The sequence below is a fragment of the Fertoeibacter niger genome, from assembly GCF_009380135.2.
GTDB classification, from domain to species: domain Bacteria; phylum Pseudomonadota; class Alphaproteobacteria; order Rhodobacterales; family Rhodobacteraceae; genus Fertoeibacter; species Fertoeibacter niger.
The window spans coordinates 1-56,901 of the sequence record NZ_WHUT02000015.1 but is presented as its reverse complement, the minus strand read 5'-3'; the positions used below and the strand labels follow the sequence as shown (position 1 = coordinate 56,901).

Sequence of the window (56,901 nt, the reverse complement as noted above, 5' to 3'; positions counted from 1 at the left end):
TTGCACGGTTCTTCCCGCAAATGTCACCGCAGTCGCGGGGGCCGGTGCGCTGGTCAATCCGCTGACCGTGCTCGGCTTCATAGAAACGATGCGCCTCGAGGGGCATCATGCGATCATCAATACTGCGGCCGCATCAAACCTTGGCCAGATGCTTGTTCGCCAATGTGCCGCCGAGGGCATACCGCTGGTCAGCATTGTCAGGCGACCGGAGCATGCAGAAATGTTGAAGAAAATCGGCGGCAAATTCGTGTGTGACCTCAGCAGCGCGAGCTTCGATGCCGACTTGCGTGCTGCCATATCCGCAACCGGCGCTACGCTTGCGTTCGATGCGGTAGGGGCCGATCTGACCCCGCGACTGATGACCGCCATGAACAAGGTTTTGTTGGGTCAGACACGTGTCCACAGTCAGTATGGCTCGCCCGTACGCAAGAAGGTCTATGTCTACGGGACTTTGGACGTCGCGCCGATCCCGATCCGGCGCGATCTCGGGATGGCCTGGAGCGTTGAGGGCTGGCTTCTCTACCACTTTTTGGAGCGCATCGGCAGCGCGGCCGCGGATCGCCTGCGCCGCCTTGCCGCCCAAGGCGTGACCGGTACCTTCGCCAGCCATTTCAACCGGACCATCACGCTTTCCGAAGCGATCGAACCAGCCGTCATCCGGGACTATGCTGCGCGCGCTACACAGAACAAGTTTCTGATCGTGCCTGACGGCTCATGACAGGCCGCGAATGATCCGGGGGGGGCATTTGCTTTCCGTTTGCCCCCCCTGCCGCGCAACATCGGAACCTGCTTCGTGGCGTCTGAAGGCTTCGTGCGACGCGGGATCAGGCGCCTCTGCTGCTGCGCCAATCGGGGGGCACGCCCCGCATGATCTTGAGCGTGACGCTCGTTGGTCCCCCTATCAGCGCGGTGTCAGAACGGCATCATCTCGGCCCGTTTGCGGGGCCGAGATGCAATATCAGCATGTGCTCCGTGACTGTCCTCAAACGGGAACCGTCAGTCCCGATCAATCCGGCGCGTGGTGTAGATCTGTATTGGAACGACCAGCGCACTCAAACCGACGACCAGTATCATCGCGATCGCCGAGGCCCCGGTTTGGTCCGGCATATCCCACCTGAGATAAAGCGCGGATGCCAGCACAAGGTTCTGGGAAGACAGAAGGATGAGCGGGAAGGTCAGATCCCGTACGCTGTGCGCAAGAACCCACAGCCAAGCGTTCAGAACATGCGGCCAGACCAGTGGCACAAGAACCCGGCGCAGCCCCGTCATCCAGGTCGCGCCGCACACCGCCGCTGCGTGCTCCAGCTCGTGATGAATCTGCATGAATGCAGAGTTCATCGTTCGCGTGCCGAAGGGCAGGTAGATCACGATATGCCCTATGATGATCACCCAGATCGTGCCGTAAATCGGCGAGCGCATGAACAGAAGCAGCATCGCGACTGCCATCACGATTGGCGGCACCGCCGTCGGAAGAAACGACAGCAAGTCGAGAAGGCGGCTGCTTCGCCCGCCCGAACGGACCGCAAACCAGCTGATCAGGCAGGACAGGGCCATCACAGCGGTCGAACTGATGAACACGAGGAACAAGGTGTTCTCCATCGCCCGCAGCACTGTCGGTTCAGTCAGGACTTTCGCGTAGGAGGCGAGGCTCAGATCGGCAAAGGCGGCAAAGGATGGCACCCTGTAATATGGCAGAAGACTGGTCCACAGCAGGATCAGCAGTGGCAGGATCATGACCGTGAAATACGTTCCCACGAATAGATAGGCCGCCGGCCTCCACCGCCCAAGGTCAGAGCGCCGTGGTCGGAACCCCTTGCCGGTGACGGTGCGAAACCGCTCTGCAAGCTGGATCGCACGGAAATAGAACCACATCAGCGCCAGAGCGAGCATAAGCAGGAACACGCCCAGTGCACCGGCAAGACCGTAGTTGGGAACGCCGACTTCCGGCGTTGCCAGCAGATAGATCCGGGTGCTCAGCACCGGAAATTGCGCTGTCGCACCGAGGATCTGTGGCAGGTCGAAGGTCTGAACCATCGCCATGATCAGAAAAATCGAGACACTCAGCAAGCCGGGGCGCATCAGGGGCAGTGTGATCTTGCGCACCGTGGTGCTGCGGGCGGCGCCAATGACATAGCCCGCATCCTCAAGCGAGGGGTCCATATTCCTCAGCAGGCCGCTGATCATGACATAGGCGGTCGGCACAAGGCTGAGCCCGCTGATGATGATCAGCGCCAGCGGAGAATAAGGCGACAATGGCGCCCCGGATAACCTGAAAACATTCATCAGCAAGACGTTGATAGCACCGTTTCCGGGATTGATCAGCAGGATCCATCCATAACCAAAGACCAGCGGTGGCACCGCCATCCAGGAGAACATCAATATCCGAAATAGCGTCCGTCCGCCCATGTTGGTCCGCTCGGTCAGCCACGCAATGATCATAGCGATGGTTATGCCCAACACGACACTCGAACTGGCATAGTAGAGCGTATTCCAGAAAATCCGCAGCGATCCCCGGCGGGTCAGGATGTCGACATAGTTGGCCAGCGTGTAGCCGGCATCCTGAAAAGGCAACGCACCGGGCGGCCTGAAGCTCGTCAGCACCAGCACAAACAGGGGGCCCATGACCATTGCGCTGACCAGGGCCAGCAGGATCCACTTCACATAGGTCTGTGGCGTTATGCCTGACCGGCGCATCCGCGATTGACTGACGACAGACATCTGTTCCTCCTAGCGCGTCTCGCGCACTGCTGCACCGTTCCGGGAGGCGGTTGCGCCATTGCCGATGAGACCAACGGCAGCTTGTGTCCTGTCTGATGCATCCGGATCCGGCACGACAAGACAACGCTCGGGCGGCAAAACCACCCGGATCACCTGACCAGCCGAAAGGCTCAGGTAGGGGTCAGCCATCACCTTGAGGCAATGGCCATTGATGCCAAGATCAATCTCGACGGTTTCCCCCAGAAAGCTAAGAGTCCTGATCTCACCAAGCAGGGTATTGGGGGAAACTGCGTCAACCTCGGGATCAGGCACGACAATCGCCTGTGGCCGAATGACCAGCAGAGCGCGCGAATTCGGTGCCAACTTGTGGTCCGGATTGCACCGAAGCTGTCCAAACGGAGTGTCTGCAATGGTTCCGTCGTGGTTGAGTGCTGCGGGAATGAGATTGCTTCGCCCCATGAAATCAGCTGCGAAGCGCGACTTCGGACAAAGGAATATCTGTCGTGGCGTTCCCTTTTGCATGATCCGCCCGGACTGCATAAGGACGATCTCGTCCGACATCGACATTGCTTCTGCCTGATCATGCGTCACAAAGACTGTAGTAATGCCAAGCTGCTTCACCAGCTGGCGGATTTCGACGCGCATGGTATCGCGAAGCTGCACATCAAGGTTGGACAGCGGCTCATCGAGCAACAACAGTTTGGGCTGATGAACCAGGGCCCGGGCCAAGGCAACCCGCTGCTGCTGACCGCCGCTGAGATGTGGCGAATAGCGCAAGGCAAGATGATCAAGCTCGACCAACTCAAGCGCCTCCATGACCCGCCTTTTGACTTCCGCGCTTGGAACGCGTGCGGAACCATGGACCAAAGGAAAGGCAACATTGTCGAAAACCGTCATATGAGGCCAAATCGCATAGGATTGAAAGACCATGCCCAGCTTTCGCTTGTTCGCAGGCACCGTGATGCCTTGCTGATCACTGAACACGATTTCTCCATCCATATCGATCTGCCCCGAACTCGGGTGCTGCAAACCGGCAATGCATTGCAGCGTCGTGGACTTGCCACAGCCGCTTGGGCCAAGCAGTGTGAGAAAATCTCCACGCTTGACTTCGAAATTGACCGAGTCGATGGCAATGACCGGCGACCCGCGGTCAGGGTCACCGAAATATTTCCTCAGATCGCGGACCACCAAAAGCGCCCGCTCGTCATTATCGCCCGACGATCTGGCGGTCGCCTTGTAGAGATTGGCCTTGTCCACCATCATTCTTTTCTACCTTTGCTTGCTTTTCGATGTTCGGAAAGCGCGTCCGAGAAGCGCAGGATGCGTTCAGGGTCTGCAATCACACCGCCGAACAACCTCATTTGTTCGGCAACTTGCGAGGCACTCATATGCCGCCCGTTCATTGTGCGGGCTCCAGCCTTTCTGGCCGCCTCAAGAAGTTCGGTCTCTTCAGGGAAGTAGTTCAAGTCAAGCGCCCAAAGATCCGAACGCATCAGATTCAGGTCTACTGGCGTTCCGGGGTAATGTGTCATGCCGATTGGCGTTGCATTGATGATCCCGTCTGCCTGCGCAACAAACCTGTCAATCGCATCGGCGGCTTCGACAGTCTGATCGGGAAAGTGGGTGCTCATCCGGGCGGCCAACTCATCTGCCCGACTCGATTCAGTGTCGTGAAGGGTCAGTCGGCTTGTCCCATGCTTCAGCATGGCAAATGCCATGGCCGCACCGGCGCCCCCGCAGCCAAGAATTACAACGTGGTCCGACGGAAGATCGCCCAGCCCTGCCCGGAATGCAGTCAGGAAACCCAGCCAATCGGTATTATGCCCATAGGCGCCGTCATACTTGAATACAACGGTATTGACTGCATTCAGAATAGCTGCGGTTTCAGAGATTCCATTTAAATGGGGTATGACCGCCTGCTTGCACGGATGCGTAATCACCAGGCCATTGAACCCGCAGGTCTTGGCGCCCTCCAGCACCGCCGGAAGGTCTTCGTTTTCCTTCCCCGTCAGGGACAGGTCAATCCTGCGGAAGACGTAACGTATATCAAGTGACTCTCCTTCCAGCATGTGGATTTCAGGCGCGAAGGATTCACCCAATCCCTTTCCGACGAGCCCGGCGAGCAAAGATACTGCGTTCTCTGCCCGGGCACCCGGAGCTTCTTTGTCTGATCCCATGACCATTGACCGGTGCTCCACCTGTATATTCGCGATGCGAATTGTTGAAAGCGGCGCCATGAGGTTCACTCACGGCGCCGAATAAGTGTTCAGCCTGCTACTGCTGACCGCTCATTAACAGATTGATGGCTTCCAGAACCTGCTTGGTGACATCAAGCTGTCCGATCTCGGTCAGTCTTGCATGGGTCGCGCCAGCTTCGAGGGTGGCGATCGTCATCTTGCTGAGCTCGGTCGTAAGGTCATGCGGGGGCGGGGTTGGCTCCACTGCGTCTGCGACCTTATAACCCTCGCTGACGAACCAGGCGGTGAAGAGTGCCGCGGTGTTGGGCGAGGGTGAGTTTTTCGGAACCATCAGGAACTGGATCGCGGTCGGCACATAGTCTTCCCACAGTTTGAACCGGATCGGCTCTCCATTGCGCCTGGCTGTTTCGGCGACCGTATAGCCTGTAACTCCGAACGGCACTGCCCCAGAGACGATCGCCTGCGCAATCGAGGGGGTGCCGCGTATCAGCACGGGCTGGTTTGCCATGATATCTTTGGCAAGCTGGATGGTTTCTTCGGCACCAAGGAACGGCCCAAGAATAGGAACCGGATTCAACGCGAACTGATTGAATGCAAAGCGGCCTTTGAACTTCGGATCGGTGAAGTCTGTAATCTTTGTCGGCACCTCTGATTCGTCGATCAGATCCGGATTCCAGCCAGTGCCATATGGATAGTCGAAATAGGGCAGCGCAAACCCCTTGAATTCGCTAATGATATCATTCTCCAGCTTGTCGATGCCGGGAAACCGCTCCGAGAAAATTCCGGTCCAGTCGATTTTCATCGCCAAATCCTGGGCGACCGCGACCTTGACCTCCTCTTCCGAACCCTCCAGTATATCCACCGATACGCGGCCGCTCTGGGATTCAGCCACTGTCCGCGCGACGGCCGTTGACGGGGTGATCGAGACCCAGTTGATCGTGGTTTCGAGCCCAAATTCTTGTTTGAAGGCGTCGATCACGGCGCGGTGCGTCTCGGGCTTGGTGGGGATGAGCACCCATACCTCAAGCGTTTGTTCGCTTTTTGCGGCCTCCAGAATGGCATCATAGCTGTTCGCCAACTCGTTTGCCGCAACTGGTTGGATTAGCCCCGGCAATGCCGCCAGGACAGCAGCACCGGCCATAAGCCTTTTCATAAACATCATTTCAGTCTCCTCCCTTTTATTTGATGGCACTTGACCGCTTCGCCTTCTGCGCAAAGCGGATTGAGTGTCTGACTTGGCCTCTTACTGGATTATCTGTCCATTCTCCTTCGTGATCATCCTAAAACGGGAACTGTCTTGCGACGGTATTCCGATCTGTAAACAGAGGTCAAAACCTGTAATTGCCTTCAGGACCAACCGGTCTTGAAGGCACCCGAAAAGGGTTTTCAACCCCTGCTTTGGAAAACAGCCATTCCATGGACAGCGCGACTTCCCCAGAGATTTTTTCTGCATCAAGGCGGTCCAGTTTCGCCGAAAAAATCTCGGGGCCCACGCGGTTCAGTGCACCCATGCTGTTGAGCTGCCTCAAAAGATCAACAACTGGTAGTCCTCCCTCACCCGGAAGAAGACGATGGCTCAAAGTGTCCTCGACCAGCGTCCGACCCTGTGGCACCACCGCCTCTGCATCGGTGATCTGCACCCAGGCAATCCTTTCAGCGGGAAGGCTGGCAAGAAGATCCATATCTGGATTTCCACGAAGGAAATGCCAGAAATCGAATACAATCCCGGAATTTGGCCGATCGACGGCGTCCAGTAGCTTTACGGCACTTGCAAGATCCGGAAGGCCCCAGACCGGAATGAACTCCACGTCGCACCGCATTCCAAGATCTGCCGCCCGGTCACATGTGCGGGCAAGCCCTTCACACATTTCGTCAAAGCCGACCTTGTCCGCATCGCAACTGATGATTGCGGACATGGAATTGACGCCGAGAGCCTCAGCCATATGGAAGAAATCATCCTCGGCAAAGCCGCGAAATCCAACAGGGTATTTGTTGGTATCCAGGTTGTTGGCGCGCCAGCTCTTGATCCAGCGCGCATAGGGGTCGAGGTGCGAGAGTCTCACGCCGTGATCTTCGGCGATCAGAAGCATCTCCGCCGTTGAAAGCCCTTCTGAAAGCCATTTGTTATAGTTGTAGGGTGCGATTGAAAGCATGTCGCAGCCAAGATTTCTGGCAACGATCAACTGATCCTGCAACGGCAAGGCGCGGACGGTTCCGGTCCAGAGTATCGTTGATCCAACCTTCATTTCAGCGGCCTCAATTGCGCAGGCCCGCAGGCGGACGGGCAAGAAACTCGTCCAGATGTGCGCAGAACTCTTCGAAAGCCTCCTTTACAACGAAGTGACCGCAATCCGGGATGATATGGCCGACGAAATCCGATGCCTCCAACTTCATGGCATCGCCCAGATAGTTGTTTGCACCGTGGCGACCGGCCACGGTCATCACCGGAAAAGGAAGCGGTTTTCCGTGGAAGGTTTCGGCCAGCGCCGAGTCCTGCGGCATCGCCTTGTAGAGATTGAACCCTGCTGTCATGCCGCCCGGTCGGGTATATTGGCGGGCGTATTCGGTGATTTCCTCTTCGCTGAAAAGGGTTTTACTGTAAGACCAATTGTGAAGCTGGGCGCCAATATAGGCGCGTTCGCGTCCCTCGGTCAGCATCTCCGGGAAATTCTCGGCCTGATGAAAGCCGAAGTGCCATCCCCTGCCGTCCAGTGTGTTCGGGTTTTCCTTGCCCGGAACCTGACAGTCCGACATCACCAGCTTCTCGATCCGATCGGGATAGAGGTGGGCCAGCATGTATGAGGTCTTGCCGCCCATATCGTGGGAAACGACAATGGCTTTTCCACCGGCCACTTTGTCGATAAGCTCGGCAATGTCCTTTGCGAGGTTTGCCTTGTCATATCCCGTCTTGGTGATCTCGCTGAGGCCGCAGCCCCGCAGATCGGCGGCAATGACGGTGTAGCGATCGGAGAACCGCTCCATCACATGTCGCCAAGACCACCAGGTTTGCGGCCAGCCATGCAAAAGGATCATGGGCGCACCAGAACCCATCGTGACGTAATGAAGCTGGATATCGTTGACTTCGACGAACTCGCTGCGCGCGCCTTTCGGCATGGGTCCCGGATTGCCGGTGGTCCGGTCGACGGTGTTTACTTGATCATTGCTCATGCCGAGCTCTCCTTTTCAGCGTGTCTTGATAATTTGTTGAACTTGTGCCGCGGCGAATTGCGCGGCACCTAGCCTTCTTGAAGCCACTCATCACTTTCGCGGTAGAGCTTTTCGACAGCAGCTCCGCGAAGGCCGGGCAGATCGGACAATACGGGCTGGCCCGAGTTGGATTGCATATATGCCAGGTGGCGATAACCCTGTGGGAAGCGGTCAAGCAATTCGGGTTTGATATCGACCCGCTCACCATGTTGAACAGGGTCGAGACGGTCCTTTTCATAGATCACCTGACGCCGCAGCAAAAGCCATTCGCTGCCGACTTTTTCGAACCGGTCATAAAAGCGGCCCGTACAGGTGATGTCTGAAAGGACTCCGTGAACGGGTGCGCGGGCGCTCAGAATTACTTTGGTCTGCGCGATGGCGCGATTGTCCACTATCCGCGCCTCAAAGGCACCGAGGAAGTGATGCACAATAGAACCACGCTCCCAACCCTGTTTGCTGGCCTCGATAAACTCATGCGCTGGTCCATCGAACCAGGTTGCCACCATGATTCCGTCTTTGTGCCAAAGCGCCCGCAGACCCTCCCAGTCGCCCCGATCGCGGTAGATGACCCAGCTTTCAACCGCGCGCTTGATTTTGAGGAGATCGCTCAAACGTTCCAATTCGGTCAGCTCCATCGCAATGCTATTCATGGTGCTGCTCCTTTTCCAAGTTTCACTTCTTTTATCAGGTCTTCGATTGCCTCGTCGATTTGCGACAGAGTGAAGGGATCCGTAAGGCGGCCCCCTGCAATCTTTTTGTCAATGCGGGGGATAGCGATTTGCGGTCGGATCACAACTCTGCACAGGGTGGCAGAGAGGCATTCGCGAATTGGTGATTGCGCCCTCGCGCCACCGAATTGTCCCGTTGATGCCGTCATGATGAGCGCGGGCTTTCCCTTGAGCGATGAGTTGTATGCCGGGCGCGATGCCCAGTCTAAAGCGTTCTTCAGGACACCGGGAATGCCATAGTTGTATTCCGGTGAGCAGATAATCAAACCGTCGCTTTGTTCGATTGCGGCACGTAGCGATTCTACAGCCCCCGGTGGCGTGTCCGTGTCAAGATCAGCATTATATGGCGGGATGTGGTGCAACCCGAAAATGTCCACCGAAACACGCGCTGAACAGTGATCGGCAAGGGTCCGCAATACAGCGAGATTGGCTGAATAGGTCCGGATGCTGCCGGGTATCGCAACAAGCTTTGGTTGAGACCTGACGAAGTCCTCGACGACCCTTTGCCGCGCTTCAAGACCAAAGGCATCTACCATCCAAGCGGGCCCTGATCGTGGATACGCTGGAAAGTGCGGCACTCGGGGCGCGCCACGACTTCGCGCGAAGTGTAACAGGAACCTGTGTTCCGCAGCTCTAGTGGCATAGTGCAACCTCCCAGTTCCAGACGGTCGCCCGTCTTGCACTGGGTTCAATTTTGCAGTGATGGCCTCGGTCAGATAGACAGTGTATTCAGTCAAGTGATGCGGTTTTAGCATCACTGCACGTCAGACTCGTTGGCAATAGATGACGAGGGCGGCGAGGGCGCTTGCCGAGCGGAACAGATAGAGCATCGGCACCTGTGCCAGTCCTTGTGGCGTGCAAGCCTGCGCTCGGTCTGGTGGCGCGGCCGTTAGGCTGACCCCGCCCCCCGTCGCATGGGCGATTTGGCCTTTGCCCGCGATTGCGGCGAGCGTCGGGCGCGCGGTGACCAGCGCAGCACACATAATGTGCGAGCTAACAGCCTGCGGACATCTGAGAGGATCCTGCGCGGTGTTGAGACTATCCGCGTAGCGCCCCGGTGCCGGTCCTCGCAGACTTGCAGCCGTGCTTTGTCTTGGACCAGCAAGGCGAATTTCATGCCGGATTGCCCTGTGCGGTCCGGCATCAACCAGCAAGGACAAAGGAAGTGAACTTCAGATGAGCGATAGCGAGAGGAAGACCGAACCGGTCTCGAAACGGCGGCGGAACTTTCTGATCGGCTCGGCGATGACCGGGGTCGTGCCGGTCATCGGATGGGCGGGACAGGCGCAGGCCACGACACAGGCTGCGCCGGTGGATGCGCGCGCCGCGCTGAACGTCGCGCTGCGCGTCAATGGCCGCTTGCATCAGGTGCAGGTCGATGCGCGCATGACCCTGCTTGACGCCCTGCGCGAAGAGATCGGGCTGACCGGGGCGAAGAAGGGCTGCGATCACGGTCAGTGCGGCGCTTGCACCGTGCTGGTCGATGGCCGGCGCGAACTCGCCTGCCTGACGCTGGCCGTTGCCGCACAGGGGCGCGAGGTGGTCACGATCGAAGGTCTGGCGGCCCCCGACGGCACCCTTCACCCGATGCAAGAGGCGTTCGTGGCGCAGGATGCCTTCCAGTGCGGCTATTGCACGCCGGGGCAGATCCTGTCCGCGATCAGCTGCGTCCACGAAGGTCATGCCACAAGTCCGGATCAGGTGCGGGAATACATGAGCGGCAATCTGTGTCGCTGTGCCGCCTATCCCAACATCGTCGCCGCTGTGCTGCAAGCCAGCCAGCAGATGGGAGATTAAAATGCGGCCGTTCCAGTATCTTCAACCGGCGACGCTCGCCGATGTCATCGTCGCGCAGCGGGAAGCCCCTTCGGCTGTGCCGGCAACCTTTCTTGCGGGCGGGACCACGCTGATCGATCTGATGAAACTCGGGGTGATGCAGCCCGAACGGGTTGTTGACCTGCGGCTGGCGGGGAGCGACTTCGCGCAGATCCGGTTCGACGGGGCGACCCTGCGGCTGGGGGCTTTCGCCAGGATGGCCGAAGTGGCGGATCACCCGGTGGTGGCTGCGTCATTCCCGGTCATCGCGCAAAGCCTGTCGCTTGCGGCCAGTCCGCAGCTGCGCAACATGGCGACCTTGGGCGGAAACGTGCTGCAGCGCACGCGCTGTGCCTATTTCCGCGATCCAACCTGGGCTGCGTGCAACAAGCGCACACCCGGCAGCGGCTGCGCCGCGGTTGACGGGGCGAACCGCCAGCATGCGGTTCTGGGGACCAGCAGCCAGTGCATCGCGACCTACCACGGCGACTTCGCGCAGGCGTTGATGGCGCTTGATGCGTCGGTGGTGCTGGGCGGGCCTGCGGGAACGCGCACGATCCCGTTTGCGGCGTTGCACCGTCTGCCCGGGAACACGCCCCACGTCGAGACCACGCTGCACCCCGGCGAGATCATCCTCGACTTTGTCATTCCTGCCGGGCCTTGGGCCAGCCGGTCGCTCTACCTCAAGATCCGCGACCGCCAGTCCTACGAATATGCCGTCGCGTCGGCCGCCGTCGCGGTGGCGATGAACGGCGATGTCGTGGCAGATGCCCGCATTGCGCTGGGCGGTCTGGCCGCAGTGCCGTGGCGCGCGCATGAGGCAGAGGCGATCCTGCGCGATGCCGTGCTGGACGAGGCAACCGCGACGCGGGCTGCCGAGGCTTCCTTCGCCGCCGCTGTCCCGCAGTCGCACAACGCATTCAAGATCGCGCTGGGCCGCGACACGCTGGTCCGCGCCCTGCTACAGGCCGCATCCATGGAGGTTCGCCATGACTGACACACTTTTCCCGGCTGCAACCGGCACCATGGGCCAGCCCGAGCGGCGCTATGAGGCGCGCGAGAAGGTCACCGGGTCTGCCGCCTATGCCAGCGACGTGAAACTGGCGCGGACGGCGCATGCCTACCTCGTCACCAGTTCGATCGGGCGCGGCAGGCTGCAGTCCTTCGACCTGACGGCGGCGCGGGCGCTGCCGGGCGTGATCGACATCCTGACCCACGAGACGATCGGCGACGAGATCCGGCAGACCCCGTCGATCTATGGTGGCGGATACATGGCGGATACGCTGCGTCCGCTCGGCTCTGCCGAGATCGCACATTGGGGCCAGCCGGTCGCGATGGTGGTGGCTGAAACCTATGAGGCCGCCCGCGAGGCCGCGAACCTTGTCGTCGTCAGCTATGCGGCCGAGGTTGCGCCTGTCGCGGGGATGGGCTCGTCTGTCGCAACCGGGCAGGCGCTGGACCCGATGGGCTTTGCCGTCGGTGACTTTGATACAGCCTATCGCACGGCCAATGTAACCGTCGATGCAAACTACACCACCCCTGCCCAGCACCAGAACCCGATGGAGCTGTTTGCCACGCAATGTGTGTGGGAGGCGGGGCGGCTGACGGTCCATGAACCCAGCCAGTATGTGAACAACGTCAAGTTCGGGCTGGCCGCGCAGCTTGGCCTTGATCCGTCGCGCATCCGCGTCATCAGCACCTATGTGGGGGGCGCGTTCGGGGCCAAGGGGTTTCTCACCCATCGCACGGCGCTTGTCGCGGTTGCGGCCCGGCGCATCGGGCGGCCGGTCAAACTGGTTCCAACGCGGGCGCAGGGGTTTACCGTCTCGGGCTATCGCGCGGAAACCCGGCACCATGTGCAGCTGGCGGCGACGCAAGACGGCCGGTTGACCGCGCTGCGCCACGAAGGGTGGGAGGTGACGTCACGCGCCGACACGGTCGCGATGGGGGCTGTGTCGATGACGGCACGCCTTTACGCCTGCCCGAACATCACGGCCCGCGTCAACGTTGTGGCGGCCGACCGGTCAACCCCCGGCTTCATGCGCGCGCCGGGTGAAATGCCCTATGCCTTCGCGATGGAAACGGCCCTGGACGAGCTGGCCCACAAGTTGCAGATGGACCCCGTCGCGCTGCGCCGGGTCAACGACACGCAGACCGAACCGGTCGGCGGGCTGCCCTATACCAGCCGCTCTCTGATGTTGTGCTTTGACACGGCCGCCGCCGCGTTCGGATGGCAGGGGCGACCCAGCGAGCCTGCAACGATGCGCGATGGCGACTGGCAGGTCGGATGGGGCTGCGCCACGGCGTTCTACCCCACCCACGCCGGAAACTCGGCGGCGCGGGTGCGGCTGTCGGCGGACGGACGCGTCCATGTCGAAAGCGCCGGGCACGAGTTGGGGCAGGGCATGTACACGATGATGGCACAGGTCGCCGCCGAAGAGCTGGGCGTGCCGATCGCGCAGGTCACCGTCGCGCTGGGCGATACCGACCTGCCGCCCGCCGTGGTTGCAGGCGGGTCTTCCTCGACCGCCAGCGTGGCTCCGGCGATCATGGCGGCCTGCGATGCGATCCGCAGACGTCTTGGCATTGCGACCGGCGTGCCGGCCGACGTGATGCCTGCGATGGAAGCGTCGGGCCTTGGTACGATCGAAGAGTTTACCGAGGTGCGGGCACATGGCACGGCACCGGACAGCCTACGCGGGCTGTACCGTGGCATGGCGCTGCCCGCAGGCGGGGTGCATCTGCCCGACCGCGTGCAGTTCGCGCTGGGTGCGCAGTTCGTCGAGGTGCGCGTGCATCGCCGCACGCGTGAAATCCGCGTGCCGCGCGTGATCGGCGCCTTTGCCGCCGGACGGATCATCAACCCCCGCACGGCGCATGGCCAGCTGGTCGGCGGGATGATCTGGGGCATCGGCTCGGCCCTGCACGAACACAGCGAGATCGACACCCGAAACGCCAGCTACATCAACGCGAACCTTGCGGACTATCTGGTGCCGGTGAACGCGGATGTCGCAGATGTGCAGGCCATCATGGTCGAAGAGGAAGACCGGCTGGTGAACCGTGCCGGGGTGAAAGGGGTGGGCGAAATCGGTGTCGTCGGCGTCGCCGCGGCCATCTCCAACGCGATCTTCCACGCGACCGGGATACGGGTGCGCGATCTTCCGATCCGGATCGAGCATCTGATGTAAATCAACTGCCGCCGGGCGCGTTCACGTCCGGCGGCAGCTTCTAACGGTGCCTCCAGCAGACCCAGACACCAGCGCGGCCAGCGTGTTCAGGCGACGGACCTCCCTTGCCTTGCGCGCAACCGCCCCGTCCGTCTTTTGCGCGACGGGCATGGGTGGGCCGGTCTGCAGGTCGAGGCGCCAAGCAATCCTTCCGCGACCCCGGCTGTGCCCACCGATCCGCTATGCGTTCCAAAGGGGCGCCGCGTTGTCGCGCCTGCTGCCGCCGTTCTCGTGCTGCGGTCAAGCGCGAACGGGCCTGTCTGCCCTTCAAAAAAACCCGCGTGACGACGCCCGGCCACTAGCCGCGGATCGGCAGTCTGCAAGCAAGTCCTAGGCAGAATTTGATGTTGCGGACCGCTGCTGGCATGTTTATGTATCGATCAATGCATAAAGCGGAGCGACCGACCCCATCCCCCCTGCCGCCCGACCGTGGTCGCGGTCGGCCGAGATCGTTCGACTATGACGCCGCCCTGACGGCAGCAACCCGCGTGTTCTGGACCAAAGGCTACACCGCAAGCTCGGTCAGCGATCTGACCGCAGCGATGGGCATCGGCTCGCCCAGTCTTTACGCCGCGTTCGGATCGAAGGACGCGCTCTATGCCGAAGCGATCCGGCACTATCAGGAAAAATACGAAGCGCTGGTCTGGGAAAAGTTCAACGCGGCGGCAACGGCGCGCGAAGCGGTCGAGTCCTTGCTGCGCGACTCTGCGGCGGCCCTGACGGGCAGCCTTCTCGATATTCCGCGCGGATGCATGGTGACGTTGTCGTCCGTCAGCAGCGAAGGCAATGCCGAGCTTGGTGAGATCGTGAAAGCCGCGCGCGCAGGTCTTGGCGCTCGTCTGCGGGCGCGTTTTGATCGCGCGGTCCATGAGGGTGAGCTTCCGCCCTCGGCCGATACTGTGGCACTCGCCCGGTTCGTCCAGATGGTCCAGAACGGCATGTCCATTCTTGCGCGTGACAACGTGAGTCGCGCAGAACTGGAGGCGGCGGTGGACGTCGCGTTGGCCGGATGGGACGCAGCCACGGGCAAGGGCGCATAGCCGCGTCGTCCGTCCGATCCGGATCGGCAGGATGCCCCTGAACCGGATGAGAGAAGCGTCTTGCCAAGGCTTGACCGCTCAGGGCCGGGCGATTTTCGGGATCACCGTCGCCAAGACTTGCCAGTAGGGGTGCGGTCGCCGACCGGCGACCGCACAGCGCGTTATTGCCGGTCGACCGACTGCAGGAACTCGGTAAGAAAAGTCACGACTTCTTCGGGGGCTTCTTCGGCGATGTAGTGGCCGGCCTCTGGCAGATGCTCCAGACGCGGTTCGGCGAACCGGTCCGTCATGAATTCAACAAGCAGGGCGTTCCCAAGGCCACCAATCCCGAGGGATGGCATGGTGAGCTGGTCCGGGTAGGTCAGCTGATCGTCAAGATCCTGCGCATAGGCCTGATACCATCCGTTGCCGCCGCGGATCCCGTCCACCGTGTTGTAGGCGTTCGCATAAACTGCGCGGTCCCGTTCTGACAGGGCATCCTTCTTGTAAAGCAGCGCGTCCCAGAACCAGTTCTGGAAGATGTGGGCCCGGCCTTCGATCAGCTGTTCGGGCATGCCGAGAACCTGGTTGAAGGCAAACCACCACAGGAAGAAATCTTCCTGAAAGTTGCCCGTCAGGGCGCGCGCCGGCACCAGGCGCATGTCGCGCGTGCTTTGCGGCTGCGCTGACACGTCAAGGAAGCTGACCGACGTCGTCGCGTCCGGATAGTTGGCCGCGAAGGCATAGGCGACCTGCGAGCCGATGTCATGGCCGACGATATGGGCGGATTCGTAGCCCAGGCTGCCGATCAACTCGTGGATGTCGCGGGCCATGTTCTTCTTGTCATAGCCGCCTTCGGGCTTGTCGGTGGCCCCCATCCCGCGGATATCGACCGCGATGACGTGGTGGTTCCCGGCAAGGTCCGGCATGATCTGGTTGAAGGCCCACCATGTCTGCGGCCAGCCTGCCATCAACACGACCGGCGTGCCTTCGCCGCCTTCGACATAGTGCATCCGGATGCCGTTGACCTGGGCGAAGCCGCTTTCGAAGCTGTCCAGTTCGGCAACGAGCGTTTCGTTTGAAACGTCAATCCCTTCATAGGGATTTCCCTTGTCGGTGATCTGGGCATGGGCGGGCGCTACATGCGCCAGCACAGCGCCTGCGAGAAGGAGGCTGTTCTTAGTCATCTGCTTGGTTCCTTGAAGGGGGGGGGTGGAAAGACCGTTGCGAAAATCACCTTGCGGCTTTTGCTTCTGCGGCACGCGCCAGCAGCTCGACCCAGTCCTGGTGGTACTTGTAAAGCGCGCCGGGGCTCTTGCGCCCGATCAGGTCAAGAAAGAACTCGCCCTGCAGCGTCTCTTCGGTCGAAAGGTAGCAGCCTTCGGCCGTCGGTGTGATCACCCAGCCGTGGTATGCGCTGGATCCGGTCGTGTCGCCATCGACCGTGGTTGACCATGACAGCCTGTGAAGCGGGTCGCACTCCGTGACGACACAGCGCATGACATGCCCGACCGTGACCCTTGTATAGCGCGTTCCCTGGGCCAGCTCGGTCTCGCCGCCAAGGATCGTGATCTGGTTCTCGGGCGGGAAATATCCTGACCAGTTCGTTGCATCGACCAGCAGTTTCCACACCACCTCGGGCGGTGCGTTGATGTCGATGTCGTTCAAAGCATAAAGCGACGAAACGCGGGGATCATGGTCTGGCGGAAAGTTAACCTTGCTGGGCATTTGAAAGCACCTTCTGGTCGTGGCACCGTGCCTCGGGACAAGAGACAACGGGCTGTTTCGATTGTGGGTGGATCGAGAGCGCGATGCGCAGGGGGACGGTCGTCCCCGCTCGCCCGGCTTGGAAAAGTGGCGACGCCGCTAGGGCTGGCGCAAACAGCATGCCTTGGGTTGCATCATGGAGTTTACTTCATTTGCATGATCTTGCTCGCCGCATGCTTCAGGCCGCCATTTTTCTGTATCGATCGACACATTAACTACTATGGCGGGCTGCTCGGCGCGTCAAGGAATTACGTAACGATCGATGCAAAAATATGGCGCAAGATGGCTGCTGAAAGGGCAAACGCGGGCGCACGAAACTGGCAGCGGCAAAACCTGTGCCAGAAAACGCAAGGCCCTGCCTGGCCCGGAGGGGTATGGAAAGACCAAGTCTTTACCGCTGATTGCGGGGCTTCTGGTCCCGACCTGCGGCAAGATTGCGGTGGTGGCCGGGCCTGGTGTTCTCGTCCCGCCCGAAAAGCGCCTGTTTGGCATGGTGTTTCAGGATTGCGCCATTGGCCCCGAGTGTCGGGGGACATGTATGGATCTGCCCTGAAGCCTGCGAAAAAGTAGTCCTTCCGCCCCAAGGCGACGGCGCGAACGCGTCAGCCTCTACCTGTGGCTGTGCCATCCGACCCGTTGACCGAGGCCGCGCCAATTTCGGTGTCCAATGCCGCCAAGGTGCCAAGCCAGATAGCTGGGAGCCCGGCGCGGTGGGCCTTCATGGCCGTTGCGTCTCCGACCAGACAGGCGGCTTCCAGACTGGCAAGCTCGCGGCTCAACCGTGATGCGCCGACAACGGCAGCTGCGCCGACACCGGCGTGCGCAACGGCGGCGAGGTCGGCAGGCGATGCGGTTTCACCATCGACATCAATGGTCGCCAGGGTTCTTTCGATGTCGGTCCTGAACTTTTGCAGAATGCGGTGCAATCCGGCCTGGTTGGCGATGCGCCTCAGGTCATCAAGCCTTTCCGCGTCCAGAAACGTCTCCAGAGGGTGATCTGTCGCGGGGCTTGCCCCGGCGGCATGGTCGCGTGTCAAGGCTTCGGTCAGGCTCGCGGTGGACAGCGGCTTGGTCAGCCATCCATCCAGGCCCGCCTCCTCGAGACGGTCTGTCTGGTCGGGGCGGGCATGGGCGGTGACGGCTAGAATGCGGCTGTGCTGCGATGCACCCAACAGCCGGATCGCCGTGGCTGCGGTCCAGCCATCCATCAGCGGCATCGACAGATCCATCAGGATGACATCGAAACGCCGCGCGCGCGCCTTCTCGACCCCGTCGCCGCCATCGACGGCCAGTGTCACGCGGTGGCCCAGGTGGTGCAGCATCTCTTCCAGCACGATGCGGTTGGTTTCGTTGTCCTCGACCACCAGAACGTCCAGTGCCGGGCTGGCCTGGCTCTGGTGAGGAGTGGCATCCGATACCGCCACCACCGTCGGGTCCGCCGCCGACCGCAAGGGCAGCCGCAGCCAGAAGCAACTGCCCTCGCCCTCGGCGCTTTCCACACCGACCTCGCCCCCCATCGCCCGCGCCAGTCTGCGCGAGATCGCAAGGCCCAGCCCGGTGCCGCCGACCGACCGGCCATAGGACGGATCGACCATCACGAAATCCTCGAAGATGCGATCCTGGTCGGGCTCGGCAATGCCAATGCCCGTGTCAGTCACCCGCAATTCCACCTCGACCTGCGAGCCGTTCATCCGCTGCACCTCGGCTTCTACCGTGATGCTGCCGTCTTCGGTGAACTTGATCGCGTTCGAGATGAAATTCTGCAGGATCTGCCCGATGCGGAACGGATCGCCCTGAAGCGGGGGGAAATCGCCCAGCAGCCGCACATCGATGCGGTTGTTCTTCTGCCCAGCCACCGGGCGCAGCGGATCGACAAGGGTGGCGACCAGCGCAGGCATGTCGAACCGGTCATCCAGCAGGCCGGCGTGACCCGCATCGACGCGGCTTATGTCCAGCACGTCGTTCACATGGCGCAGCAGTTGCTTGGCCGAGGTGCGCGCCAGCGTCAGGAAACGTTCCTGCTTGGGCTCCAACGGGGTGCGGCCCAGCACCTCGAGCGCGCCGATCACGCCGTTCAGCGGTGTGCGCATCTCGTGGCTCATCACGGCGATGAAGCTGGTCTTGGTGCGTTCAGCTGCCTGCGCCTCGTCACGCGCGGCCACCAGCGCCGCCTCGGCCCTGCGGGCGTCAGAAATGTCGCGCAGATAGGCGATGAAGATCATGCCCTCGGGGCTGTCGTTGCTGGCGATGGACAGTTCGACCGGAAACTCCTCGCCCGACTTGCGCATGGCTGTGATGCGGATCCGCCCGGCATCGACGACATGGCGCACGCCGGTGGTCTTCATCCTCTCCATGCCGGCATCATGCGCGGCCCGGTGATGCGGCGGGATGATCAGGTTTGCCAACGGCTGGCCGATGGCCTCGGCGCGCGCATAGCCAAAGATGGTTTCGGCGGCGGCGTTGAACTCGATCACCCGGCCGTCCATCCCTGCCACCACCACCGCGTCCAGCGACGTGCCGACCGTCGCGGCAAGGCGTGAGGTGATGCGCTGCACCTCACGCGCGCGCCGTCCGGCCTGCCGGTTCAGCGTCACCACCATGCCCAGCAGCCCCAGCAGCAGCGCGATCAGCGCCACGCTGGCGAGGGCGATCATCTGCACCACGTCCGACAGTTTGGCGCGGCGGGCATCCTGCAGCGCGGCGTTGACGTCGATCACCTGAATGACCGCCGCCCGCAGATCCAGCCGCAAGGCCCCCAGCGCGTCCTCCACCTCAGGCAGGGCAGCGCGCAGGGCGGCCTCGTCTCCGTCGATCAGGGCGGCGGTGTCGTCCAGAAACGCCTGCATCCGCGACTTCAAGGGCGTCACCGTTTCCGACAAGCCCAGCCGCAGGAACATCGTCCCCTTCGTCACCGTGTCCGCGCGGCTGTAGAACAGGTCGAACCGTTTGCGCAGGTCGGCCAGATCGGCCATCGGAACGGCCTGCGCCAGGGTTGCCGCCGCTTCCAGCCGCACCACGTCCAGTTCCAGCTGGGTGACGTTCCAGTGCAGGCTGTCGACGGGCTCTTCCTGCAGCAACCGCAACTCGCCCCGCAGTTGCGCGGCAAGCACCACGATGGCGACAAACGCAAGGACGATCAGCACCACCATGGCGCTGCGCAGCCAGCGCATCCGCGCCGACGTGGCGATCAAGGGGCGAAGGGCGGCGTTCAGTCTGTGATCTCGATCCGGTTCAGCTGCCAGATCGAGCGCGCATAGGTCTGCTCGGTCCGGTAGGCGGCTACGTCATCAAAGGGGTAGATCAGCCAGACCGGGCCCTTGTCGCGTATCGACATCGGTTGGCCGTCTGCCAGATAGGCCAGAAGCGGCCCGTCCGTTGCCGCATCGGCGGCGGGCATCGCGATCTGATAGTCGTTCAGCGCCGTCAGCTTTACCGTGGCACCCGTGGCCCCCGCCGCCGCCAGAAGATCGCGCAACAGCACGCCGGAATAGGTGGCTGTGCCTTCAGTCCAGATCGTTGCCGTGGTGAACGCGTGTTGCGGCAAGGTGGCCAGCAAGTCGGCATCCAGCGCCAGAACACCGTCGCCGTTGGTCGTGCTGATGGCGCCCGACACGGACAGGATCACTTCGCCCTGTGCGGCGGGCAGGGTTTCGGCCGATCCCGCGCCGGTGGTCAAAAGCGCCGCCAGCAGCCCAGCGCCCAGCCCAGCGCCCAGCCATGTCGACCGGATGTGTCGGATCGTATGCATCGTCAGCCCCGTTTCAGCCTGCTTCCAGAGCCCGTGCTATAGCATGCCCGACTGGCCGCGTCGCCAAAGCAAAGGGGCACTGACCTACCCCTTCGGATAGGACGATCAGAACAGGCCCGCCTCCTTGGCGATCATCGCGGCATGGGTGCGGTTGCGGGCCTCGATCTTGCGATACAGCGTCTTGACGTGCAGTTTCACCGTCACCTCCTGCAGATCCAGTTCGCGGGCGATCTCCTTGTTGGCCAAACCCTGGCACAAAAGGCGCAGCACCTCGGTCTCGCGCGGGGTCAGCTGAGCGCCCGCCAGCGACGCCGAGGCCGCATCGCGATCGGTCATCATCGACATGGGCGCATAGACCTCGCCCGCCGCCATGAAACGCAGCGCGGCGATCAGCGTCCGGGTCGACATCGTCTTGGGCAGGAAACCCGCCGCTCCCTCGGCCAGCGCCTGTTCGGCGACCGACCGCGGCGCGGTGCCCGACAGGATGGCCACCGGCACACCCGGACAGGCCGTCCGCATCGCGGCCAGCCCGGCCAACCCGTTCATGCCAGGCATCATGTAATCCAGCAGGATCAGGTCATGTGGCGCCCCGGCCCCCGCCGCCACGCGCACCGCCGTCAGCGCCTGCGGGAAATCGGCGGCCACATCCACCGCGATGCCCGGTTCCAGCCGCAGAAAGGCGGCAATCGTGTCACGCACCAATTCCTGATCGTCGGCCAGCAAGATTTTCATCGGTCCCTCACTCGTATTCACGTCAGTCCGGGCCGCACGGGGCAGCCTTGGCCCCGCTTGCAGCATCTATTCGTTGTTCAGGCTTTCGATCAGCGTGATGGGCGTCAATACCCCGCCCAGCAGTTGCAGGCTGGGCAAAATCTCGCCGATCGCCACGTTCCAGTCGCCGAGCGCCGAGCGCGGCACGAACACCACGTCTCCCGGCTCCAGCGGGAAGTCCAAGCCCTTGCCCGTCAGCATCCGCGTTGCATCGACGATGATCAGCTCGCCCTGTGTGGGCGATGCGGTGCGGATGATGCGCACATCGGACAACAGCGCCTGGCCCGCCACCGGCCCCCCGGCCACCGCCAGAACCTGCAACAGCGTCCGCCCCTCGGCCCCGAAGGCCACCGCCTGCGGCCGCACCACGGCCCCAAGGGCATAGACCGACATGTCCTCTTTCCGGGGGGCGAACAGCACGTCGCGCGGCTTCATCCAGACATTCTGTTCAAAAGCACCGTTGCGCAGCAGCGCGTTCAGATCGACCGTGCAGATGCGGTCATCGCGCAAAAGCCGCGCGCCCGGCAGATAGGCCTCTTGCCCAAGGCCGCCCGCCAGCGCCACCGCCTCCAGCACGTTCGTCGCACCTTTCATGTAGCGCACACCGGGCTCGCGGAATTCACCCAGGAAATACAATGGCGCGCTTTCTGCGCCGATCAGTTCCACCGTCACCCAGGGGTCGATGAAATGCGGCGCATAGGCTTCCTTCAGCCCGGCCTGAATGTCGCGCGTGGTCTTGCCACCGACGCTGACCAGTTCGACGATGGGCAGTTGCACGAAGCCCGCGTCGTCAACCCGCGCGGTGATGTCTGACAGACCCTCCTCGCCAAAGATGTTAAACTTCAGGTTGTCACCCGGCCCCACGCGATAGCCGACCGTGGGCGTGAACCCCGCGCCCCCCTTGTCGCCGCCTTTCACCCCCGCCGCCAGCCGCGCCTTGCCGCAGGCCGGCCCACCCGCCCGCGCCACGCCGGGCGCCGTGACGGCCATCCGCTCCACCACGCCATCAAACCGCAGCGAACTGCCCTGCGGCATGGGCGTGCAGGCAGCCAGCAGAACCAGTGCCATCGCGCGCCCTATCCAAAGTGATAGCCCCGCTCTCCAAACGTTCATTCTGCCGATCCTGAATTGCCAAAGCGCTACCTTTGGCCCCGAAGCCTATCCCGCCTTGCAGCAGACAAGGTCGATGTGGGCGGGATATTTCCGGTCCCGTCAATAGCTTTTCAAGGGCAGTGCCAATGATCACCTTGCTGAATGCCGCGCCCGACACGGGCAACCAGGGGGTGAGTGCCCTGTGCCTGTCCGCGCTTGCAGGTCTTGCCGCCCGAGACACCGGGCCGTTGGCCGTGGCCGACCATGGCCGCGGCGTGCGGATGGACGACATGGGCTTTGCCCGCGTCAGCCGCCTTGGCCTCACGCACAACCGCCGCTTCTGGCGGGGCGAAAGCCTGGCCACGGTGCGGGCCTTGGCCCGTATCGGCGGCGGGCCCAGCGCGTCGGCCCGGATGATCGCGGGGTCGCGCGCCATTCTGGACGTGTCCGGGGGTGACAGCTTTACCGACCTTTACGGCCCGCGCCGGTTTCGCGCGATGGTGCTGACCAAGCGGCTGGCGCTGGACAACGGGTTGCCGCTGATCCTGCTGCCGCAGACGCTGGGGCCGTTCCGCGATCCGGCCAACCGTGCCGAGGCGGTGGCCATCCTTGCAGCGGCCCGCGCCGTCTGGGTGCGCGATGCCGCCAGCTTCGATTTTCTGCGCGATGCGCTCGGCCGCCGGTTCGATGCCGACCGGCACCGGCTGGGCCTTGACATGGCGGTGGCGCTGCCGTGCCGCGAACCGGCCGACCTGTCGCCCCGGCTGCGGGTGTGGACATCTTGTGCCCGCGGGTTCCCGGTGGCGGGGCTGAACGTGTCGGGCCTGCTGGCGCAGGACGCGGCCGGGGCGCAGACAGCCTTTGGTCTGGCCGACCGCCACGACCACCAGATCGAGGCCGCGGCACGGGCGGCACTGGACCACCACCCCCGCCTGCGCCTGCTGCTGGTGCCCCATGTCCACCGCGATCTGGGCGACCGCGAAAGCGATCTTGCGGCCTCGCTGGCGCTGAAGGCACGGCTGGACGGCGACTATCCCGACCGGGTCGAGGTTCTGCCGGGCCGTCTTGACGCGATGGAACTGAAATGGGTGTTGTCGCGGCTGTCGTGGTTCGCGGGTGCCCGGATGCATGCCACCATCGGCGCGTTTTCATCGGGCACGCCCACGCTGGGCCTTGGTTATTCCGACAAGGCGGCGGGTGTGTTCGCACAATGCGGGATCGGCGACCATGTGGCCGACCTACGCCGTCTGGACGCGCAGGAACTGGCGCAGGCCGTGCGCGCCTCGCTGACCATGCGCGAGGCGACGCGGCGCGATCTGGCCGAACGGCTGCCCGGCCTGATGGACCGTGCCGAGGCGCAGATGGATGCCATCGTCTGCCAGATCGGGGCCTGATCCGATGCGCTTGCCCCCCCGCCTGATCGGCTGGTCGGTGCCGCTTCTGTCCGAGGCGGCAGCCCTGGCGCGGTCAGCGATCCTGGCGCGCATGATCGGGGGCGAGGAGCTGGGACGCGCGATGATGCTGATGCTGGTGCTGCGGCTGGCCGAAATGGTCAGTGACGTCGGCATCGAACGATTTCTTATCCGGCAGCCGGGGGATGTGACGCCCCGGCTGCTGGCCGCCCTGCACGGGGCTGCTCTGCTGCGCGGGCTGGGGATGGCCGCGTTGCTGGTGGCCCTGGCCTTGCCGATGGCGGCCAGTCTGCAAGGCGGGGCGAGTGCGGCGACCTATGCCGCATTGGCCCTTGCACCGCTCATGCGGGGCTGGCTGCACCTGGGGTATCGACTGGCCGAGCGCGACATGCGGCTGGGGCCGATGGCGGTGGTCGAGGGGGGGGCGCTGCTGGCGATGCTGGCCGCTGTGGTCCCTGCGGTAGCGGTCTGGGATGACCACCGCGCGATGCTGGCAGTGCTGCTGGCACAGGCCGGGGCGCAGGTGGCGCTGTCGCACCGGGTGGGGCGCGCGCGCTTTCGGCTTGCCTTTGATCGGGCCGTGCTGGCGCAGGTGCTGGGCTTTGGTGCGCCTCTGGTGCTGAATGCCGGGCTGATGTTCCTGACCTTTCAGGCCGACCGGCTGATCGTGGCGGGCTGGTATGGCTGGGCGGCGGTGGCGGTTTACGGGGTTGCGCTGCAACTGGCGATGCTGCCCGCGCAGATTGCCGGGCGCGCGGCAGGGTCGCTGCTGGCGCCGCGCCTGCGGGATGTGTCGGGGGCGGCGCTGGTTGCGCTGTCGCGCCGGGCGATGCTGGGGCATCTGGCGCTGGGCGCAGGCTTTGCCGCAGGCTTCACGCTAGTTGCCCCGTTCGGCATCGCGCTGGTCTACGGGCCTGCGTTCCGGCCCGACCTTGGGCTGACGCTGGCCCTGGGCCTTGCTGCCGGGGCGCGCATCCTGCGCACGCCGCTGTCACAACTGGCCGTCGTGCTGGGCCGCACGGGCGACCCGGCCCGCGCCAACCTTTGGCGCGCCGCAGCATTGGCCCCTGCGCTGGTTGCCGCCTCGCTTGGCCTGCCGCTGACCGCCATCGCCGCCGCCGCCGCACTGGGCGAGGCCGCCGCCACCTGCCGCGCCCTGCATCTGGCGCGCGGCATCCTGTTCCCCTTGCATTCGAAAGCCTGCCCATGACCCGCCCCGATCCCATAACCCGCGCCGTCGCGCGCAACCTGTGCACCGGCTGCGGTGCCTGCGCCGGGGCCTTTCCCGCCGCCATCCGCATGGTGGATGACCCCGTGAACGGCCGCCGCCCGGTAGTGTCCGCCACCCCGCAGGGCCGCGCCGCCGCCGCGCAGGCATCCGCCCTGTGCGCCGGAACCGGCACCGATTTCCGCACCTTGCCCGCACATGACGGCTTTGGCCCCGTGCTGGCCGCATGGGAAGGCCACGCCACCGACCCCGAGATCCGCCATCGCGGATCGTCGGGGGGCGCGGTCACGGCGTTGGCGCTGTTCGCGCTGCAATCGGGGCTGGCGGGCGGCGTGGCCCATATCGCCGCCCGCCGCGATGACCCCCGCCTGAACGAAGCCGTCATCAGCCATGACCGCGCGGGGCTGCTGAGGGGCGCGGGGTCGCGCTATGCGCAGGCCAGCCCGGCCGAGGCTTTGGGCGCGATTGCCGCCGGAACGATCCCCGTTGCCTTCATCGGAAAACCCTGCGACGTGGCCTCGGTCGCCCGCGCCAAGGCCGACCCGGCGCTGGCCGCCAAACTGCCGCTGACCATCGCCATCTTCTGCGCCGGTGCGCCCAATCTGGTGGCGACCGACCGCCTGCTTGACCGTCTGGCCGTGCCAAAGGATGCCACGCTGACCGACCTGCGCTATCGCGGCAACGGCTGGCCGGGGCTGATGCAGGCGCGCTACCGCGATGCGGACGGGGCAGAGCGGCAGTCCGAAGGCATCCCCTATGCCGCAGGCTGGGGCGGCATCCTGCAGGCCGAGCGGCGCTGGCGCTGCCGCATCTGCACCGACCACACCGGGGCGCTGGCCGACATCTCGGTCGGCGACCCCTGGCACAACCCGCCCGAGGGCGATCAGGTGCCGGGCCGGTCGCTGATCATCGCGCGCACCCCGGCAGGGCTGGCGCTGGTCAGGGCGGCGCTGGCGGCGGGGGTGCTGGTGGCGCAGGCGCAGCCGGTTGATGTGATCACCCGGGCGCAACCCAATCTGGTGGCGGCGCAGGGGGCGGTCTGGGGCCGCAGGCTGGCGATGCGCGCCTTTGGCCTGCCCGTGCCCGCCGACCGGGGCCTGCCGCTGTTCGCCGCGTGGCGCGCGCTGCCCTGGCGGGCGCGGCTGTCGTCTGTCGCAGGCACGGCGCGGCGCATCCTGCGGCTGCGGCTGTGGCGGCCCGTCACCATCCGGGGCCTGCGCGGATGACACTTGCCCAATCCATGGCCACCGGCCGCGACAACAACCTGCACGCACTGCGGCTGCTGTTGGCGGCTGCGGTGATCGTCAGCCACGCCTGGCCGCTGGCCCATGGCGCAGGCACGGCCGAGCCGCTGAGGGCGCTGACCGGCCATTCGCTGGGCGGCTGGGCGGTGGCGGGGTTCTTTTTCCTGTCGGGTCTCTTGATCGCGGGCAGCGCAGGGCGTCACACAATCCGCCAGTTCTGGATGGCCCGGGCGCGGCGCATCCTGCCGGGACTGGGGTTTGCGTTGCTGGTAACGCTGCTGCTGGCCGCCCTGTCGGGTGCGGCGCTGACGCCGGGGCTGGCCGTGGTCTATGCCCTGCGCGGCATCACCCTTTTCTCGCTGGAACATCACCTGCCCGGCGCTTTTGCCGCGGCTCCCATGCCCGGGGTAGCAAACGGCCCGCTGTGGAGCCTGTCGCACGAGGTGACGGCCTATGCCCTTTGCCAAGCCGCCGTGCGGCTGGGCCTGCTGCGGCACCGGGCGGGGCAGGCCGCATTGCTGGCCGTGGCGCTGCTGCTGTGGGCGGCACCCGACCTGCCCGGCCGTGCCGCCACCTTTGCGCCGCTGTTTCTGGCCTTTGCGCTTGGAATGCTGGCCCATGCGCTGCGCGACCGCCTGCCCCTGTCGCCCCGCCTGACGCTGGTGCTGGCGGCACTGGCCCCGCTGGGCTGGCCGCTTGCCGTGGCGGCGCTTGGGCATCTTCTGCTGGTTCTGGCGTATCGGCTGCCCGCGCGTCCGCTGCGGCAGGATCTGTCTTATGGCCTGTATCTGCTGGGCTGGCCTGTGGCGCAGGCCCTGATGCACAACCTGCCGGGGCTGACCCCGCCCGTGCTGGCTGCCCTGACACTGGCCGCGACTTTGCCCTTGGCCGCGCTCAGCTGGCATCTGGTGGAACACCCGCTGGTCCGCCGCCGCCGCGTGCAGGCCTGACATGGCCGCCCCCCGCTTCCGCCGCAAGGGCACCATCTTTGGCGTGCCCATCGTCGTCGCCCTGTTCTTTCTGGGCATGATGATGCCGACCTCGGTCGGAATCAGCCTGGGAGGGCTGCGGCTGTCGGTCTACCGCGTGGTCCTTCTGGTGATGTTCGTGCCGATGCTGGTGATGCTGTTCTCGGGCCGGCGCGGCAAGCCGCACCTGTTCGACGCGCTGGCATTGGGACACGCAGGCCTTGCGCTGGTCGCGCTGATCAACTGGGGCGGGCTGCTGCAGGGCCTCGAATCCGGCGGCATCTATATTGTCGAATTTGCCGGATCCTACCTGCTGGGCCGCCTGTATATCCGCAGCTATCAGGATTTCCGCGCGCTGGCGCAGGCCTATGTGATGATCGTGGTGGGCATGCTGGCCTTCACCATCCCCGAGGCGTTGACCTCGGTCCACGTCCTGCATGACGGCATCGCGGGCGCGACCGGCGGCGCCCCCGCCCCCTTCATCGAACAGCGCATGGGGCTGGAGCGGACCTTCGGCCCCTTCGACCACCCGATCCTTTATGGCGTGTTCTCGGCGGCGGCATTTTCGCTGGCCTATTTCGTGCTGGCCGAAAAGCGGCTGACGAACTGGGGCGGCATGGCCAAGGTGATCGGCGTGGCCACGGCCACCTTCCTGTCGGCCTCGGGCGGGCCCTATGTCGTGCTGATGATGCAGATGTTCGTGGCGGCGTGGGAGCGGGCCTTTGGCCGCATCGCCGGCCGCTGGCGCATGCTGTTTGCGCTGTTCGGGGTGGTTTACCTGTTTATCGACCTGTTTTCCAACCGCACGCCGTTCCATGTGTTCGTGACCTATTTCACCTTTTCCACCGTCTCGGCCTATAACCGGATCCTTCTGTTCGAATTCGGCACAGCCGAGGTGGCGCGGCATCCGCTGCTGGGGATCGGGCTGGGCGACTGGGTGCGCCCGGTCTGGATGTCGGACAGCATGGACAACTTCTGGCTGTTGATCGCCATGCGCTATGGCCTGCCGGCCTGGGCGCTCTTGGTGGGGCTGATGCTGGGGTTGATCTGGGCCGTGGGCCGCCGCAAGGGCCTGCCGCCCGAATGGAAACGTGCCCGCCATGCCTGGGCCTTTACCCTGTTCGGTATCACGGTTGCCGCCGCCACGGTGCATCTGTGGAACGCGCTGTTCGTGCTGTTCCTGTTTCTGATCGGGTCGGGCGCCTGGCTTTACGATGCCAAGCTCGAACCATCCAAACGGATAGGGGGGCCTGCCCCCTTGCCCGGCCCGGCCCCCCGCCTGCGCCCGCCGCCGCAGCGGCTGTTCTGATAGCCGGTAGGCCTGCCGCAAAGGAGTCCGCAATGGATTTGTCTATCGTCATCGTAAGCTGGAACACCCGCGACCTGTTGCGCGATTGCCTGACCTCGGTTTTCCGGGGGCTCGGGCCGCTGGCTGCCGAGGTCTGGGTGGTGGACAACGGATCAACCGACGGCTCGCCCGCAATGCTGGCGGCCGATTTCCCGCAGGTGCGGCTGATCGCCAACGCCGACAACCGGGGCTTTGCAGCGGCGAACAATCAGGCGCTTTCGCGGGCGGCAGGGCGGTATCTGCTGCTGCTGAACACCGATACGTTGGTGCATGGCGCTGTGTTGCCCGACGCGGTGGCATGGCTGGACGCGCATCCCGGCGTGGGCGTGATGGGGCCGCGCATCCTGAACGCCGACGGCACCCTGCAGGGATCGGCCAGCGCATTCCCCACGCTGGCCCGGCTGGCCCGCCAGACCCTTGGCCTGCACAAGCGCGAGGCGCCGAACCTTGGCCGCACCGGCGCGCATGAGGCCGAGGTGATCTCGGGCTGTGCGATGGTCGTGCGGGCGGCAGCGATGGCGCAGGTGGGCCTGCTGGACGAGGCGTTCTTTTTCTACGGCGAGGAAACCGACTGGTGCCGCCGCTTTGCCCGCGCGGGCTGGGGCGTGATGTTCGCGCCGGTGGGCGAGATCACGCATTTCGGGGGCGGGTCGGTGCGCTGCCTGAACCACCGCCGCGACCTGATGCTGACCGAAGGCACGGTGCGGCTGCATGCCAAGCATTCCGGCCTGACGGGCGCACTGGCCTGTTACGCGCTGCTGGCCGTGTTCAACGCCAGCCGCGCTGTTGGCTGGGCCGGGCTGGCGCTGTTGCGCCGCAACGGGGCCCGTGCCCGTGCCCGGCATTTCGCGGGCGTGGTGGCGGGATACGGGCGCGCCTGGCCGCGGGGGGCACAATCATGAACATTCTGCTGATCGCGCCGAACGTCGACGGCACTGATGTGGGCGAGGCCTTTGTCGCCTTCAAATGGGCGCAGGCGCTGGCCCCGCTGGTGCGGCTGACCGTGCTGTCCTTTCAACGCCCCGGCCGCGCGCCATTGGCCGCGCAACTGCCCGGCGTGCGGGTGGTCACATGGCCGGAACCAGCCTGGGCGCGGCGGCAAGAGCGGCTGAACGCCATGCTGAAACCCGCCTGGCCGGTGTTCGCGGCCCATGTGCGGCAATGGCTGGCGCAGGCCCTGATGCGGGGCGAGCGGTTTGACGTGGCGCATCAGCTGATGCCGCAGGCGGCGCGCTATGCCTCGCCCTTGCGGCACTTCGACATTCCCTATGTCATCGGCCCCCTTGGCGGCGCGCTGGACACGCCCGTCGCCTTTCGCGCCGAGGCGGGGTCGGCCCCCCTGTTCACCCGGCTGCGGATGCTGGACGCGTTCCGGTTCCGCCACGACCCGTGGTTGCGGGCCAGTTATCAGGGCGCGGCCTGTGTGCTGGGCGTGGCCCCCTATGTGGCCGAAGTGCTGGCGGATATTCCCCTGCGCCGGTTCGAGCCGATGCTGGAGCTGGGCATCGACGACGTGGCCCCGCATCGCGCGCCGATCCCGGGCCGCCTGCGCCTGTTGCATGTGGGGCGCGGGGTGCGCACCAAAGGGTTGCGCGATGCGGTGCGCGCCATGCGGCATCTGGCCGACCTGCCGCATGTCACCCTGACCAGCGCCGGCGCGGGCGAGGAGATTGCCCTGTGCCGCGCCGAGGCGCAGGCCCTGGGCGTGGCCGATCGCGTGACCTTCCTGGGCCGACAGCCGCGCGCCAAGATCGAGGAGCTTTACGCCACCCACGATGCGTTTGTGTTTCCGTCGTTCCGCGAACCGGCGGGCGGGGTGCTGTATGAGGCGATGCGCCACGGCCTGCCAGTGATCACCGCCGCGCGCGGCGGCCCGGATTTCATCGTGGACGACACCTGCGGCCTGCGCCTGCCCGTCACCACGCCCGCCGGCTATGCCGTCGCCATCGCCGGTGCTGTCCGCCACCTGCATGACAACCAAGCGACGCTTGCCAGCCTGGGAACCGGTGCGCGCGCCAAGGTGCTGGCAGAGGGGCTGTGGCCCGCCAAGGCCCACCGTCTGGCGGACCTGTACCGCGACGTGAAAACCCCTTCCATCCGGCGTGCCGCCTATCCGCAAGGATAGGCCAGCAACCCCACCGCGCCGCAGAATTGCCGTTTGGGCCCAAGCGCTTAGGCCATCAGAATGCTACACCCTCCGCTAACAGGACACACCGCACCCGGAGACGCCAATGCCGACCTTCCCTTCCCGCCCGCACCGCCGTCGCCGCGTGCTTGCCGTCGCCTCGGGCGGTGGGCACTGGGTGCAGCTGATGCGCCTTCGCCCGGCCTTTGACGGGGCCGAGGTGCATTACGCAACCGTCGATCCCGCCAGCCGCGACATGGTGGCCCCGGCCCCGGTCCACATCTATCCCGATGCCAACAAGGATACCCGGCTGCGCCTGATCCTGGCCACGCTGCGCCTGACGGTGATCGTGCTGCGCGTGCGCCCGGATGTGGTGATCTCGACCGGGGCGGCGGGGGGCTATCTGGCCATCCGCATCGCCCGGCTGATCGGTGCGCGCACCGTGTTCATCGATTCCATCGCCAACACCCGGCAGTTGTCGGTGTCGGCCCGTCTGGCGCAGCGCGCGGCCGATCTGGTGCTGAGCCAGTGGCCCGCCGTCGCGGCCCGCACCGGCGCGCAGTATCGCGGCGCCGTTCTCTGACCCCGAACCCGAAAGACACCGCCATGATCTTTGCAACCGTGGGCACGCAACTGCCCTTTGACCGTCTCTTGCTGGCGGTGGACACCTGGGCCTCGATGCACCGCGACGTGCCGGTGGTGGCCCAGACCGGCCGCACCGCCACCACCTACAGCCACCTGACCTGCCTGCCCCAGATGGACCAGCGCCGCTATGCCGACTGCGTGGCACAGGCGCGGGTGATCGTGGCCCATGCCGGCATGGGCAGCATCCTGACGGCGATCGAGGCGGGCAAGCCGGTGATCCTGATGCCGCGCCGCGCCGATCTGGGCGAACACCGCAATGACCATCAGCGCGACACGGCGGCCGAAATGGCGGTGCTGTCGAACGTGACCGTGGTCGAGGACAGTGCCACGCTTTGCACGGCGATCAGCGCGGCCCTGACCCGGGCGAACGACCCCGCGCTGGCCGCCCGCAGCAACGTGGCCTCGGCCCGGTTGCTGGATGCGGTGCGCGATTTCATCTGGTCTGAAGACACCCGCTCTGCCCGCAGTGGTTTCGGGCTGCGCCCGGTCTTGCGCGCATGACCCCGCTGGCCACAGTCCTGATCCCGGCCTGGAACGAGGGCACGGTGATCGGGCGCACCCTGACCGGCCTGCAGGCGGGGCTGGCGCGCGGACGGCTGCGCATCGTCGTCATCGCCAACGCCTGCACCGACGACACCGCCGCCGCCGCCCGCCGTGCCGCACCCGATGCCGTGGTGCTGGAAACCCCGGTCGCGGGCAAGTGCCATGCGATGAACCTGGGACTGTCGCATGCCGTGCCGGGGCGGCCGGTGGTGTGTCTGGATGCCGATCTGGAGGTGACGGCAGCCGGGGTTCTGGCGCTTGTCTCGGCGCTGGCGGATGGCCCTGCGCTGGCCGCCTGCGGGCGGATGAATGTGGATGCGTCTGCCGCCTCGGCCCCCGTGCGGGCCTGGGTGCGGGGCTGGCGGATGAACCCCTATTTCGCCCGGGGCAAGTTCGGCGGCCTGTTCGCGCTGTCGCCTGCGGGCGTTGACCGGGTGTTTCCCCTGCCCGCGCTGACGGCGGATGACGAGTTCATCCGCCGCGCCTTTGCCCCTTCCGAGGTGGCCTTTGTGCCCGCCTGCGGCTTTGTCGCCCATGCCCCGCGCAGCCTGCGCGCGCTGGTGCAGACCCGCCGCCGGTCGCTGCGCGGGGCACGGGCCGTCACCGCCTTGGGCCGGGCCGCCCCGGCGGGCGAACGCCCCCGCGCCATGCTGCGCGCCGCCCTGTTCCGCCCCGCACGCTGGCCCGATGTGGTGGTCTTCGCGGGTGTGATGATCTGGGTTCGCCTGCTGCTGGCCACCGAACGCAACGCCGCCCCTCGGTGGGAGCGCGACCTGACCAACCGCATTCCTGCCCCGTCCGAAAGCTGAACCGATGACCGCGCATTCCGACATCGACATTTCCACCGCCGAGGCGCTGCCCATGGCCGAGCCGCCCGCCATGCCCGAGCAAAATCCGCTTGCGGGCCTGACGCGCGCGATGCGCGGGCGCTGGCTGGCGGCGGGGTTGGCAGGCGCGCTGCTTGGCCCGGCCTTGGCCACCGGCGGCTGGCTGTCGGGGGTGCGGCTTTATGAAAGCGGGGCGATCCTGCGGGTGTTTCCGCAGGAATCGAACATCCTCTACCGCACGGGCGACGATTCCGTGCTGAAAACCTTCGACAGCTTCGTGAAGGCCGAGACGACCTCGGTCGCCTCGAACCCGGTGATGGACCGCGCGCGCAGCGCACTGGCCCGTGACTGGCCCACGCTGGCCGCCGACATGACGACGCGCGACCTGGCCGGTTCGATCGAGGTCAAGCGCAACGACAGCCTGATCACCCTGAACACCATGTCCCGCGACACGGGCTTCGCCGCGGCCAAGGTGAACGCCGTGGTTGCCGCCTATCTGGACTTGCAGGCCGAGGCGGAATCCGCCCGCAGCGACGTGCGCCTGGCCGAACTGCAATCGCGTGAGGCCGATCTACTGGCGCGGCAGGCCGACATCCGCCGCCGCACGTTGCAGGTGGGGGGCGAATACGGCATCGACGCGCTGGCCAAGGCGCATGTCGAGAAGATTGCCCAGATCGACGCGCTGGCCGCCCGCCGCGCCGAGGTGGAGGCCACGCTGGCCGCGATGCGCACTGCCAGTGGCGAATCCTCGGCCGACATGTCGGATGACGAGATCATGCGCGCCACGCTGCTGGACCGCGCGCTGGCCGACCTGAACTTTGACCGCGCCAAGCGCGAGGCCGAGCTTTCGACGTTTTTGCAGCGCTATCCGGAAGACAGCCGTCAGGTGCGCGACCTTCGCGAACAGATCGCCGTGGTCGACCGCGCCATGGCCGAGCGGCGCGAGCAGATCAAGGTGCTGGGCCAGACCGGCGCGCTGACCGACACGTCGGGCGCAGATCCTGAGGCCAGCACGGCCGAGATCGCGGCCCTGCTGGAAAAGGTGACGGCCCAGCTTGCCGCCGCCCGCACCGAGGCGCGCGAGCTGAACAGCAAGCGGGCCGAACTGGCGGCCCTGAAGGAAGAGGCCGACGATGTGCGCAAGCTGCTGGAGGAAACCAGCAGCGCTCTGGAGGTGATCCGGCTGGAAGCCGGGCGCGCGCTGCCCGGCTATACCGCGATCCTGTCGCCCGCCACCGAACCCGCCGAACCGGCCGAGGACAGCAGCAAGATGCTGGCGGCAGCGGGCCTCGCCGGGGGCGGCGTGTTGCCCTTTGCGCTGGCGCTGGTGCTTGGGCTGGCGTCGGGGCGGGTGCGCCATTCCGACGCGCTGGGGCGCTTTGGCCATCTGGTGCCGGTGCTGCGCGTGGTGCCCCGCCGCCGCCCGGCCGCATCTGAACCCGACCGGTTGCGCAACGCGCTGCAACTGCACCCGCTGCGCCATCCCCATCCACCCGGGCGAACCCGCATCGTCACCTTTGCCCGGCTCGACCGGGGCGCCCCCGCCGACGATGCCCTTGCCCTGGCCCGCAGTTTCGCGCAGGCCGGAACCCGCGTCTTGCTGATCGACGCCGACCTTTGCGCGCAAGGCATCAGCCGCACACTTGGCCTGTCAGAGGCGCCGGGCTGGCGCGAGGCCCTGCTGGGCCAGGCGCCCGCACCCACCGTGCTGGCCGATGGCCTGCATGTCCTGCCCGCCGGTCTTGACCCGCGCACGACCGACAGCACCGCAGGCATCATCGCGATCCGGCGCGCGCTGGCCAACCTGGCGACCGGCCGCGACCTGATCCTGATCTGCGCCCAAAGCCCATCCGCCAGCCTGATGACCGAGCTTCTGTTGTCGGCCAGTGACATCGGCCTGGCCGATGTGCGCCCTGAGGACGGCAAGGCGACCGTCGCCGCCCATATCCTGCGCCTCGACAATCTGCCCCGGCAGGGAGGTGCCCTTGTCTTTACCCGCGCCCATGCCGGCGACCCCGGCCTGCCCGCCTGACCCCTTGCAACCCCAAACCCTGATGAGACGCCCGATGTTTGCCCTTGCCCGTTCGCCCGCCTTTCCGGCATCGCCCGCCCGCTCTGCCCTCCATCTGCTGCCAGCGCCCCAGCCGTTGCCGCGCTGGAAACGCCCGCTTGACGTGACGCTGGTCGCATTGGGCCTGCTGGCGATCTGGCCCTTGATGCTGGCCATTGCCGTGGCGGTGCGGCTGTCCGGGCCGGGGCCGGTGTTCTTTGTGCAAAGCCGCATCGGGCGCGGCGGCGTGCCGTTCGGGATGATCAAGTTCCGGTCCATGCATGCCGATGCCGAGGCCCGCCGTGCCGCCCTTCTGGCGCAATCCGACCGCGAGGGCCTTTGCTTCAAATCCCGCACCGACCCGCGCGTCACGCCCGTCGGCCGCGTGTTGCGCCGCCTGTCGCTGGACGAACTGCCCCAGATTTTCAACGTGCTGCGGGGCGAGATGTCTTTGGTCGGCCCCCGCCCCGCCCTGCCCGAAGAAGTGCGCGCCTATCCGCCCCACGCGCTGGAGCGGCTGGCCGTCCTGCCCGGCATCACCGGCCTGTGGCAGGTGTCGGGCCGTGCCGAGGTGGGCTTTGACGACATGGTGCGCATGGACGTGGCCTACGTCCGCGACGGCCGCCTTTCGAACGACCTGTCCATCCTCGCCCGCACCGCCCAGGCCGTGCTGTCGGGGCGTGGCGCCTACTGAAATCCCCCCCCCTCAACCTTTCTGAAAGTCTGCTCCAATGTCCGTATCCGCTTCTCTTCTTCCTGTTACCACCGGTGTCAGCGCCCTGACGATGGCCGAAACAATGTTCGGTGACGGGGTCACCGTGATCTCGGCGCTCTATCAAGGCGACGCCCGATCGGCCGGCATCTATGCACAAGGGTCTACCGTGTCGCCGGGGGCTGTTCCCTCTGCGCAGGGTGTGATCCTGTCGACCGGCCTTGCCACCCGGTTCACCAATGCCGCGGGGCAGGCCAATGCCTCGCCGTCCACCTCGGAACAGGTGGCGGGGGTGAACGGCGACCCGGGCATGAACGCCATCGCCGGCGTGCCCACCTATGACGGGGCCTTCCTGAACGCCAGTTTCGTGCCTGTTGGCGACACGCTGACGATGCAGCTGGTCTTCGCGTCCGAAGAATATCCGGAATGGGTGAATTCGGGCTTTAACGACGCCGTGGGCATCTGGGTGAACGGCACCAAGATTGCGCTGGCACTTGGGGATGGCGACATCTCGATCGACAACATCAACACCGATCAGAACCCCAACCTGTACCGCGACAACGGTGCAGGTGCCTACAACACCGAGATGGACGGGTTGACCGTGGTGCTGACGCTGAAGGCCCCGGTTCTGCCCGGGCAGGTCAACTCCATCCGCATCGGTATCGCCGACGCCGGGGACCGGGTGTATGACAGCGCATTGCTGATCGTGGCCGACAGCATCCAGACTGCGCTGATTGCCATTGACGATACCATTGCGGTCACGTCGAAGGGCGAGGTGACGGCGCACCTTCTGGCCAACGATACCACCACCGGGCGCACAGGCGTGCATGTCACCCACCTGAACGACCAGCCTGTGACAGTGGGCCAGACGGTCACGCTTGGCACCGGCGACCGGCTGCGCCTGAACGCCGATGACAGCGTGACCGTCTGGGCCGTGACGGATGGCGCGCCAGTCACCTTTACCTATGCCATCGCGGATGTGACCGGCACGGCCGACACCGGCTTTGTCACCCTGGCCCCCTCGCCCGTGGATGGAACCGAGGGAGATGACCAGATGCATGTGGGTTACACCGACGCACAGGGCAACATGATCGACGGCAGCGATGGATTGGCCGAGGTGATCATGGGCTATGGCGGCAACGACAAGATCACGGCGGGCTTGGGCGACGATGACATCTATGGCGGCGCGGGCAATGATTTCATCCGTGCCGGGGACGGGGCCGACCTTCTTGTGGGTGGCGATGGCAACGATGTTCTGGACGGGCAGGCGGGGGCCGACACCATGTTTGGTGGCGCGGGCGACGATGTCTACTACATCGACGATGCGGACGACGTGATCTCGGAAGCTGGCGGGTCGGGGCATGACAAGGTGATTTCGACGCTGTCACACACCCTTGCCACAGGGTTTGAGGAGCTTTGGCTGGCCGAAGGCTCGGCTGCGGCAACCGGCACGGGGAACGCCGCCGCCAACAAGATGGTGGGCAACGCCAACGCCAACATGTTGTCGGGCCTTGACGGTGCTGATCAGTTGTTCGGCGAGGCGGGCGACGACATTCTTTACGGCGGCGCTGGCAATGACAACCTTTTCGCAGGCACGGGGCGCGATGCGCTTTATGGCGGCGATGGCAACGACAAGCTGTTCGGCGGGTCGGGGGGCGACAGCCTGTTCGGCGGGGCCGGGGCCGATACGCTGGCCGCCGGGCAGGACGGTGACGTGCTGAACGGCGGGGCGGGCAACGACCTGCTCTCGGGCGGGGCGGGGGCCGATCTGTTCGTGTTCGAGGCCGGCTTTGGCCGCGATTCCATCAAGGGCTTCACCCTCGGCATGGATCACCTCGATTTCGGCGACCTGTCAGGCGCAATGCTGCGGACCATCGGCACGACCGCGTTGATCAGTTTTGCCACCGGCGACAGCGTAACCCTTTCGGGCCTGCCCGACATGACCGCGATGTCGCTGGACCTGTTCCTCGTCTGACCTGAAGCACCGCGGCAACCGTGCGGCTGGCACGGTTGCCGCCCTGCCATCTGCATGTGTCGCGTCCCCCTTCGATCCGGGACGCGGCACGTCGCGGTGCAATTCTTTCCGTTGAATGCGCGACGATGGCAGTTGTGGTTGTCGTCCATCCCGAGGCGGCCGTGGGTCGCCCGTTCTGGGGATGCATTCGCGATGGCGATGGGTGTGCGGTCGATGCCCATCCCCATGCCGATCCCCGGTCCGTGGGATGTCAGACTGATGCTGCTGGTCAGCGTTTTCTGACAGGTCACGCCGACGGGCACAATTTTGGCACTAGGGCATGGTCAGCCGCGATGGTGGCAGACCATGCCCGCGCGCCACACCCTGTTGAAAGGGCCGGGGACGGACCCGGTTCTGTCTGACGGCGGTTTCTGCATCAAGTTGCAAGATCGGTCGAACCACAGCCGCGAGGTAGCGGCGAACCTGCGTTGCCGATCAGGTTGCTGACATGCCGTGGCGAATCGTGACGGCCGTCCGCAGATAGTGTTCCCGCAACAATGCTTCGGCCGCTGTCGTGTCACGGGCAAGCACCGCTTCGGCAATGGCGCCATGTTCGGCGTCGATGTCGCGCTTTTGCGGGCCGGCGGCAGTAAGGGCGGGGATGCGGTAACGCTCGGTCGCGGCGTAGAGGCGTTCGAAGAAATCCAGCAGCCAATCCGACCCGCAAGCCGCCAGCAGCGAGCGGTGAAAGGCATGGTGGCGGGTCTTCAGCTCATCGACATCGCCACCCTCGCGTTTGGTCTGCTGGCGAAGCGCGTAAAGCGTGGCGACAACTTTCGCCTCCCAGGCATCATCCCCTTTGGCTATCGACAGGCGCAGGGCCTCGGTCTCGACCAGAAGGCGGGCTTGCAGGGCATCCTCGAATTCGGCCAGCGACCGGGCCGAGACGCGGAAGCCGCGCAGCGACTCGGCGGTGACAAGGCGTTCGGCCTGCAACCGGTTCAGCGCCTCGCGCAGGGGAGAGAAACCCATGCCGTAACGCTCTGACAGGTCAGCAAGGCGCAGCGGGCTTTCGGGCGCGAAACAGCCTTCGACGATGTCCTTGCGCAGAGAAACATAGGCTTTTTCGGCCAGGGTCATGATCTTATCCTTGTATGGGGCCAGCTTATCCAGCGGTGCTGCAACGTGCAAATTCATAATTTTCGAAAATCGTTATTGTCATCGAAAATACAGGGTGGCATAGTCGGGTGCATCGTTGCACCACCGGGGAGGGAGAACCCATGGCCACCGAACGCGAAAATCATCGTGAGGATGTTGCCGGTCGCGCCAATGTCGAGGATACGCCTGAACTTCTGGCCTATTACGACCAGCTGGAGGGGTTCCACGCGGGCGCGCTGTGGACCGTGGCGAACAAGATCGAGCCTTGGGCACCGAAAAGCCGGTCGGTCCCGATAGTCTGGCGCTACAAGGATCTGCGCGATCATGTGGTCCGGTCGGTCGATCTGGTGACACCGGAAAAGGCGGGGCGGCGGGTGATCTACCTGAACAACCCCGGGCGGCAGGACGTGGCGGCGGCGGTGGGGTGGATTTACGCTGGCCTTCAGGTGATGAACCCGGGCGAGGTGGCAGGCGCGCACCGCCACTCGGCATCGGCCATTCGTTTCATCATGGAAGGACGCGGGGCCTATACGGTGGTCGATGGCCACAAGATGACGCTGGGCGCGAATGACTTTGTGCTGACCCCGAACGGGACGTGGCATGAACATGGTGTCAGCGCGGATGGATCCTTGTGCCTGTGGCAAGACGGGCTGGACATCCCCTTCGTCAACGCGATGGAGGCGAACTTCTACGAGGTGCATCCGGACCTGAATCAGGCGGTGGGATATGCCGTCGATGACATGACCCGGACCTGGGGCAATCCGGGCCTGACGCCTTACGGCGAAAGCTGGCGCAAGGGCTATAGCCCGATGTTCAAGTATGAATGGGCGCCGACCTATGAGGCGCTGACGAAATATGCAGGTTGCACGGATGGCAGCCCGTTTGATGGCGTGATGATGGAATATGTGAACCCGGTCACGAACGGCCCGGTGATGCAGACGCTGGGCGCGAGCATGCAGATGCTGCGACCGGGCGAGCACACCCGCGCGCATCGCCATACCGGCAGCTATCTTTATCACGTGGCCAAGGGCCGCGGTCATTCGATCATCAACGGCAAGCGGTTTGACTGGGCCGAGCGTGACATCTTCTGCGTGCCGTCCTGGGCCTGGCATGAGCATGTCAATGCGTCGGACCGCGAGGATGCCTGCCTTTTCTGCCTGAACGATCTGCCGGTGATGCGCGCCCTGGGTCTCTACCGTGAAGAGGCTTTCGGCGACAACGGCGGCCAACAGCCCCTGCTTTAAGGACAGACCATGAAATTTGTGACTTACCGCGCCTCGGTTGAAGGCGCTGCACGGCTTGGCGTGATCGAGGGCGATCTTGTCGTCGATGTGGAAATGCTGGCGGCGGGGCAGGGCGAACACCTGCCTGCGACCATGTTGGGGCTGATCGACACGGGCCGCCCCGGGCTTGACACCCTGCGCGCCTGTCTGGAGGCGGCAGAAGGCCGGCACAAACCCGGCTCGGCCACCGCGCTGGCCAATGTGCGGCTGCTGGCCCCTATCCCGCGGCCACGGAAGAACATCTTCGGCATCGGGCTGAACTATGTCGAGCATGTCGCGGAAAGTGCCGCCTCGCTGGACACGTCGAAAGACCTGCCGAAGCAGCCGGTGGTGTTTTCCAAGCCGCCGACGACGGTGATCGGGCCGGGCGACGCGATCGAGCACAATGCGAAGATGACCAAGCAACTGGATTGGGAGGTGGAACTGGCCGTCATCATCGGCACCACGGCGCGGCGCATCCGGCGCGAAGACGCCCTGGCGCATGTTTTCGGCTATTCGGTGATGATCGACGTTTCCGCCCGCGACAACCGCCGCGCAGGGCAATGGATATTCTCCAAGGGCATGGACAGCTATGCCCCCTTCGGGCCCTGCATCGTGACCGCCGATGACATCCCCGATCCGCAGGTGCTTGACCTGTGGCTGACGGTCAACGGCGTGGAAAAACAGCGCTCGAACACGCGCCACATGCTGTTCAAGGTCGATGAACTGATCGCCGACATCTCCACCGGCATTACGCTGGAACCGGGCGACATCATCGCCAGCGGCACGCCCGAAGGCGTGGGCGCAGGCCGCACCCCGCAGGAATGGCTGCTCCCGGGCGATGTGGTGGTGGGTCATGTGCAGGGGATCGGCAGCCTGCGCAACCCGGTGGTGAACAGCACGCCGGAAGAGTGACCCCGATTGAAAGGACCAAAGATGCAACCTTTTACCGCAGCCGTGGTCCAGATGGCCTCGGTCCCCTCTGACCCGGTGGCTACGGCCGACAAGGCAGCTGCACGGCTGCGCGAGGCGGCAGGACGGGGCGCGCGGCTGGTGGTTTTCCCCGAGGCGCTGATCGGCGGCTATCCCAAGGGGGCCAGCTTTGGTGCCCCCATCGGCATGCGCAAACCCGAGGGGCGCGAGGCCTTTGCCCGCTACCATGCTGCCGCCATTGATCTGGACGGGCCAGAGGTTGCCTGCATGGCCGAAGCCTGCGCCGCGACCGGCGTTTTTGCCGTTGTTGGTGTGATCGAACGGGCCGGGGCCACGCTGTATTGCACGGTTCTTTACTTCGACGGCGTGAAGGGGCTGGTTGGCAAGCACCGAAAGCTGATGCCCACGGCGGGCGAACGGCTGATCTGGGGTTTTGGCGACGGATCGACCATGCCCGCATTCAAGACCGATCTGGGCACCATCGGCGCGGTGATCTGTTGGGAAAACTACATGCCTGCCCTTCGGATGCACATGTATCATCAGGGGGTTACGCTGTATTGCGCCCCCACCGCCGACGACCGCGACACCTGGCTGCCGACGATGCAGCATATCGCGATGGAGGGCCGGACCTTTGTCCTGACCGCCTGCCAGCACATCACACGCGCGGCTTATGGGGCGGCGCATGAAAGTGCCTTGGGCGACGACCCCGACCTGGTAATGATGCGCGGCGGATCAGCGATCGTGTCGCCCATGGGGCGCGTTCTGGCGGGGCCGGATTTCAGTGGCGAGACGATCCTTTACGCCGAGATAGATCCTGGCGACGTGATGCGCGCCAAGTTCGATTTCGACGTGACCGGCCATTACGCCCGCCCCGATGTGTTCGAGCTGGTGGTTGACACGCGCGCCAAGCCCGCTGTGCGGGAAGTCTGATGCGCTACGATCTTGATCAGGTGCCGGAACCTGTCGCCTACAAGCTGCTGGCCGCGACGGTGATCCCCCGGCCCATCGCCTGGGTGGTGACGAAGGGAAAGGACGGCATCAACGCTGCGCCCTATTCGTTTTTCAACGTCATGGGGTCCGCCCCGCCGACGATTGCGCTGGGCCTGATGGCCGCACCCGACCGGGGCTTCAAGGACACGGCGCTGAACATTCTGGAAACGGGCGAGTTCGTGGTGAATCTGGTGCCCGAGCGGCTGGTGCAGGCAATGAACCTGACCTCGGCCGATGCGCCGCGCGGTGTGGATGAATTGCAGATGGCGGGCCTTGCGACGTTGTCCAGCCACCATATCGCCCCGCCACGCATCGCCGACAGCCCCGTGGCCTTTGAATGCCGCGCCCTGTCGTCAGTTGTCACAGGGCCGTGTCAGACCGTGGTGATCGGCCGGGTTCTGGCGGTGCATGTCGATGACCGCTATCTGCGCGACCCGGCGCGCGCGCACATCGAGACCGACGCGCTGGATCTTGTCGCCCGCAGTTTCGGGTCGGAATACATCCGCAGCCATGACCGGTTCGAACTGCCGCGCCCGACCTGGGCCGGGCTGAAGTCTGCCGGAAAGGTATGAAGCGGCGACATATTTGCGAAAGAGAATAGTATTTTCGCAAATTATGTTGACAGAGAGTGACGAGATCATGAAGCTTTACTCACAAGTAAAGAAATTCGCGAAAGTGCGAATCGTCAACAGGAGAATCGCGCCATGCTTCAGGAACGCGTTGAGGGCAAATGGCTTGCGGCATTTCGGCGGGTGCTGGCGCTGAACGGGATCGGCAAGGGCACGCCCATTGCCATCCTGCACGAAACCCAGTCGCGCCCCGTTCTGGTGCATCTGTGCGAACTGGCAGCCTATGACCTTGGGGCCGAGTTCTGCATGATCCAGATGCCGACCCCGCCGCAGACGGCACCCGTCCCCGTCAAATCCACCGGGACAAGCTGGGCAATCGCAGGCAACCGCGCGGTGATCGAGGCGCTGAAGCTTGTCGATGTGATCGTCGATTGCACGGTAGAAGGGCTGATCCACGCCCCCGAATGGCCCGAGATCGAGGCGGCGGGCCGCACGCGGCTTCTGGTCATCACCAACGAACACCCCGAGATTCTGGAGCGGACGGAACCAAAGGCGGAACACGGGCCGAAGGTTCAGCTTGGCATCCAGCTGCTGCGCGATGCGTCGGAAATGCGGGTGACTTCGGCCCTTGGCACCGATCTGACGGTGGACCTGCGCGGCGCACCTTGCGGCGGGACGGCGGGCTTTGGCACCACCCCGGGCGCTGTTGCCCATTGGCCGGGCGGGTTGTGCCTGGCCTTCCCCGGACAGCATGCCGTCAACGGGCGGATCGTGATGGGGGTGGGCGACATGAACCTGACCTTCAAGACCTGCCTGACCAGCCAGATTGATTTCACGATCGAGGATGACTTTGTCACCGCCATCAAGGGCGACGGCATAGATGCCCTGCATTTCCGCGAATACATGGAGGCGTGGGACGACCGGAACGCCTATGGCATGAGCCATGTCGGCTGGGGCATGCACCCCGGCGCGCGTTGGGTCAGTGCGGCCATGTATGACAAGCGCGACATGCAGGCGGTCGAGTTCCGGGCGCTGGCGGGGTCTTTCCTGTGGTCCACCGGGGCCAACCAGTATGCCGGGCGCTATACGCTTGGCCACTTCGATCTTCCCATGCGCAATTGCACCATCGCCCTCGACGGGCGCGTCGTCGTCAAGGACGGCGTCCTGCAAGGAGACCTCGCCTGATGAACGTTCAAGCCCCCGTTGCCGCCATGCCCATGAGCAAACCGGCCGATTATTACGACATGTCCCGCGTCCGCCCCGAGGTCGCCGCGGCGTTGGCCAAGATCAACGCGATGGGCCCGGTCTTTGCCGCCCGGGCCAAGGCGGTGGATGACGAGGCATCCTTTCCCACCGCGAATTACAAGGATCTGGCGGATGCGGGGTTCCTGGGCCTGACAATCCCCGAGGAGTTTGGCGGCTGGGGCTTTTCCATGGGCGAATATGCCATGGTCGGGGCCGAGATCGCCAAATACTGCGGCGCGACGGCGTTGACGTTCAACATGCACAATTCCTCGATGGCCTGGTCGCGGTTCATGTTCGACATGCCCAACCTGACGCCCGAGGAAAAGGCCGAGTTCGCGCCCCTGCGCGCCCGCCAGTTTTCCCGTGCGATGAAGGAGCGGGCGATCTATTCGCAGCCGATCTCGGAGGGTGGGCAGAACTGGACATCGAAGCCCAACCAGACCCAGTGCCGCGCGGTCGAGGGCGGCTGGAAGATCAGCGGGTTCAAGAAGTTCGCGTCGCTGGCCGGCTACTGCGACTATTACACCATCGTCTGCACCGAGGTCTTTGAGGGCATCGAGCCCCGGCATGAAGACACGATGTTGTTTGTCGTTCACAAGGATACCGTCGGGCTGACCGTCAAGGGTGAGTGGGATCCGCTGGGAATGCGGGGCACAAACAGCCGCGATCTGATCCTGAAAGATGTTTTCGTCACCAAGGATGACCTGCTGATGCCGCGCGGCATTTTCGGCAAGACCCTGCCGAACTGGCCGCACATGATGGCGACGCTGTCGCCCACCTACATGGGCGTGGCGCAGGGGGCCTATGATTTCACCATCGCCTATCTGAAGGGGCAGGTGCCCGGCCAGCCGCCGATCGACCGGCGGATGTATGCGACCAAGCGGGTTGCGGTGTCGAAGATGTATGCCCGACTGGCCAATATCCGCGCGCTGTGGTGGCAGGCCTTTTCCGAAGCCAAGGGCATGCCGTCGAAGGCCGAGGTCATGCGGATGTATGCCGCACAATACAACGTGATGGAGGGCGCGCAGGAAATGACGGCGCTGGCGATCCGCACCTGTGGCGGGCAGTCGATGCTGAAGTCCCTGCCACTGGAGCGGATGTATCGCGACAGCCGCTGCGGGGCGCTGATGCTGCCCTACACCTCCGAGATCATGGAGGATTACATCGGCGTCCTTGCCCTTTACGACATGGACGAACTGGACACGGCGCCGGGCGACGAGGGTGGTGCCAGGAACTCGCTCTGGCGCGGCGATGCGGGTTCGCTGCGGGGCCTGCGCTGATGGGGCGCGATGTCGTTCAGGTTCAGGGCCATGTGCCCCATTCTCCGGATGACGTCTGGCGAACCCTGCGCGATTTCTGCGGCCCCTGGCACCCATGGATTGCGACGATCCGCGAAGAGCGCGGACCGAACGGCGCGCGCATCCGGGCCTTTACGGTGACGGGCGAAGACACGCTTTATCGCGAGCAGCAAACCTATCTTTCCGACAGCGACCGGGTGCTGGGCTATACCCATCTGGACGGCATTAGGGGCTGCGAGGCCTATGACGCGCGGGTCACGGTCACTCCGGCCGAAGGTGGCGGCAGCCATGTGGGATGGACCGCGACCGTCCGCGCCCCGGCGGGGCGGCTGGGAGAGATTTGCGAGGGCACGCGCAAGGTCTTTGCGGTTGGGGTTTCGGCGCTGGCTGGGATGCCCCGGGTGCCTGCGGCCCCCGAACAGATGAAGTCCATCGTGCCCGCGCCCGTCGAAACGCGGGTTTTCGATGACTTGCCACGGCTCGCCCTGTCGGTCACGCCGGATGGCGGCGATGGGCGGTTGTGTCTGTTCCTGCACGGGATCGGGGGCGCGCGGTCAAACTGGGTGGACCAGTTGCAGGCCGTGGGGGGCGTGATGCGCGCCGCAGCCCTTGACCTGCGGGGCTATGGCGACAGCAGTCTTGGGGCGCAGCAATCAACGGTCGATGACTACTGCGCCGACATTCTGCGCGTGGCGGAAAAGCTGGGGGCGAAACGGCTGGTGTTGGTGGGACTGTCCTACGGGTCATGGATCGCCACGTCTTTTGCCATGCGGCACCCCGAAATGCTGGATGCGCTGGTTTTGTCGGGTGGCTGCACCGGCATGTCCGAAGCGGACCCTGAAGAGCGCGAGGCCTTTCGGCTGAGCCGCGAAGTTCCGCTGAACGCGGGCCAGACGCCCGCCGATTTTGCGCCGGCCGTGGTAAAGGTTCTGGCGAGCCCCGGCGCCAGCCAGGCGGTGCGGCAGCGGCTGTTCGACAGCATGGCCGCGATCCCTGCGGCCACCTATCGCGATGCGCTGACCTGCTTTACCAACCCGCTGGAACGCTTTGACTTTGCGCGTCTGACGATGCCGGTCCTCATGATGACGGGCGAGCATGACCGTCTGGCCCCGCCGGCGGAGATCCGGGGCGTTGCGGGCCGCATCTGGGATGCCGCCCCGCGCCCTGATGTGCGCTTCGAGGTGATCGCGGGAGCAGGGCATGTCTGCAACGTCGAAGCGCCCGATGCCTATGCCGGACCGCTGCTTGACCTGCTGGGTCGCCTGCCATGACCGTGCTTCCCCGCCGCCAGCAGAACCGGCTGAACCGGGAACGGGCGATCCTGGATGCCGCGCTGAAGGTGTTTGCGGCCCAGGGCTATTCGGGTGCGTCGATGGATGCCGTCGCGGCCGAGGCGGGGGTGACGAAGCCGACGCTGTATTCCTACTTCCCGTCGAAGGAATCGATTTTTCAGGCCATGATGCTGGGAAAGCGCGACGTGATGCTGGATGTGTTCGAGCATCCGTCCGATCAGGGCATGGTGGCCGATCTTCTGGTGTTTGCCTGGGCCTATGCCGACACGGTGATGCGGCCCGAGATGCTGTCACTCGCGCGGCTGATCATCGGCGAAGTGCAACGGTTCCCCGAGATCGGGCGGGCCTATCAGGCCTCTGGCCCCGACCACCTGTTGCGCGGGATCATGCGCTATCTGGACAGCCAGCGGCGGGCCGGGCGGTTGGCGTTCGAGGATGCCGAACTGGCCGCGCAAGACCTTTGGGGCCTGATCCTGTCCGCTCCGCGGACCCAGGCGCTTTACATGCCCGATGCCCAGCCTGACCGGGCGTCGCTGGCGCGATACATCCGGAATGGCCTGCGCGTGTTCCTGAAGGCCTATTCGACTGCCCCCGGACCAGACCTAACCGAACTAGAAGCGCTTCAAAGCGCCCCTACCCAACAGGTGAACCATGACGCTTGAAAACTTTCTCACCGACCCCGGCAGCCGCTTTGCCACGGTTGCCATGACGGACACGAACGGACTTTTGCGCGGGCAGATGGTGTCGGCAAGCAGCCTGAAGGGGATTGCCAGGGCCGGGATGGGCATGGCCCCGGCCCAGCTGGCGCTGGACCCGACAGACGTCCACCTGAACCTGCCGGGCGTGAATGACGATGCGGGGGATTTCCACGACGACGCCCTGATCCTTGACCCTGCCAGCGTGCGGCGCATGCCATGGTCAAAGCCGGGTCATGACCTGCTGGTGCTGTCGAACTTCACCGGCCAGTCGGCAGAACTGTGCCCCCGGTCGATCCTGACGAAAGTGCTGGCGCGGGCGTCCGAGGCGGGCCTGTTTCCGAAATACGGAATGGAACTGGAATACACCCTGTTCGACGAAACCCCTGAAAGCGCCAAGGCCAAGGGCTATCGCAATCTCAAACCCGCAACCTTGCACGCCAGCCATGATCTGATCATCTATCAGGCGGTGCAGACCGACTGGTACGAGGCACTGGCGGCGATCTGCGAACCCTTGAAGATCGATCTTGCCAAGATGCATGAAGAGATCGGCGCGGGCTTCATGGAATGCTGCATCGGCGCGGGTGGCGGGCTTGAGCCTGCGGACCAGATGGTGCTGCTGAAGAATTTCCTGCGCGCTCTGGCGCTGCGACAGGGCCGATCCGTTACCTTCATGCCGCGCTGGAGCGAAGCGGCGGACAGCCAGTCGATCCACCTGCATATGAGTCTGAAGGACAAGGCGGGGACACCGGTCTTCTGGGATGCTGGTCAGAAGAACGGCGTCAGCCAGACCTTCCGCTGGTTTCTGGGCGGGTTGCAGGCCTATATCGGCGACATGACCCTGATCTTCCAGCCGACGGTGAACAGCTACCGCCGGTTTGCACCCGGCACCTTCGCGCCGCCCGGCCTGACATGGGGTTACGAGAACCGCACCACATGCTTCAGACTGGTGGGCCATGATCCCGGGTCGCTGCGCGTCGAGAACCGCCTGCCCGGCGCAGATACCAACCCCTATCTGACCACCGCGGCAACGCTGGCCGCAGGAATTGCGGGTATCATGAACCAGCTGGAGCCCGAGGCCGAGGTCATCGGCTCTGGCTATGCGCAGACGCCAGCGCGCGACTTTGCCCGCTCGATGCCCGAGGCGATTGCCCGCCTGCGCGCGTCAGGTTTCGCCCGCGACTGGCTGGGTGATCGGTTTGTCGATGGCTTTGCCGCCACCCGCGAAAGCCAGCACGACGAGTTTCGCCGCCGGGTTCCCGACGTGGAACTGCAACGCTTCTTCGATCTGGGCTAGGCCATGGATCTGCGCAACCGTTTCCTTGAAGCGATGTCCCGCGCCGCAACCTTTGTCGCCGTCGCCACCACCGACGGCGAGGCGGGCCGGTTCGGCGTCACGATTTCCTCGCTGACTTCGGTGTCGGCCGATGGCGAGCAGCCCTCTTTGCTGGGCTGCATCCATCACCTTTCGCCCGCCGCCACCGCCATACTGAAGAACCGCGCCTTTGCCGCAAACCTTCTGGCCGATGACCAGGAGGCCATCGCCAACCGTTTCGCGGGCCGAGACGCCGCGGGCGAGCACGCCGAACGATTTGCAGGCGTTGAATGGGTCACCGGACCCCTTGGCCAGCCTCTTTTCCTTGGCGCAACCGCAACCCTTGAATGCAGGCTTGCCACCGCCGTCTTGTGGGAAACCCACTACATCATCGTCGGCCGTGTTTCGGCGGTGAGGTTGTCGGAGAATACCGCCGCGCTGCTTTACGGACAGCGCGCCTACAGACGTGCCGTCAACATCACGACCGACTGAAAGAAAGACCAAAAAAACCAAACAACAGGGATGGGAAACGCATGAACAACGCAATATCGCCGGAAGCAAACCGGCTGAAGAAGAACGCCATCGGCTTGGGGCTGCTGGTTTTCATGGTAATCTCGGCGGCCGCGCCGCTGACCGGCATCGCCGGGGCGATCCCGATTGCCATGCTATTGGGCAATGGCGCAGGGATCCCCGGCACGTTCATTCTGATGGCCATCGTTCTGGCCATCTGGGGCATCGGTTTTGTCGCGCTGGCGCGGAACATTCGCAATGCCGGGGCCTTTTACGCCTATTCCGCGCGCGCGCTGGGCGGCCGTTTCGGGGGGGCGATCGCATTGATGGCCGTCCTGGCCTACAACGCGATGATGGTCGGCCTTCTCGGTCTTCTGGGCGGGGTTGCAGCCGGGGTCTTTGGCCAGTTTGGCCTGAACCTTCCCTGGTGGGGCTGGAGCCTGATCGCCACGGCGATCATCGGTATCCTCGGCTACAAGGAGGCAGAGCTTTCGGCAAAGGTTTTGATGGTTCTCGTGGTGCTGGAAGTTCTGATCGGGCTTGTCGTGGCCGTCTCTATCGTTGCCAAGGGCGGCGCGGGCGATCTGACCTACAACATCCTCGACCCGAGCCTGATCTTTGTCGGCGGCGGCACCGTGGCTGCGATCCTGTTCACCTTCGGATCATTCATCGGCATCGAGGCAACGGCGATTTATGCCGAAGAGGTCCGCGATGCCGACAGGACCGTGCCGAAGGCGACGTTCCTCGCGATCTTCCTGATCGGGGTTTTCTATGCCTTTGTGACCTGGACCATGGTGGTTGCCACGGGGATTGACGCGCTTGTCCCGACCATTGCGGCTCTGCCTGACCCGACGCTTTACCTTTTCACGCTTGCCGAGCAGTATTCGAGTGGCACCACCGCCATGATCCTTGGTGTTCTGCTTGTCAGTTCGGTGTTCGCTTCGGCCCTGGCCATGCACAACTTCATCGCACGCTATTTCTATGTCTCGGGTCGGGAAGGCCTGTTGCCGTCCTTCATGGGCGTGACGCATTCCAGCCACCAAAGCCCGCACGTGGGCTCGGTGGTGCAGACCGTTCTGGCGGTTGTCGTGGTGGTCTTCTTCGCCGCGATGGGGCTGGACCCGGTGCTCAACCTCTTCACCTGGGTCGCACAGGTCAGCGTGCTGGGTGTGCTGACGATGATGGCAATCACGTCCTTCGCTGTCATTGCCTACTTTCGCAAGTTGCCCGGGGTCGAGCCGGCCTGGAAAGTGCTGCTTGCACCGCTGGTTTCGGGCGTCGTCATGGCGGCCATAGCGCTGTATACCCTGATCGGTTTCGGATCGGCGACGGGAACGGTTGCGCCATTGTCCTTCATCCTGCCCGGGCTTGTGCCGGCGTTCGGGGTGCTGGGCTACCTGATCGCGGCGAAACTTGAAAAGGCCGATCCTGCGCGGTTCGCCAACATGGGTGCCAACCGCGACTAGGTCTGGCGCTGGCAGGGGCGGGCAACGGATGCCCGCCCCCCCCCCTTCCGCGCCCGCGAAGTTCCCAACGAGACGGGGCAGGTCGGGTGCCCGTGAATTGATGTTGAATGACATCAGGCAATTGCCACGCGCGGCGCGTGTTGCCCAAGTCATGCTGCCTGGCAAATCCGGACAGCGGCCCGAGGATCAGCGGCGGCGCGACGGCATTCCTGTCACCGCGAACGCGATCGCCGATCTGACCACGGCAGTTCAGCCCTGCCCGGCCTTTTCCCGGTAGGCCAGTTGCGCCCGGCTGATGCCCAGCAGCCGGGCCGCTGCGGCTAGATTGCCCCCGGCCTGCGCCAGCGCCGTGGCACGAATGCGCGCCTCGTGCGCGGTCAGGGAAAAGCCGCCACGTGCCAGCGATGCTGCAATCCGCACGTCCATGTCATCCGCTGTGGGCACCGTTGGGCGGGGGGCCACGCGCCGCATGGCCTGTGCAACGCTGTTTGCCGTCAGGGGATGGCCATCCTGTGCATCCACCAGAATGGCGGTCAGAACGGCATCCAGCCCCTCAAGCCCGGTTTCGGGAATGCTCTCGGCCAGTTGATCCAGCGCGCCCGGCGCGATCACCGGCGGGGCAAGCTGCAACTGCGCGGCCAGCCGCGCCAGCCGCAGCTTTGCAAGTTGCGGCAGTTCCGCGCTCCGGTCGGCCAACGCCGGCATGTCCACCGAAAGCGGGGCGAACCGCAGCCAGAGCGATGGCAATATGCCACCCGCCGCCAGCCGTGCCAGGGGCAGGGCCGAGGTGGCGACCACATGGGGCCGGGTCTGCGGGTCGCCGCCCACTTCGGCGGCAAGCTCGGCCTGCGCGGCGGCAGGCATCGCCTCGATCCCGTCCAGCAGCAGGACGGGCGGCAGTTCCTTGCGGCGCGGCTTGCGTTGCAGGGCAAGCGCAGCCTGCAGCGCCTCTGGCCCTGCAATGGCCCCTGCCAGACGCAGAGGCGGCTCGCCACGGCCGGAAAGCCGCACCAGTTGCGCCGCTGCCACGTCCTGTCCGCAACTGCCCGCACCCGCAATCAGGCAGGGCAGGGGCAGTTGCGCGGCCCGTTCGAGCCAGCGCAGCAGCGGTGCCACCAGCGGCATGTCGGCGGCGTCATGCGTCGGGGCAGGTGTTGCGCCCCCCACCCCGGCACCCGGAACGCGTGGCAGGATGCGGCTGCGGAACAGGATGACATCGGGGTCATCCTCGCCCCAGCCCGTTGCCAGCCGTCCCAGCACCCGGCAGCAGCGATGGCCCTGCGCCACGCATTCGGTTTCCTTGTAGATCACCGGCACGCCAAAGAAAAAGCTGGCATAGCCCGAGGCATAGCCCAGTTGCTGCCAGCACACCGGCCTGTCGGAATGGCGCGGCTGGCCGGGGCCGTCTTCGGCCTCGATGGAGTTGTGCCAAAGGAATTCCGCCGAGAACCGTCCGCGCGCGAAGTCGAAATCATTGAACTTCGTCTCGACACGCACGATGCCGCTGAACATGTGCAGCCTTGTGCCTGCGGTAAAGGCATCGCCCTTGTCCAGCGCGGGCCAGGACCGGGCCACATAGGCGGCATCGTTCTGACCCATCTGAAACCCGCGCCGCAGCAGCAATATCCGCGCCTCTTCCTCGCCCAGCAGGCGGATCAGCTCACGGCGCAGGATGCGGTCAGCCTCGGCCAGTTGCAGGGTCACACGCTCGCCGTTCAGGCGCAGGGCGCCTGTCAGGGCATCAAAGCCCAGCCCGCCCAGCAATTCGCGCACCGTGGGCCGGCCGCCCCGATCCAGCAAACCGGCAGAGTCGATGTTCCCGCGCAGCGGCAGCAAAGGCGATTTCATGCGGCACCATCCAGACAGATTTATCATATGATCAACTGCGATTGCGCATTTCAGCAAGCAATTTTTCCCGGCTCGTGAGGGCTGCCAACCACATTCTTCGATTACCTATTTAAATCAGAATGTTAGCAATATAGCGAAACGCTATATTAATCGCCGCTTTCCGCATTTGACACAAAGCACCGTGAAGACCCTGATGTATGCATATGGCTGTGTCCTCTGGGAGGGGGGCAGGGCCTTTCCGCAAAGAATGATGGCAGAAACCGGCGCAACCGGGGCTGTGGTGCTTGCCTCTGGATGGCGGCCTTGCAGGCAATCGGGCCGGGGAGGAGAACAGTATGGCGGCACTTGAAACGATGTTCAACGTGCGGGGCAAGTCGGTGATCGTGACCGGCGGCGCCAGCGGCATCGGCAAGGCCTATGTCGAGATCATGGCCGAACAGGGGGCGCGGGTCTGCATTTTCGATATTGATGCCGACGGGATGGCCAGGGCCGAGGCCGAGATGACGGCAAAGGGCTGGGATGTCTGGTGCCAGCGCGTCGATGTGGGCGACCGGCCCGCCATGGCTGCGGCCTTTGACGCGGTGGCCGCGCGCCATGGCCGCATCGACACCGTTTTTGCCAATGCGGGCATCGACCCCGGCCCGGGGTTCAACACCCCCACGGGTGAAAGAAACCCCGATGGCGCCATCGAAAACATCCCCGATGAACAATGGGACCGCGGCATCGAGATCAACCTCACCTCGGTCTATGTGACGGTCAAGAACGCGGTGCGCCACATGAAGCCTGCGGGCGGTGGCCAGATCATCGTCACATCATCAATCGCGGCCGAGATCAACGAAAGCATCGTCGGCACCAGTTATATGCCCGCCAAGGCCGCGGTTAACCACTTCGTGCGGCACATGGCGATGGAACTGGGGGCTTACGGGATCCGCGTGAACGCCATTCTGCCCGGGCCGTTCATCACCAACATCGCCGGGGGCCGGTTGCGCAACAAGGCCGACCGCGCGGCGTTTGAATCGCAGTCGCTGATCGGGCGCATCGGCGATGTCGAAGACATCAAGGGGCTGGCCCTGCTGCTGGCCTCGCCCGCCGGGGCCTATTTCACCGGGTCGCTGGTCGTGATCGACGGCGGTTCACTGATCCGCATGACCTGAATTATCCGCCGTCCGACCCGCGAGGAGGAAGCGGGCCGGACGGCCAACACAAGGGAGGAGACGACGATGGCCTACTACAACAAGCTGGTTAAATCGGGCATCAGCCGCCGGTCCATGCTGCGTGGCATGGGTGCGGGCGTGGCAGCCTCGACACTTGGCATGCCGACCTATCTGCGCGCGCAGACGGCAGGCACCATCAAGGTGGCCTATATCACCCCGGCCACCGGCCCGCTGGGCCTGTTCGGTGAAACCGATGGCTACACCGTGCAGAAGATTCGCGATGCGCTGGGCGGCACGCTGCAATCGGCCAATGGCGACACCTATGCGCTGGAGATCCTGGAGCGTGACAGCCAGTCGAACCCCAACAAGGCGGCCGAACTGGCGGGCGACCTGATCCTGAACGAAGAGGTGCATCTGGTGGTGCCCGCCTCGACCACCGACACCATCCTGCCGGTGATGGAACAGGCCGAACTGTATGAGGCGCCGTGCATTTCGTCCGGTGCGCCCTGGCAGGCGGTGATCTTTCCGCGCGGCGGCGGCGACTTCAACTGGACCTACCATTTCTTCTGGGGTCTGGACGAGGCGCTGAACACCTTTGTCGGCCTGTGGGACGGGCTGGAGACGAACAAGAAGGTGGGCATGCTGTTCCCCCAGAACATCGACGGCGAAACCTGGGGCAACAACGAATATGGCCTGCCGGTGCCCACCCGCGCCGCCGGGTATGAGGTGACGATCCCCGGCTATTTCCAGCCGCGCACCAATGACTTTTCCGCCCAGATTGCCGCGTTCAAAGAGGCGGGCGTCGATATCATCGGCGGCATCACCTATCCGGACGATCTGAAAACCTTCGTGACCCAGTGCAACCAGCAGGGCTTCAAGCCGCGCGCGGTGACGGTGGCTGCGGCGCTGCTGTTCCCCGGCGGTGTCGAGGCGATGGGCGAGTTGGGCAACGGCATGTCCAGCGAAGTGTGGTGGACGCCGGCCTTCCCCTTCCCCTCGACCATCACGGGGCAGGACAGCGCGGCATTGGCCGCCCAATGGGAAACCGACCAGAACCGCCAGTGGACCCAGCCGCTTGGCTATTCCCATGCGCTGCTGGAGGTCGCCATCGACATCCTGAAACGCTCCACCGATCCGCTGGACCGCGAGGCGAACCGCGTTTCCATGGCTGCGACCGACATCACCACTGTCTGCGGCCCGGTGAAATTCGCAGGCACCCCGCACAAGAACATCTGCACCATGCCGATCTTTGGCGGCCAGTGGGTCAAGGGCGAAAAATACGCCTATGACCTGAAGATCGTCGACAACTCGGTCAATCAGCTGTTCTCGCCCGAACAGGCCATCGTGCCGATCGTCTGGTGATCACCCGTGACGGAGGGGCGGGAATGAGCCGGGAAACGCTTCTTGCGGCCAGCAACGTGTCGAAAAGTTTCGGCGCGGTTCGGGTGCTGCACGAGGTCAGCTTCGATGTCTATCGGGGCGAGGTGCTGGGTATTCTTGGCCCCAACGGGGCGGGCAAGACCACGCTGTTCAACATGATCAGCGGCGATATCAAACCCTCGGGCGGAGAAATCCGCCTGGGGGGCGTCATGCTGGGGGGCGAGCCGCCGTTCCGCCGTTGCCGCATGGGCATCGGGCGCACCTATCAGATCCCGCGTCCCTACACGGGCATGACCACATTCGAAAACCTTCTGGTCGCCTCGGCCTTCGGCAGCGGACGGACGGAACGCGAAAGCTATGCCTTCTGCGCGCAGGTGTTGCGCGATTGCGAACTGGCCGACAAGGCCAACACCCCCTCGGGCAGCCTGACGCTGCTGGACCGCAAGCGGCTGGAACTGGCGCGCGCGCTGGCGTCTGACCCCAAGCTGCTGCTGCTGGATGAAATCGCGGGCGGGCTGACGGATGAGGAATCAAAGGCGCTGGTCGCACTGGTGCGCCGCATCCGCGAGCGTGGGGTCACGATTGTCTGGATCGAACATGTGCTGAACGCGCTGCTGGCCGTGGCCGACCGCCTGCTGGTGCTGAACTTCGGCGAAAAGATCGCCGAGGGCCTGCCGCAGGATGTGATCGCCAACCCCGAGGTGAAGCGCGTCTATATGGGGATCGAAGCATGACCGCTGCCCTTTCCACCCATGGGCTTGTGGCCCGCTATGGTGATTTTCAGGCACTTTACGGTGTGGATATCGACGTGGCCGAGGGTGAGGCCGTGGCCCTGATCGGGGCGAACGGGGCCGGAAAATCCACTTTCCTGCGCTCGATCATGGGGCTGTTGCCTGTCACACCCGACATGGTGCGGCTGGACGGCAAGCCCATCGGCGGCACGCCCACCGACCGCATGGTGCAGAACGGCGTGGCCATCGTGCCCGAGGGTCGCCGCCTGTTCACCGGCATGTCGGTTGATGACAACCTGCGCGTGGCCGTCGATCAGGCCGACAGGTTTGGCCGCAAGGGCGGCTGGTCGCTGGAAAGGCTGCACCGGCTGTTCCCCATCCTAAAGGACAAGGCGCGCACACAGGTGCAGAACCTGTCGGGTGGCCAGCAACAGATGGTGTCCATCGGGCGCGCGCTGCTCAGCCAGCCGCGCGTGCTGCTGTGCGACGAGATCAGCCTGGGGCTGGCGCCCAAGGTGATCCGCGAGATCTATGCGGCGCTGCCCGAGATTCGCGCGCAGGGAACTGCCATCATCATGGTGGAACAGGATGTGGGGCTGGCGCAATCGGCGTCAGACCGGCTGTTCTGCATGCTGGAAGGGCGAGTGACCCTGACCGGCGCGTCAGCCACCATCACCCGCGAGCAGATTGCCGCGGCCTATTTCGGAGGCTCTCATGCAGTGGTTTGATGCGCTGATCCAGGGCATTCTGCTGGGCGGCATGTATGCGCAATATGCGCTGGGCATGGCGCTGATGTTCGGCGTGATGCGGATCGTCAACGTCAGCCATGGCGATCTGGTGATCCTGTTGTCGCTGATCGGCATCTCGCTGGCCTCGGCCTGGGGGCTGGGGCCCTTCACGGTGATGGTGGCGCTGGTGCCTTTGGCCGTGGCGATGGGCTGGCTGCTGCAAAAGGGCATCCTGAACCGCGTGGTGGGCGATGACCCGCTGCCCTCGCTGATCGCCACATTCGGGTTGTCGCTGGCGTTGCAGAACCTGATGCTGCAAATCTGGTCGGCCAACAGCCGGTCCTTGCCCGGCGGCGGTATCGAAAGCCAGTCGGTGCAGATCGGCGGCATCTACATCGGCCTGTTGCCGGTGATCGTGCTGGCCTTTGCCACCGGCCTGACCTGGGGGCTGGATCTGATGCTGAAGCGCACCCGCTTTGGCCGCGCGCTGCGCGCCGCCTCGGCGGATGTAGAGGCGGCGTCGATGACCGGCATCAACGCCCGCGCCGTCTATGCCTCGGCCACCGCGATTGCCGTGGGCATCCTGGGCTTTGCCGCGGTGTTTCAGTCGCTGCGGTCCACCGTGGCCCCTGCCGATGGCGGCGCGCAGCTGATCTATGCGTTCGAGGCGGTGATCATCGGTGGCATGGGCTCGGTCTGGGGGGCCTTCATCGGGTCGATGGTGCTGGGCATCAGCCAGGCCATCGGCTTTCGCATCGACCCGGGCTTTGGCGTGCTGGCCGGGCATATCGTTTTCCTGCTGGTGCTGGCGACCCGCCCGCAAGGGCTGTTTGGAAAGGCCTGAGACATGACCCCCGCTTCCCTCTCTTCCGCCATGCCGCTTCCTGCCCTGCCCGAGGTGACGGTGCGCCGCCAGACCAATTCGGGGCGCGTCGCCATGGTGCTGTTCGTGCTGGCCGTGATCGCGCTGGCGGCGATGCC

51 protein-coding genes (1 of these 51 only partly in view) are annotated in these 56,901 nt (G+C 64.7%); 35 read left to right on the top strand and 16 right to left on the bottom strand.

Annotation, left to right across the window (positions count from 1 at the left end):
• Window positions 1-718 carry the 3' portion of an alcohol dehydrogenase catalytic domain-containing protein gene (locus GEU84_RS18955; protein ID WP_152828560.1) on the top strand. It extends 398 nt beyond the left edge of the window, so 718 of the gene's 1,116 nt are visible here — the last part of the coding sequence; its start codon lies off the left edge, out of view; its stop codon occupies window positions 716-718.
• A 278-nt stretch (window positions 719-996) separates the two neighbouring features.
• Here the strand turns inward: GEU84_RS18955 and GEU84_RS18950 are convergent, their stop codons facing one another.
• From GEU84_RS18950 to GEU84_RS18915, 8 genes are all read right to left on the bottom strand, one after another.
• Entirely contained in the window at window positions 997-2,718 is a 1,722-nt protein-coding gene (locus GEU84_RS18950; RefSeq protein ID WP_152828561.1) for an ABC transporter permease, read from the bottom strand.
• A gap of 9 nt (window positions 2,719-2,727) precedes the next feature.
• Window positions 2,728-3,981: an ABC transporter ATP-binding protein gene (locus GEU84_RS18945; RefSeq protein ID WP_152828562.1), complete on the bottom strand. Its 1,254-nt coding sequence runs from the start codon at window positions 3,979-3,981 to the stop codon at window positions 2,728-2,730.
• Window positions 3,978-4,955, bottom strand: coding sequence for a shikimate dehydrogenase (locus tag GEU84_RS18940; protein ID WP_152828563.1), 978 nt, complete (start codon window positions 4,953-4,955; stop codon window positions 3,978-3,980). Before GEU84_RS18940 ends, GEU84_RS18945 begins: the two co-directional genes overlap by 4 nt.
• A gap of 37 nt (window positions 4,956-4,992) precedes the next feature.
• Window positions 4,993-6,078: an ABC transporter substrate-binding protein gene (locus tag GEU84_RS18935; protein WP_152828564.1), complete on the bottom strand. Its 1,086-nt coding sequence runs from the start codon at window positions 6,076-6,078 to the stop codon at window positions 4,993-4,995.
• Between the two features lie 166 nt (window positions 6,079-6,244).
• Window positions 6,245-7,204: a sugar phosphate isomerase/epimerase family protein gene (locus tag GEU84_RS18930; protein ID WP_152828565.1), complete on the bottom strand. Its 960-nt coding sequence runs from the start codon at window positions 7,202-7,204 to the stop codon at window positions 6,245-6,247.
• Window positions 7,173-8,084: an alpha/beta fold hydrolase gene (locus GEU84_RS18925; RefSeq protein WP_152828566.1), complete on the bottom strand. Its 912-nt coding sequence runs from the start codon at window positions 8,082-8,084 to the stop codon at window positions 7,173-7,175. The genes GEU84_RS18930 and GEU84_RS18925 overlap by 32 nt, the downstream gene beginning before the upstream one ends.
• A gap of 68 nt (window positions 8,085-8,152) precedes the next feature.
• Complete coding sequence (locus GEU84_RS18920; RefSeq protein ID WP_152828567.1) at window positions 8,153-8,773, bottom strand: nuclear transport factor 2 family protein; 621 nt, start codon at window positions 8,771-8,773, stop codon at window positions 8,153-8,155.
• Complete coding sequence (locus tag GEU84_RS18915; RefSeq protein WP_152828568.1) at window positions 8,770-9,387, bottom strand: NADPH-dependent FMN reductase; 618 nt, start codon at window positions 9,385-9,387, stop codon at window positions 8,770-8,772. Before GEU84_RS18915 ends, GEU84_RS18920 begins: the two co-directional genes overlap by 4 nt.
• 640 nt (window positions 9,388-10,027) lie before the next feature.
• Between GEU84_RS18915 and GEU84_RS18910 the strand changes: the two genes are divergently transcribed.
• From GEU84_RS18910 to GEU84_RS18895, 4 genes are all read left to right on the top strand, one after another.
• Entirely contained in the window at window positions 10,028-10,648 is a 621-nt protein-coding gene (locus GEU84_RS18910; protein WP_152828569.1) for a 2Fe-2S iron-sulfur cluster-binding protein, read from the top strand.
• Between the two features lies 1 nt (window position 10,649).
• Complete coding sequence (locus GEU84_RS18905; protein WP_152828570.1) at window positions 10,650-11,663, top strand: FAD binding domain-containing protein; 1,014 nt, start codon at window positions 10,650-10,652, stop codon at window positions 11,661-11,663.
• The gene (locus tag GEU84_RS18900) at window positions 11,656-13,854 is read left to right on the top strand and encodes a xanthine dehydrogenase family protein molybdopterin-binding subunit (protein WP_217438609.1); all 2,199 of its coding nucleotides are present in this window, start codon (window positions 11,656-11,658) and stop codon (window positions 13,852-13,854) included. Before GEU84_RS18905 ends, GEU84_RS18900 begins: the two co-directional genes overlap by 8 nt.
• Before the next feature lie 383 nt (window positions 13,855-14,237).
• On the top strand, window positions 14,238-14,933 hold the full coding sequence (locus tag GEU84_RS18895) for a TetR/AcrR family transcriptional regulator (RefSeq protein ID WP_338144838.1): 696 nt from the start codon (window positions 14,238-14,240) through the stop codon (window positions 14,931-14,933).
• Between the two features lie 161 nt (window positions 14,934-15,094).
• Here the strand turns inward: GEU84_RS18895 and GEU84_RS18890 are convergent, their stop codons facing one another.
• On the bottom strand, window positions 15,095-16,099 hold the full coding sequence (locus GEU84_RS18890) for an alpha/beta fold hydrolase (protein WP_152828571.1): 1,005 nt from the start codon (window positions 16,097-16,099) through the stop codon (window positions 15,095-15,097).
• Window positions 16,100-16,145: 46 nt separating this feature from the next.
• Complete coding sequence (locus GEU84_RS18885; protein WP_152828572.1) at window positions 16,146-16,640, bottom strand: SRPBCC domain-containing protein; 495 nt, start codon at window positions 16,638-16,640, stop codon at window positions 16,146-16,148.
• A gap of 301 nt (window positions 16,641-16,941) precedes the next feature.
• Here GEU84_RS18885 and GEU84_RS18880 point away from each other — a divergent pair, with 301 nt between their 5' ends.
• Entirely contained in the window at window positions 16,942-17,232 is a 291-nt protein-coding gene (locus GEU84_RS18880; RefSeq protein ID WP_152828573.1) for a P-loop NTPase family protein, read from the top strand.
• A 49-nt stretch (window positions 17,233-17,281) separates the two neighbouring features.
• Here the strand turns inward: GEU84_RS18880 and GEU84_RS18875 are convergent, their stop codons facing one another.
• The 4 genes from GEU84_RS18875 to GEU84_RS18860 form a co-directional block, all read right to left on the bottom strand.
• On the bottom strand, window positions 17,282-19,849 hold the full coding sequence (locus GEU84_RS18875) for a PAS domain-containing hybrid sensor histidine kinase/response regulator (RefSeq protein WP_152828574.1): 2,568 nt from the start codon (window positions 19,847-19,849) through the stop codon (window positions 17,282-17,284).
• A gap of 38 nt (window positions 19,850-19,887) precedes the next feature.
• Entirely contained in the window at window positions 19,888-20,427 is a 540-nt protein-coding gene (locus GEU84_RS18870) for a putative pterin-binding protein (protein ID WP_152828575.1), read from the bottom strand.
• Window positions 20,428-20,532: 105 nt separating this feature from the next.
• Complete coding sequence (locus GEU84_RS18865) at window positions 20,533-21,159, bottom strand: response regulator (RefSeq protein WP_152828576.1); 627 nt, start codon at window positions 21,157-21,159, stop codon at window positions 20,533-20,535.
• A gap of 66 nt (window positions 21,160-21,225) precedes the next feature.
• Window positions 21,226-22,266, bottom strand: coding sequence for a polysaccharide biosynthesis/export family protein (locus GEU84_RS18860; RefSeq protein WP_174539997.1), 1,041 nt, complete (start codon window positions 22,264-22,266; stop codon window positions 21,226-21,228).
• Window positions 22,267-22,436: 170 nt separating this feature from the next.
• On the opposite strand from GEU84_RS18860, the gene GEU84_RS18855 reads away from it, so the two are divergent.
• From GEU84_RS18855 to GEU84_RS18800, 13 genes are all read left to right on the top strand, one after another.
• On the top strand, window positions 22,437-23,684 hold the full coding sequence (locus tag GEU84_RS18855) for a polysaccharide pyruvyl transferase family protein (protein WP_152828578.1): 1,248 nt from the start codon (window positions 22,437-22,439) through the stop codon (window positions 23,682-23,684).
• 4 nt (window positions 23,685-23,688) lie between these two features.
• The gene (locus GEU84_RS18850; protein ID WP_174539996.1) at window positions 23,689-24,912 is read left to right on the top strand and encodes an oligosaccharide flippase family protein; all 1,224 of its coding nucleotides are present in this window, start codon (window positions 23,689-23,691) and stop codon (window positions 24,910-24,912) included.
• The gene (locus tag GEU84_RS18845) at window positions 24,909-26,156 is read left to right on the top strand and encodes a Coenzyme F420 hydrogenase/dehydrogenase, beta subunit C-terminal domain (protein WP_152828580.1); all 1,248 of its coding nucleotides are present in this window, start codon (window positions 24,909-24,911) and stop codon (window positions 26,154-26,156) included. Before GEU84_RS18850 ends, GEU84_RS18845 begins: the two co-directional genes overlap by 4 nt.
• 14 nt (window positions 26,157-26,170) lie before the next feature.
• Window positions 26,171-27,124, top strand: a complete 954-nt coding sequence (locus tag GEU84_RS18840; protein ID WP_152828581.1) for an acyltransferase family protein — start codon at window positions 26,171-26,173, stop codon at window positions 27,122-27,124.
• A 1-nt stretch (window position 27,125) separates the two neighbouring features.
• Entirely contained in the window at window positions 27,126-28,451 is a 1,326-nt protein-coding gene (locus GEU84_RS18835) for an O-antigen ligase family protein (protein WP_152828582.1), read from the top strand.
• 32 nt (window positions 28,452-28,483) lie between these two features.
• The gene (locus GEU84_RS18830) at window positions 28,484-29,392 is read left to right on the top strand and encodes a glycosyltransferase family 2 protein (RefSeq protein ID WP_152828583.1); all 909 of its coding nucleotides are present in this window, start codon (window positions 28,484-28,486) and stop codon (window positions 29,390-29,392) included.
• A complete protein-coding gene (locus GEU84_RS18825) occupies window positions 29,389-30,615 on the top strand; it encodes a glycosyltransferase (RefSeq protein WP_152828584.1) in 1,227 nt (408 codons plus the stop codon). Before GEU84_RS18830 ends, GEU84_RS18825 begins: the two co-directional genes overlap by 4 nt.
• Before the next feature lie 106 nt (window positions 30,616-30,721).
• A complete protein-coding gene (locus tag GEU84_RS18820; protein ID WP_152828585.1) occupies window positions 30,722-31,198 on the top strand; it encodes a glycosyltransferase family 28 protein in 477 nt (158 codons plus the stop codon).
• Between the two features lie 23 nt (window positions 31,199-31,221).
• On the top strand, window positions 31,222-31,761 hold the full coding sequence (locus GEU84_RS18815) for a glycosyltransferase (RefSeq protein ID WP_152828586.1): 540 nt from the start codon (window positions 31,222-31,224) through the stop codon (window positions 31,759-31,761).
• Entirely contained in the window at window positions 31,758-32,612 is an 855-nt protein-coding gene (locus GEU84_RS18810; RefSeq protein WP_152828587.1) for a glycosyltransferase family 2 protein, read from the top strand. The genes GEU84_RS18815 and GEU84_RS18810 overlap by 4 nt, the downstream gene beginning before the upstream one ends.
• Window positions 32,613-32,616: 4 nt before the next feature.
• On the top strand, window positions 32,617-34,662 hold the full coding sequence (locus GEU84_RS21210; RefSeq protein WP_241427769.1) for a GumC domain-containing protein: 2,046 nt from the start codon (window positions 32,617-32,619) through the stop codon (window positions 34,660-34,662).
• A 22-nt stretch (window positions 34,663-34,684) separates the two neighbouring features.
• Entirely contained in the window at window positions 34,685-35,374 is a 690-nt protein-coding gene (locus GEU84_RS18805; RefSeq protein ID WP_338144837.1) for a sugar transferase, read from the top strand.
• Window positions 35,375-35,465: 91 nt separating this feature from the next.
• Window positions 35,466-37,367 carry a choice-of-anchor L domain-containing protein gene (locus tag GEU84_RS18800; RefSeq protein WP_174539995.1) on the top strand — a complete coding sequence of 634 codons (1,902 nt, stop codon included), beginning with the start codon at window positions 35,466-35,468 and terminating at the stop codon, window positions 37,365-37,367.
• A gap of 474 nt (window positions 37,368-37,841) precedes the next feature.
• On the opposite strand, the gene GEU84_RS18795 is transcribed toward GEU84_RS18800, so the two are convergent.
• Window positions 37,842-38,486 carry an FCD domain-containing protein gene (locus GEU84_RS18795; RefSeq protein WP_152828590.1) on the bottom strand — a complete coding sequence of 215 codons (645 nt, stop codon included), beginning with the start codon at window positions 38,484-38,486 and terminating at the stop codon, window positions 37,842-37,844.
• Between the two features lie 140 nt (window positions 38,487-38,626).
• Here GEU84_RS18795 and GEU84_RS18790 point away from each other — a divergent pair, with 140 nt between their 5' ends.
• The 11 genes from GEU84_RS18790 to GEU84_RS18740 all read left to right on the top strand — a co-directional run bounded on the left by GEU84_RS18790 (window position 38,627) and on the right by GEU84_RS18740 (window position 50,079).
• Entirely contained in the window at window positions 38,627-39,748 is a 1,122-nt protein-coding gene (locus GEU84_RS18790) for a cupin domain-containing protein (protein WP_152828591.1), read from the top strand.
• Between the two features lie 9 nt (window positions 39,749-39,757).
• On the top strand, window positions 39,758-40,681 hold the full coding sequence (locus GEU84_RS18785; RefSeq protein WP_152828592.1) for a fumarylacetoacetate hydrolase family protein: 924 nt from the start codon (window positions 39,758-39,760) through the stop codon (window positions 40,679-40,681).
• Window positions 40,682-40,702: 21 nt separating this feature from the next.
• Window positions 40,703-41,629, top strand: coding sequence for a carbon-nitrogen hydrolase family protein (locus tag GEU84_RS18780; RefSeq protein WP_152828593.1), 927 nt, complete (start codon window positions 40,703-40,705; stop codon window positions 41,627-41,629).
• Window positions 41,629-42,261: a flavin reductase family protein gene (locus GEU84_RS18775; RefSeq protein ID WP_152828594.1), complete on the top strand. Its 633-nt coding sequence runs from the start codon at window positions 41,629-41,631 to the stop codon at window positions 42,259-42,261. The genes GEU84_RS18780 and GEU84_RS18775 overlap by 1 nt, the downstream gene beginning before the upstream one ends.
• A 132-nt stretch (window positions 42,262-42,393) precedes the next feature.
• Complete coding sequence (locus GEU84_RS18770; RefSeq protein WP_152828595.1) at window positions 42,394-43,443, top strand: 2,5-dihydroxypyridine 5,6-dioxygenase NicX family protein; 1,050 nt, start codon at window positions 42,394-42,396, stop codon at window positions 43,441-43,443.
• Window positions 43,444-43,475: 32 nt separating this feature from the next.
• Window positions 43,476-44,783, top strand: coding sequence for an acyl-CoA dehydrogenase family protein (locus tag GEU84_RS18765; RefSeq protein ID WP_152828596.1), 1,308 nt, complete (start codon window positions 43,476-43,478; stop codon window positions 44,781-44,783).
• On the top strand, window positions 44,783-46,072 hold the full coding sequence (locus tag GEU84_RS18760; protein WP_152828597.1) for an alpha/beta fold hydrolase: 1,290 nt from the start codon (window positions 44,783-44,785) through the stop codon (window positions 46,070-46,072). Before GEU84_RS18765 ends, GEU84_RS18760 begins: the two co-directional genes overlap by 1 nt.
• A complete protein-coding gene (locus tag GEU84_RS18755; RefSeq protein ID WP_152828598.1) occupies window positions 46,069-46,755 on the top strand; it encodes a TetR/AcrR family transcriptional regulator in 687 nt (228 codons plus the stop codon). The genes GEU84_RS18760 and GEU84_RS18755 overlap by 4 nt, the downstream gene beginning before the upstream one ends.
• A complete protein-coding gene (locus tag GEU84_RS18750; protein WP_152828599.1) occupies window positions 46,745-48,085 on the top strand; it encodes a glutamine synthetase family protein in 1,341 nt (446 codons plus the stop codon). Before GEU84_RS18755 ends, GEU84_RS18750 begins: the two co-directional genes overlap by 11 nt.
• A gap of 3 nt (window positions 48,086-48,088) precedes the next feature.
• On the top strand, window positions 48,089-48,595 hold the full coding sequence (locus GEU84_RS18745) for a flavin reductase family protein (protein WP_152828600.1): 507 nt from the start codon (window positions 48,089-48,091) through the stop codon (window positions 48,593-48,595).
• Window positions 48,596-48,636: 41 nt separating this feature from the next.
• Complete coding sequence (locus tag GEU84_RS18740; protein ID WP_152828601.1) at window positions 48,637-50,079, top strand: APC family permease; 1,443 nt, start codon at window positions 48,637-48,639, stop codon at window positions 50,077-50,079.
• Between the two features lie 249 nt (window positions 50,080-50,328).
• Here the strand turns inward: GEU84_RS18740 and GEU84_RS18735 are convergent, their stop codons facing one another.
• Window positions 50,329-51,927 (bottom strand): XylR N-terminal domain-containing protein, encoded by a 1,599-nt coding sequence (locus GEU84_RS18735; RefSeq protein WP_174539994.1) that lies wholly within the window; start codon window positions 51,925-51,927, stop codon window positions 50,329-50,331.
• Between the two features lie 335 nt (window positions 51,928-52,262).
• Between GEU84_RS18735 and GEU84_RS18730 the strand changes: the two genes are divergently transcribed.
• From GEU84_RS18730 to GEU84_RS18710, 5 genes are all read left to right on the top strand, one after another.
• On the top strand, window positions 52,263-53,081 hold the full coding sequence (locus tag GEU84_RS18730) for an SDR family NAD(P)-dependent oxidoreductase (protein ID WP_152828603.1): 819 nt from the start codon (window positions 52,263-52,265) through the stop codon (window positions 53,079-53,081).
• Between the two features lie 66 nt (window positions 53,082-53,147).
• On the top strand, window positions 53,148-54,443 hold the full coding sequence (locus GEU84_RS18725) for an ABC transporter substrate-binding protein (RefSeq protein ID WP_152828604.1): 1,296 nt from the start codon (window positions 53,148-53,150) through the stop codon (window positions 54,441-54,443).
• Window positions 54,444-54,466: 23 nt separating this feature from the next.
• The gene (locus GEU84_RS18720) at window positions 54,467-55,195 is read left to right on the top strand and encodes an ABC transporter ATP-binding protein (RefSeq protein ID WP_152828605.1); all 729 of its coding nucleotides are present in this window, start codon (window positions 54,467-54,469) and stop codon (window positions 55,193-55,195) included.
• The gene (locus GEU84_RS18715) at window positions 55,192-55,920 is read left to right on the top strand and encodes an ABC transporter ATP-binding protein (protein ID WP_152828606.1); all 729 of its coding nucleotides are present in this window, start codon (window positions 55,192-55,194) and stop codon (window positions 55,918-55,920) included. Before GEU84_RS18720 ends, GEU84_RS18715 begins: the two co-directional genes overlap by 4 nt.
• The gene (locus GEU84_RS18710; RefSeq protein ID WP_152828607.1) at window positions 55,907-56,764 is read left to right on the top strand and encodes a branched-chain amino acid ABC transporter permease; all 858 of its coding nucleotides are present in this window, start codon (window positions 55,907-55,909) and stop codon (window positions 56,762-56,764) included. Before GEU84_RS18715 ends, GEU84_RS18710 begins: the two co-directional genes overlap by 14 nt.
• Window positions 56,765-56,901 lie beyond the last annotated feature (137 nt).

Coding starts and splice junctions, on each gene's coding strand:
- GEU84_RS18900 (WP_217438609.1), top strand. CDS start 11,656: ATGACTGACACACTTTTCCCGGCTGCAACCGGCACCATGGGCCAGCCC.
- GEU84_RS18860 (WP_174539997.1), bottom strand. CDS start 22,266: ATGGCACTGGTTCTGCTGGCTGCCTGCACGCCCATGCCGCAGGGCAGT.
- GEU84_RS18915 (WP_152828568.1), bottom strand. CDS start 9,387: ATGGTAGATGCCTTTGGTCTTGAAGCGCGGCAAAGGGTCGTCGAGGAC.
- GEU84_RS18725 (WP_152828604.1), top strand. CDS start 53,148: ATGGCCTACTACAACAAGCTGGTTAAATCGGGCATCAGCCGCCGGTCC.
- GEU84_RS18840 (WP_152828581.1), top strand. CDS start 26,171: ATGGCCACCGGCCGCGACAACAACCTGCACGCACTGCGGCTGCTGTTG.
- GEU84_RS18910 (WP_152828569.1), top strand. CDS start 10,028: ATGAGCGATAGCGAGAGGAAGACCGAACCGGTCTCGAAACGGCGGCGG.
- GEU84_RS18730 (WP_152828603.1), top strand. CDS start 52,263: ATGGCGGCACTTGAAACGATGTTCAACGTGCGGGGCAAGTCGGTGATC.
- GEU84_RS18755 (WP_152828598.1), top strand. CDS start 46,069: ATGACCGTGCTTCCCCGCCGCCAGCAGAACCGGCTGAACCGGGAACGG.
- GEU84_RS18765 (WP_152828596.1), top strand. CDS start 43,476: ATGAGCAAACCGGCCGATTATTACGACATGTCCCGCGTCCGCCCCGAG.
- GEU84_RS18885 (WP_152828572.1), bottom strand. CDS start 16,640: ATGCCCAGCAAGGTTAACTTTCCGCCAGACCATGATCCCCGCGTTTCG.
- GEU84_RS18740 (WP_152828601.1), top strand. CDS start 48,637: ATGAACAACGCAATATCGCCGGAAGCAAACCGGCTGAAGAAGAACGCC.
- GEU84_RS18945 (WP_152828562.1), bottom strand. CDS start 3,981: ATGATGGTGGACAAGGCCAATCTCTACAAGGCGACCGCCAGATCGTCG.
- GEU84_RS18875 (WP_152828574.1), bottom strand. CDS start 19,849: ATGCGCTGGCTGCGCAGCGCCATGGTGGTGCTGATCGTCCTTGCGTTT.
- GEU84_RS18880 (WP_152828573.1), top strand. CDS start 16,942: ATGCAAAAATATGGCGCAAGATGGCTGCTGAAAGGGCAAACGCGGGCG.
- GEU84_RS18920 (WP_152828567.1), bottom strand. CDS start 8,773: ATGAATAGCATTGCGATGGAGCTGACCGAATTGGAACGTTTGAGCGAT.
- GEU84_RS18905 (WP_152828570.1), top strand. CDS start 10,650: ATGCGGCCGTTCCAGTATCTTCAACCGGCGACGCTCGCCGATGTCATC.
- GEU84_RS18735 (WP_174539994.1), bottom strand. CDS start 51,927: ATGAAATCGCCTTTGCTGCCGCTGCGCGGGAACATCGACTCTGCCGGT.
- GEU84_RS18850 (WP_174539996.1), top strand. CDS start 23,689: ATGCGCTTGCCCCCCCGCCTGATCGGCTGGTCGGTGCCGCTTCTGTCC.
- GEU84_RS18800 (WP_174539995.1), top strand. CDS start 35,466: ATGGCCGAAACAATGTTCGGTGACGGGGTCACCGTGATCTCGGCGCTC.
- GEU84_RS18745 (WP_152828600.1), top strand. CDS start 48,089: ATGGATCTGCGCAACCGTTTCCTTGAAGCGATGTCCCGCGCCGCAACC.
- GEU84_RS18830 (WP_152828583.1), top strand. CDS start 28,484: ATGGATTTGTCTATCGTCATCGTAAGCTGGAACACCCGCGACCTGTTG.
- GEU84_RS18865 (WP_152828576.1), bottom strand. CDS start 21,159: ATGAAAATCTTGCTGGCCGACGATCAGGAATTGGTGCGTGACACGATT.
- GEU84_RS18775 (WP_152828594.1), top strand. CDS start 41,629: ATGCGCTACGATCTTGATCAGGTGCCGGAACCTGTCGCCTACAAGCTG.
- GEU84_RS18855 (WP_152828578.1), top strand. CDS start 22,437: ATGATCACCTTGCTGAATGCCGCGCCCGACACGGGCAACCAGGGGGTG.
- GEU84_RS18780 (WP_152828593.1), top strand. CDS start 40,703: ATGCAACCTTTTACCGCAGCCGTGGTCCAGATGGCCTCGGTCCCCTCT.
- GEU84_RS18760 (WP_152828597.1), top strand. CDS start 44,783: ATGGGGCGCGATGTCGTTCAGGTTCAGGGCCATGTGCCCCATTCTCCG.
- GEU84_RS18820 (WP_152828585.1), top strand. CDS start 30,722: ATGCCGACCTTCCCTTCCCGCCCGCACCGCCGTCGCCGCGTGCTTGCC.
- GEU84_RS18710 (WP_152828607.1), top strand. CDS start 55,907: ATGCAGTGGTTTGATGCGCTGATCCAGGGCATTCTGCTGGGCGGCATG.
- GEU84_RS18895 (WP_338144838.1), top strand. CDS start 14,238: ATGTTGCGGACCGCTGCTGGCATGTTTATGTATCGATCAATGCATAAA.
- GEU84_RS18810 (WP_152828587.1), top strand. CDS start 31,758: ATGACCCCGCTGGCCACAGTCCTGATCCCGGCCTGGAACGAGGGCACG.
- GEU84_RS18925 (WP_152828566.1), bottom strand. CDS start 8,084: ATGAGCAATGATCAAGTAAACACCGTCGACCGGACCACCGGCAATCCG.
- GEU84_RS21210 (WP_241427769.1), top strand. CDS start 32,617: ATGACCGCGCATTCCGACATCGACATTTCCACCGCCGAGGCGCTGCCC.
- GEU84_RS18785 (WP_152828592.1), top strand. CDS start 39,758: ATGAAATTTGTGACTTACCGCGCCTCGGTTGAAGGCGCTGCACGGCTT.
- GEU84_RS18790 (WP_152828591.1), top strand. CDS start 38,627: ATGGCCACCGAACGCGAAAATCATCGTGAGGATGTTGCCGGTCGCGCC.
- GEU84_RS18950 (WP_152828561.1), bottom strand. CDS start 2,718: ATGTCTGTCGTCAGTCAATCGCGGATGCGCCGGTCAGGCATAACGCCA.
- GEU84_RS18870 (WP_152828575.1), bottom strand. CDS start 20,427: ATGCATACGATCCGACACATCCGGTCGACATGGCTGGGCGCTGGGCTG.
- GEU84_RS18935 (WP_152828564.1), bottom strand. CDS start 6,078: ATGATGTTTATGAAAAGGCTTATGGCCGGTGCTGCTGTCCTGGCGGCA.
- GEU84_RS18770 (WP_152828595.1), top strand. CDS start 42,394: ATGCTTCAGGAACGCGTTGAGGGCAAATGGCTTGCGGCATTTCGGCGG.
- GEU84_RS18720 (WP_152828605.1), top strand. CDS start 54,467: ATGAGCCGGGAAACGCTTCTTGCGGCCAGCAACGTGTCGAAAAGTTTC.
- GEU84_RS18750 (WP_152828599.1), top strand. CDS start 46,745: ATGACGCTTGAAAACTTTCTCACCGACCCCGGCAGCCGCTTTGCCACG.
- GEU84_RS18825 (WP_152828584.1), top strand. CDS start 29,389: ATGAACATTCTGCTGATCGCGCCGAACGTCGACGGCACTGATGTGGGC.
- GEU84_RS18795 (WP_152828590.1), bottom strand. CDS start 38,486: ATGACCCTGGCCGAAAAAGCCTATGTTTCTCTGCGCAAGGACATCGTC.
- GEU84_RS18835 (WP_152828582.1), top strand. CDS start 27,126: ATGGCCGCCCCCCGCTTCCGCCGCAAGGGCACCATCTTTGGCGTGCCC.
- GEU84_RS18815 (WP_152828586.1), top strand. CDS start 31,222: ATGATCTTTGCAACCGTGGGCACGCAACTGCCCTTTGACCGTCTCTTG.
- GEU84_RS18715 (WP_152828606.1), top strand. CDS start 55,192: ATGACCGCTGCCCTTTCCACCCATGGGCTTGTGGCCCGCTATGGTGAT.
- GEU84_RS18845 (WP_152828580.1), top strand. CDS start 24,909: ATGACCCGCCCCGATCCCATAACCCGCGCCGTCGCGCGCAACCTGTGC.
- GEU84_RS18940 (WP_152828563.1), bottom strand. CDS start 4,955: ATGGCGCCGCTTTCAACAATTCGCATCGCGAATATACAGGTGGAGCAC.
- GEU84_RS18890 (WP_152828571.1), bottom strand. CDS start 16,099: ATGACTAAGAACAGCCTCCTTCTCGCAGGCGCTGTGCTGGCGCATGTA.
- GEU84_RS18805 (WP_338144837.1), top strand. CDS start 34,685: ATGAGACGCCCGATGTTTGCCCTTGCCCGTTCGCCCGCCTTTCCGGCA.